The organism is Methylobacterium dankookense (assembly GCF_902141855.1).
In the GTDB taxonomy this organism is placed as follows: domain Bacteria; phylum Pseudomonadota; class Alphaproteobacteria; order Rhizobiales; family Beijerinckiaceae; genus Methylobacterium; species Methylobacterium dankookense.
This window is the reverse complement of the sequence record NZ_CABFVH010000032.1, coordinates 1-57,294: the sequence shown is the minus strand read 5'-3', so window position 1 is coordinate 57,294 and position 57,294 is coordinate 1. Positions and strand designations below refer to the sequence as shown.

General features: G+C 70.5%; 44 protein-coding genes, 2 tRNA genes and 1 pseudogene (1 of these 47 only partly in view). 17 read left to right on the top strand and 30 right to left on the bottom strand.

Annotated elements, in window-relative coordinates:
• Positions 1-466, top strand: partial view of a lytic transglycosylase domain-containing protein gene (locus MTDSW087_RS20515; protein WP_238178716.1) — the 3' portion only. Its footprint begins 434 nt before the window's first position; 466 of the gene's 900 nt are visible here — the last part of the coding sequence; the start codon falls outside the window, past its left edge; it ends in the stop codon at positions 464-466.
• A gap of 100 nt (positions 467-566) precedes the next feature.
• Here the strand turns inward: MTDSW087_RS20515 and MTDSW087_RS20510 are convergent, their stop codons facing one another.
• Positions 567-857: a hypothetical protein gene (locus MTDSW087_RS20510; protein WP_144766759.1), complete on the bottom strand. Its 291-nt coding sequence runs from the start codon at positions 855-857 to the stop codon at positions 567-569.
• A gap of 208 nt (positions 858-1,065) precedes the next feature.
• On the bottom strand, positions 1,066-1,344 hold the full coding sequence (locus MTDSW087_RS20505) for a hypothetical protein (protein ID WP_144766758.1): 279 nt from the start codon (positions 1,342-1,344) through the stop codon (positions 1,066-1,068).
• Positions 1,345-1,489: 145 nt separating this feature from the next.
• Here MTDSW087_RS20505 and MTDSW087_RS31245 point away from each other — a divergent pair, with 145 nt between their 5' ends.
• Positions 1,490-1,621, top strand: a complete 132-nt coding sequence (locus tag MTDSW087_RS31245; protein ID WP_280525281.1) for a hypothetical protein — start codon at positions 1,490-1,492, stop codon at positions 1,619-1,621.
• A 33-nt stretch (positions 1,622-1,654) separates the two neighbouring features.
• A complete protein-coding gene (locus tag MTDSW087_RS20500; RefSeq protein ID WP_144766757.1) occupies positions 1,655-2,026 on the top strand; it encodes a hypothetical protein in 372 nt (123 codons plus the stop codon).
• A gap of 8 nt (positions 2,027-2,034) precedes the next feature.
• On the opposite strand, the gene MTDSW087_RS20495 is transcribed toward MTDSW087_RS20500, so the two are convergent.
• From MTDSW087_RS20495 to MTDSW087_RS20450, 10 genes are all read right to left on the bottom strand, one after another.
• Positions 2,035-2,119, bottom strand: a tRNA-Leu gene (locus tag MTDSW087_RS20495).
• A gap of 107 nt (positions 2,120-2,226) precedes the next feature.
• A complete protein-coding gene (locus tag MTDSW087_RS20490; RefSeq protein ID WP_144766756.1) occupies positions 2,227-3,546 on the bottom strand; it encodes a nucleotide sugar dehydrogenase in 1,320 nt (439 codons plus the stop codon).
• A gap of 11 nt (positions 3,547-3,557) precedes the next feature.
• A complete protein-coding gene (locus MTDSW087_RS20485; RefSeq protein WP_144766755.1) occupies positions 3,558-4,706 on the bottom strand; it encodes an ABC transporter permease in 1,149 nt (382 codons plus the stop codon).
• Entirely contained in the window at positions 4,703-5,719 is a 1,017-nt protein-coding gene (locus MTDSW087_RS20480; protein WP_144766754.1) for an ABC transporter permease, read from the bottom strand. Before MTDSW087_RS20480 ends, MTDSW087_RS20485 begins: the two co-directional genes overlap by 4 nt.
• A complete protein-coding gene (locus MTDSW087_RS20475; RefSeq protein WP_186383935.1) occupies positions 5,716-7,620 on the bottom strand; it encodes an ABC transporter substrate-binding protein in 1,905 nt (634 codons plus the stop codon). Before MTDSW087_RS20475 ends, MTDSW087_RS20480 begins: the two co-directional genes overlap by 4 nt.
• A 206-nt stretch (positions 7,621-7,826) precedes the next feature.
• Entirely contained in the window at positions 7,827-8,687 is an 861-nt protein-coding gene (locus MTDSW087_RS20470) for a hypothetical protein (protein ID WP_144766752.1), read from the bottom strand.
• Positions 8,687-10,516: an ABC transporter ATP-binding protein gene (locus tag MTDSW087_RS20465; protein ID WP_144766772.1), complete on the bottom strand. Its 1,830-nt coding sequence runs from the start codon at positions 10,514-10,516 to the stop codon at positions 8,687-8,689. The genes MTDSW087_RS20470 and MTDSW087_RS20465 overlap by 1 nt, the downstream gene beginning before the upstream one ends.
• On the bottom strand, positions 10,513-12,417 hold the full coding sequence (locus tag MTDSW087_RS20460; RefSeq protein ID WP_144766751.1) for a glycosyltransferase: 1,905 nt from the start codon (positions 12,415-12,417) through the stop codon (positions 10,513-10,515). The genes MTDSW087_RS20465 and MTDSW087_RS20460 overlap by 4 nt, the downstream gene beginning before the upstream one ends.
• Positions 12,405-13,940, bottom strand: a complete 1,536-nt coding sequence (locus tag MTDSW087_RS20455; protein ID WP_238178720.1) for a glycosyltransferase family 4 protein — start codon at positions 13,938-13,940, stop codon at positions 12,405-12,407. Before MTDSW087_RS20455 ends, MTDSW087_RS20460 begins: the two co-directional genes overlap by 13 nt.
• The gene (locus tag MTDSW087_RS20450) at positions 13,937-15,172 is read right to left on the bottom strand and encodes a glycosyltransferase family protein (RefSeq protein ID WP_238178722.1); all 1,236 of its coding nucleotides are present in this window, start codon (positions 15,170-15,172) and stop codon (positions 13,937-13,939) included. The genes MTDSW087_RS20455 and MTDSW087_RS20450 overlap by 4 nt, the downstream gene beginning before the upstream one ends.
• Before the next feature lie 249 nt (positions 15,173-15,421).
• On the opposite strand from MTDSW087_RS20450, the gene MTDSW087_RS20445 reads away from it, so the two are divergent.
• A complete protein-coding gene (locus MTDSW087_RS20445; RefSeq protein WP_144766749.1) occupies positions 15,422-18,064 on the top strand; it encodes an ABC transporter ATP-binding protein/permease in 2,643 nt (880 codons plus the stop codon).
• A gap of 121 nt (positions 18,065-18,185) precedes the next feature.
• On the opposite strand, the gene MTDSW087_RS20440 is transcribed toward MTDSW087_RS20445, so the two are convergent.
• Positions 18,186-18,620 (bottom strand): flagellar assembly protein FliX, encoded by a 435-nt coding sequence (locus MTDSW087_RS20440; protein WP_144766748.1) that lies wholly within the window; start codon positions 18,618-18,620, stop codon positions 18,186-18,188.
• Positions 18,621-18,857: 237 nt separating this feature from the next.
• Between MTDSW087_RS20440 and MTDSW087_RS20435 the strand changes: the two genes are divergently transcribed.
• From MTDSW087_RS20435 to MTDSW087_RS20425, 3 genes are read left to right on the top strand one after another with little or no spacing between them, the layout of a single operon-like run.
• Complete coding sequence (locus MTDSW087_RS20435) at positions 18,858-19,979, top strand: flagellar basal body P-ring protein FlgI (RefSeq protein ID WP_144766747.1); 1,122 nt, start codon at positions 18,858-18,860, stop codon at positions 19,977-19,979.
• A gap of 37 nt (positions 19,980-20,016) precedes the next feature.
• Complete coding sequence (locus MTDSW087_RS20430; protein ID WP_144766746.1) at positions 20,017-20,382, top strand: rod-binding protein; 366 nt, start codon at positions 20,017-20,019, stop codon at positions 20,380-20,382.
• Positions 20,375-20,848 carry a hypothetical protein gene (locus tag MTDSW087_RS20425; protein WP_144766745.1) on the top strand — a complete coding sequence of 158 codons (474 nt, stop codon included), beginning with the start codon at positions 20,375-20,377 and terminating at the stop codon, positions 20,846-20,848. Before MTDSW087_RS20430 ends, MTDSW087_RS20425 begins: the two co-directional genes overlap by 8 nt.
• Before the next feature lie 21 nt (positions 20,849-20,869).
• Here the strand turns inward: MTDSW087_RS20425 and MTDSW087_RS20420 are convergent, their stop codons facing one another.
• Genes MTDSW087_RS20420 through MTDSW087_RS20410 form a run of 3 tightly spaced genes read right to left on the bottom strand, consistent with a single transcriptional unit; the run spans position 20,870 to position 23,693 of the window.
• Positions 20,870-21,337, bottom strand: a complete 468-nt coding sequence (locus MTDSW087_RS20420) for a TadE/TadG family type IV pilus assembly protein (protein ID WP_144766744.1) — start codon at positions 21,335-21,337, stop codon at positions 20,870-20,872.
• The gene (locus MTDSW087_RS20415) at positions 21,334-21,864 is read right to left on the bottom strand and encodes a TadE/TadG family type IV pilus assembly protein (protein WP_144766743.1); all 531 of its coding nucleotides are present in this window, start codon (positions 21,862-21,864) and stop codon (positions 21,334-21,336) included. The genes MTDSW087_RS20420 and MTDSW087_RS20415 overlap by 4 nt, the downstream gene beginning before the upstream one ends.
• Before the next feature lie 11 nt (positions 21,865-21,875).
• The gene (locus MTDSW087_RS20410) at positions 21,876-23,693 is read right to left on the bottom strand and encodes a hypothetical protein (RefSeq protein ID WP_144766742.1); all 1,818 of its coding nucleotides are present in this window, start codon (positions 23,691-23,693) and stop codon (positions 21,876-21,878) included.
• 662 nt (positions 23,694-24,355) lie between these two features.
• Here MTDSW087_RS20410 and MTDSW087_RS20405 point away from each other — a divergent pair.
• From MTDSW087_RS20405 to MTDSW087_RS20395, 3 genes are all read left to right on the top strand, one after another.
• Positions 24,356-26,005: a type I secretion system permease/ATPase gene (locus MTDSW087_RS20405; protein ID WP_186383934.1), complete on the top strand. Its 1,650-nt coding sequence runs from the start codon at positions 24,356-24,358 to the stop codon at positions 26,003-26,005.
• A gap of 61 nt (positions 26,006-26,066) precedes the next feature.
• Positions 26,067-27,455, top strand: a complete 1,389-nt coding sequence (locus MTDSW087_RS20400; RefSeq protein ID WP_144766740.1) for an HlyD family type I secretion periplasmic adaptor subunit — start codon at positions 26,067-26,069, stop codon at positions 27,453-27,455.
• 2 nt (positions 27,456-27,457) lie between these two features.
• On the top strand, positions 27,458-28,957 hold the full coding sequence (locus tag MTDSW087_RS20395) for a TolC family protein (protein ID WP_144766739.1): 1,500 nt from the start codon (positions 27,458-27,460) through the stop codon (positions 28,955-28,957).
• 50 nt (positions 28,958-29,007) lie between these two features.
• Here the strand turns inward: MTDSW087_RS20395 and MTDSW087_RS20390 are convergent, their stop codons facing one another.
• Complete coding sequence (locus MTDSW087_RS20390) at positions 29,008-35,232, bottom strand: VCBS domain-containing protein (protein WP_186383933.1); 6,225 nt, start codon at positions 35,230-35,232, stop codon at positions 29,008-29,010.
• A gap of 819 nt (positions 35,233-36,051) precedes the next feature.
• Between MTDSW087_RS20390 and MTDSW087_RS20385 the strand changes: the two genes are divergently transcribed.
• A complete protein-coding gene (locus tag MTDSW087_RS20385) occupies positions 36,052-36,807 on the top strand; it encodes a hypothetical protein (RefSeq protein ID WP_144766737.1) in 756 nt (251 codons plus the stop codon).
• 7 nt (positions 36,808-36,814) lie between these two features.
• On the opposite strand, the gene MTDSW087_RS20380 is transcribed toward MTDSW087_RS20385, so the two are convergent.
• The 7 genes from MTDSW087_RS20380 to MTDSW087_RS20350 form a co-directional block, all read right to left on the bottom strand.
• Positions 36,815-37,255, bottom strand: coding sequence for a hypothetical protein (locus MTDSW087_RS20380; protein ID WP_144766736.1), 441 nt, complete (start codon positions 37,253-37,255; stop codon positions 36,815-36,817).
• Positions 37,248-38,309 carry a sensor histidine kinase gene (locus MTDSW087_RS20375; protein ID WP_144766735.1) on the bottom strand — a complete coding sequence of 354 codons (1,062 nt, stop codon included), beginning with the start codon at positions 38,307-38,309 and terminating at the stop codon, positions 37,248-37,250. Before MTDSW087_RS20375 ends, MTDSW087_RS20380 begins: the two co-directional genes overlap by 8 nt.
• A gap of 233 nt (positions 38,310-38,542) precedes the next feature.
• The gene (locus MTDSW087_RS30320; protein ID WP_186383932.1) at positions 38,543-38,962 is read right to left on the bottom strand and encodes a porin; all 420 of its coding nucleotides are present in this window, start codon (positions 38,960-38,962) and stop codon (positions 38,543-38,545) included.
• The gene (locus MTDSW087_RS20365; protein ID WP_144766734.1) at positions 38,959-39,216 is read right to left on the bottom strand and encodes a hypothetical protein; all 258 of its coding nucleotides are present in this window, start codon (positions 39,214-39,216) and stop codon (positions 38,959-38,961) included. The genes MTDSW087_RS30320 and MTDSW087_RS20365 overlap by 4 nt, the downstream gene beginning before the upstream one ends.
• A gap of 94 nt (positions 39,217-39,310) precedes the next feature.
• Entirely contained in the window at positions 39,311-41,146 is a 1,836-nt protein-coding gene (locus MTDSW087_RS20360; RefSeq protein ID WP_144766733.1) for a hypothetical protein, read from the bottom strand.
• A gap of 100 nt (positions 41,147-41,246) precedes the next feature.
• Entirely contained in the window at positions 41,247-43,130 is a 1,884-nt protein-coding gene (flgK, locus tag MTDSW087_RS20355) for a flagellar hook-associated protein FlgK (RefSeq protein ID WP_144766732.1), read from the bottom strand.
• A gap of 67 nt (positions 43,131-43,197) precedes the next feature.
• Positions 43,198-44,580: a flagellar hook protein FlgE gene (locus tag MTDSW087_RS20350; RefSeq protein WP_144766731.1), complete on the bottom strand. Its 1,383-nt coding sequence runs from the start codon at positions 44,578-44,580 to the stop codon at positions 43,198-43,200.
• Positions 44,581-44,819: 239 nt separating this feature from the next.
• Here MTDSW087_RS20350 and MTDSW087_RS20345 point away from each other — a divergent pair, with 239 nt between their 5' ends.
• The gene (locus MTDSW087_RS20345; RefSeq protein WP_144766730.1) at positions 44,820-45,287 is read left to right on the top strand and encodes a BLUF domain-containing protein; all 468 of its coding nucleotides are present in this window, start codon (positions 44,820-44,822) and stop codon (positions 45,285-45,287) included.
• Positions 45,288-45,377: 90 nt separating this feature from the next.
• A complete protein-coding gene (locus MTDSW087_RS20340; RefSeq protein ID WP_144766729.1) occupies positions 45,378-45,830 on the top strand; it encodes a response regulator in 453 nt (150 codons plus the stop codon).
• 12 nt (positions 45,831-45,842) lie between these two features.
• Here MTDSW087_RS20340 and MTDSW087_RS20335 read toward each other — a convergent pair whose 3' ends face one another.
• Both MTDSW087_RS20335 and MTDSW087_RS20330 read right to left on the bottom strand, forming a co-directional pair.
• Positions 45,843-47,462, bottom strand: a complete 1,620-nt coding sequence (locus tag MTDSW087_RS20335) for a peptide chain release factor 3 (protein WP_144766728.1) — start codon at positions 47,460-47,462, stop codon at positions 45,843-45,845.
• A 132-nt stretch (positions 47,463-47,594) separates the two neighbouring features.
• Positions 47,595-48,338 (bottom strand): SDR family oxidoreductase, encoded by a 744-nt coding sequence (locus MTDSW087_RS20330; RefSeq protein WP_144766727.1) that lies wholly within the window; start codon positions 48,336-48,338, stop codon positions 47,595-47,597.
• 82 nt (positions 48,339-48,420) lie between these two features.
• Between MTDSW087_RS20330 and MTDSW087_RS20325 the strand changes: the two genes are divergently transcribed.
• A tRNA-Gln gene (locus tag MTDSW087_RS20325) sits at positions 48,421-48,495 on the top strand.
• A 224-nt stretch (positions 48,496-48,719) separates the two neighbouring features.
• Here the strand turns inward: MTDSW087_RS20325 and MTDSW087_RS20320 are convergent.
• The gene (locus MTDSW087_RS20320; protein WP_144766726.1) at positions 48,720-49,334 is read right to left on the bottom strand and encodes a TetR/AcrR family transcriptional regulator; all 615 of its coding nucleotides are present in this window, start codon (positions 49,332-49,334) and stop codon (positions 48,720-48,722) included.
• An 88-nt stretch (positions 49,335-49,422) separates the two neighbouring features.
• Here MTDSW087_RS20320 and MTDSW087_RS20315 point away from each other — a divergent pair, with 88 nt between their 5' ends.
• Together MTDSW087_RS20315 and MTDSW087_RS20310 are read left to right on the top strand one after the other, a co-directional pair.
• Positions 49,423-50,679, top strand: coding sequence for an efflux RND transporter periplasmic adaptor subunit (locus tag MTDSW087_RS20315; protein ID WP_144766725.1), 1,257 nt, complete (start codon positions 49,423-49,425; stop codon positions 50,677-50,679).
• 103 nt (positions 50,680-50,782) lie between these two features.
• Complete coding sequence (locus MTDSW087_RS20310) at positions 50,783-53,977, top strand: efflux RND transporter permease subunit (RefSeq protein WP_144766724.1); 3,195 nt, start codon at positions 50,783-50,785, stop codon at positions 53,975-53,977.
• A gap of 253 nt (positions 53,978-54,230) precedes the next feature.
• Here the strand turns inward: MTDSW087_RS20310 and MTDSW087_RS20305 are convergent, their stop codons facing one another.
• From MTDSW087_RS20305 to MTDSW087_RS20295, 3 genes are read right to left on the bottom strand one after another with little or no spacing between them, the layout of a single operon-like run.
• A complete protein-coding gene (locus MTDSW087_RS20305) occupies positions 54,231-54,662 on the bottom strand; it encodes a RidA family protein (protein WP_144766769.1) in 432 nt (143 codons plus the stop codon).
• Positions 54,663-54,667: 5 nt separating this feature from the next.
• Positions 54,668-55,159 carry an acyl-CoA thioesterase gene (locus MTDSW087_RS20300; protein WP_186383931.1) on the bottom strand — a complete coding sequence of 164 codons (492 nt, stop codon included), beginning with the start codon at positions 55,157-55,159 and terminating at the stop codon, positions 54,668-54,670.
• Positions 55,156-56,817 (bottom strand): benzoate-CoA ligase family protein, encoded by a 1,662-nt coding sequence (locus tag MTDSW087_RS20295; protein ID WP_144766722.1) that lies wholly within the window; start codon positions 56,815-56,817, stop codon positions 55,156-55,158. The genes MTDSW087_RS20300 and MTDSW087_RS20295 overlap by 4 nt, the downstream gene beginning before the upstream one ends.
• Positions 56,818-56,969: 152 nt before the next feature.
• Here MTDSW087_RS20295 and MTDSW087_RS20290 point away from each other — a divergent pair.
• Positions 56,970-57,294: pseudogene (locus MTDSW087_RS20290) on the top strand (bifunctional salicylyl-CoA 5-hydroxylase/oxidoreductase); the annotation flags it as partial.

Genomic DNA, 57,294 nt, shown 5'->3' with positions numbered 1-57,294 from the left:
ATCCGCAGCCTTCCTGAGCGAGCTGACGCGCCGCTTCGGCAATATCGGCTTGGCGGCTGCGGCCTACAATGGCGGTCCGGGACGGGTCGCGAACTGGCTCGCGGGCAAGGGCAATCTTCCGCTCGAGACACGCAGCTACGTGCTCGCCATAACCGGCCGGACGGTCGAGGATTGGGCACCGCCCGGAACACGCCTGCGCGAGGCCGCGGCCGGCCTGGCGCTCCTCCAAGGCGAGACCTCGCGGAGAGCCAGGATCTACAAGCCGAAGGACTGGGAGCTCGAACTCCTTCACACGCTCACGGCACAGTCCTCGACTCCGCAGAAATCCGCGCCCCAGGACCTGAAACTGGCGAGCCATACGCTGGCTGCGAACGCACTGCGCGGACGCAAGGGCCGCCCCTTCTCCTCGCGAGCGGCCGCCGAAGGCGCCTTGTGCCCGAGTTGTCTGATTCAGAGCAGCTATTGAACCCCGTCCCTGTGGGTCCGCCCCTCAGCGCAGTCTTTGGTGCCTCCGCATGAACGTATCCGTCCGCCGCACGCCTGGCGCGGAGGTGCGTCCGAGAGCCTCAATGGCACCTGGTCGGCGCTAGCATTCTGGCAGCCTCCAGCAATTCAGCTTGCAAGCGTTCAATGGCACGGAGCACGACCCTTTCAGGGGCGCCCAGCCTCAGAAGTCTTTCGGTGCCATCAAGGCTTGCGAGCAATCTGAGGGTCAGCTCGCCTTCGATATAGGCTTCTTCAGCTCCTTCGACGCCCTCATACGCTTGACCAAGCGTTGCGATGGAAACCGCGAGATCATCGATCTGTTGGTCGGCGGTCTTTCCACGGAATTGGGGCCAAGGAGTCTGATCGATCATCTATTCAGCCCAGCATGCCCGCATCGCCATCGGACGGACGCCGAGGGCGAGCTGCTGCATACTGGTCTGACCGTCGATGCTTGCGCGAACCTGTGCTGGCACTCAGCACGTTCGAGGCTCGACGCACCGAGCCTCGTCGCCGCGGAGCAGCGGGACGGAGGCGCCCGTGGGTGACAACAGCCCCTCACAGGCAGCGCGAGACCGAGGCTCAAGCGCACTCGGCGCGGAGAAGTTCAGCGCCGTCGAAGACGGCAACTCTGATGACGTCCCCGTTTTGCCAGACGACCGCGCAAGGGGTTGGCTCGAAGGAGGGAGCGAGCGCCACCAGAAACCAGAGCGGCAGATCCTTTGCCCTCTCGCTCATCAAGAGCAGGCCATCACGGGACAGCCGTACGGCCATGCATCCGAAGCCGGGAGAAGAGGTTCTGAGCAGAATTTTTGCCGCGATCGGGCCTTGAAGGTTCCTAGATTTCATACCGCCGTACATGAATTTATCTCGTGCAATTCCTGCTATGCAAGGATGCTCGATCTCGCGGTCTTTCTAAGTTGTTACTATGATCCCTGTGTCACCGTCGAGACTCTGCAAAGGTCATTCTCACGGATGGAAGGAACGGGATGCTGGGAGGCTGGCGGTGGGTCGCCCTATCATCGCCGACCTTGTCAACCTCGACCGCGCTCCGACGCCGACCGAGCGCGAGCGGCTCCGCGCCGGCACGGCACCGAAGGGCTACGCGGCCCTGCAGGCTCGGGACTGTTTGGAGTGACCTGCGGATCGTGCCCGGACCGAGAAGACGGGCATGGTGGTGATCGCGCCGATCTTCGCGGCCCTCGCCGCCGCGACCAAGACGGGCGAGCTCACCTTCATCTGGACCGAGCGCGCCCTCCCCTTCACGAAGGAGAGCCTCGGCCCAGGGTTCGGGAAGGTCTGTCGGGAGGCCCATTGCCCGGGATCGGCGCACGGTTCGCGCAAGGCCGGCGCGCGCCGCGCGGCCGAGGATGACGCGACCGAGGCGCAGCTCAACGCTCTGTTCGGATGGAAGCCGGGAAAGCGCGGTCTACACGCGCACTGCGGACCGAGCGAAAATGGCGCGCGCGGCTCGAGGAAATTCCGTACCAGTCGACCCGGTGCGGGAGGGGTGTCCGAAAGTATAAGCGGATCAGCGCTTTAGGCGGCTGATGGTGCCCAGGAAAGGACTCGAACCTTCACCTCTTGCGAGACTGGTACCTGAAACCAGCGCGTCTACCAATTCCGCCACCTGGGCAACCGTCCGTTTCCGGCGGTGTGCGGATGCGTTTAGGGGGCGGGGAGGCAATCGTCAATCGGGTTTTCGCAGCCGCCTCGCGCATGGCCGCGCTTTTCGTCGAGGCGTCAGCACTTCACGAGGTTCGGGCCGTCGAGCCCGGCGCGGGCGCAGGCGTTGCGGGTGTCGGCCACCAGGGGGGCGTGGGCGAGGATGGCGGCGTAGTCGATGCCGTCGTGGTCGGTGACGATGAGGGCGGCGTCGCAGGCCCGCAGGGCCTCCGGCGTCAGCGCCACCGAACTGCGGCCCGCGAGCGCGCCGTGGGCACGGCTCGGCGGGATATCGGGAACGTGGGGGTCGTGGTAGCGCACCTGCGCGCCGCGTGCCTCCAGGAGGGCGATCAGCTTCAGGGCCGGGCTCTCGCGCATGTCGTCGAGATTGCGCTTGTAGGCGATGCCGACCATCAGGATCGCGGCGCCCGAGAGCGTCCGGCCGCGGCGGTCCAGGGCCTGGGCGAGGCGCTCGACCACGTAATGGGGCATGGCGCGGTTCACCTCGCCGGCGAGCTCGATGAAGCGCGTCGCCACGTCGAACTCGCGCGCCTTCCAGGTCAGGTAGAACGGGTCGATCGGGATGCAGTGGCCGCCGAGGCCGGGCCCCGGATGGAACGGCATGTAGCCGAAGGGCTTGGTCGAGGCCGCCTCGATCACCTCCCAGACGTCGATACCCATCGCGTCGTAGACCACCTTCAGCTCGTTCACGAGGGCGATGTTGACGGCGCGGAAGATGTTCTCGGTGAGCTTCACGGCTTCGGCCACCGCCGTCGAGGAGACGGGCACGGTGCGCGTGACGATCGCTCCGTAGAGCCGCTCGGCGAGGTCGCGGGCCTGCGCGCCGTCGCCGCCCACCACCTTCGGGACGGTGGAGAGGCTGTGCCGGTCATTGCCCGGATCCTCGCGCTCGGGCGAGAAGGCGAGGAAGAAGTCCCGCCCGCTCTTCAGGCCGCCGGCCTCGAGGATGGGCTTCAGCACCTCCTCCGTCGTGCCGGGCCAGGTGGTCGATTCGAGCACCACGAGCTGGCCGGGGCGGAGCGTCCGGGCGATGTCGGCGGCCGTCACGCGGATGAAGGAGAGGTCCGGCTCGCGCTGGGGCGTCAGCGGCGTCGGCACGCAGATCAGGATGGCGTCCGGCAGGCTCAGCTCCGCCATGGCGGTGCTGGCGCGCAGGCGCCCGGTGGCGATCGCGGCGCGCAGGCCCTCCGTGTCGAGATGGCTGATCACCGGCTCGCCCGCATTGATGCGCGCGACCCGCTCCGGGTTGATGTCGAAGCCGATCACCGAGAAGCCGGCCCGCACGGCGGCGAGCGCCAGGGGCAGGCCGACATAGCCGAGGCCGATCACGCCGAGCGTGGCCGTGCGCGCGGTCAGGGCGCGGGCGAGGTCGTCCATGGTCTCGGGTCTCAGTGATAGGGGTCGGCGGCGTCGCGCAGGCCGTCGCCCAGGAAGTTGAAGGCGAGCACGGTGACGAGCACCGGCAGCACGGGCACGAGCAGCCAGGGATAGAGCTGCACGGCGGCGAGGTTCTGCGCCTCGTTGAGGAGCACGCCCCAGCTCGTCACCGGCGGGCGCAGGCCCAGGCCGAGGAAGGAGAGCGCCGTCTCGCCGAGGATCATGCCCGGGATCGAGAGCGTCGCCGAGGCGATCAGGTGGCTCATGAAGTTCGGGATCAGGTGCCGCGCGATCACGCGGACGGGCGAGGCGCCCATCAGCTCGGCGGCGGCCACGAAATCCTCCTCGCGCAGGGCCAGCAGCTTGCCGCGCACCGCCCGCGCCAGGCCCGGCCAGTCGAGCAGGCCGAGGATCAGGGTGATGCCGAAGAAGATCCAGAGCGGGCTCCAGTTCGGCGGCAGCGCCGCCGAGAGGGCGAGCCAGAGCGGCAGCTCCGGCAGCGCCCGCACCAGCTCGATCAGGCGCTGCACGGCGGCATCGACCCATCCGCCGAAATAGCCGGCGAGCCCGCCGAACAGCAGGCCGAGGGCGAAGGAGATGGCGACGCCCACGAGCCCGATGACGAGGGAGATGCGCGCCCCGTAGATCATGCGCGAGAAGATGTCGCGCCCGAGCCGGTCGGTGCCGAGGAGGAAGAGCGTGCCGCCCTCGGGCGGGCAGACGAGGTGGCGGTCGCTCGCGATCAGCCCGAGCCAGGCATAGGCGTCGCCGCGGCAGAGGAAGCGCAGGGGCTGCGGCGTCGTCCGGTCCATCACGTAGTCGCGCCGGAAGGTCTCCAGGTCGAGCTGGGCCCGGTAGGGATAGGTGAAGGGCCCGACGAGGCGGCCCTCGTGGAACAGGTGCACGCCCTGCGGCGGCGCGTAGAGGAAGTCGCCGTTGCGCCGGGCCTGGCCGTAGGGCGCGAGCCATTCCACGAAGGGCACGGTGGCGTAGAGCGCGAGCAGGATCAGGCCGGAGGCCACCGCCATGCGGTGACGGAGGAAGCGGCGCAGGAACAGGCGCCGGGCGGAGAGCGCCTCGCGGCTGCCCTCGCGGGTCGCCTCCGGATCGAAGGGGGCCGGATCGATGAAATGTGCGCGGTCTCGCGTCCGGTCGCTCATCGGGCGCCCATCCGGATGCGCGGGTCGAGCCAGACCAGGACGAGGTCCGAGACCAGCATGCCGAAGACGGTGAGCCCCGCCACGAACATCAGGATGAAGCCGGCCATGAACTGGTCCTGGCTGCGCAGCGCCTCGAGCAGCAGCGGCCCGACGGTGGGCAGGCTCATCACCAAGGAGACCAGCACCGAGCCCGAGACGAGGTGCGGCAGCAGGTTGCCGATATCGGCCACGAACGGATTCAGCGACATCCGGAACGGGTATTTCAGCAGCGCGCGCGTCGGCGGCAGGCCCTTGGCGCGCGCCGTCACCGTGTAGGGCTTGGCGAGCTCGTCGAGGAGGTTGGCGCGCATGCGCCGGATCATGGCCGCGGTGCCCCCGAGGCCGATCACCAGGGTCGGCACCACGAGATGCGCGAGGAGCGAGCGGATCTTCGCCCCGTCCCAGGGCTTGCCGGTGAACTGCGCGTCGTAGAGGCCGCCGATGGAGAGGCCGAACCAGCGGTTGGCGTAGAACAGCAGGATCAGCGCCAGCAGGAAGCCCGGCACGGCGAGCCCGACATAGCCGAGCACCGTCACCACCGCATCGCCGAGGGAGTGCCGGTGCGTGGCCGAGTAGATCGCGATCGGGATCGCGACCACGTGGACGAAGACGAGGGCGGCGAGGTTGACGACGAGGGTCAGCCAGAGCGCGTCGCCCACCACCTCGGCCACCGGGCGGTCGTACTCGAAGGACCAGCCCCAATCGCCCTGGAGGAGGCCGGAGAACCCGGCCGAGCCCGGCATCAGCCCGACCCACATCAGGTATTGCTGCCAGACCGGCCGGTCGAGCCCGTATTGGCGGATCAGCAGCTCGGCCTTGGCCACCGAGGCCGCCTCGCCGCCGGCCCGCAGCTCCATGATGCGGTTCGTCAGGAAGTCGCCGGGCGGCAGCTTGATCACGAAGAAGACGAGCGCCGAGATCAGCAGCAGCGTCAGCGCCATCGTGACGAGCCGGCGGAGGACGAGGCCGATCATCGCGCCTCCACCCGGCGCTCGGCCTCGGAATCCCAGAAGAACTCGTCGAGGCGCTGCACGCCGATCATCGCGGTGGGGTCCCAGGAATAGAGCGCCCGGTCCGGCAGGTTGGCGAGGCGGTCGGCGCCGACGACGGGCTGCAGGGCGCCCGCCACCGTGCCGATCACCCATTGGTTCTCGGCATGGCTGCGCAGCATGGTGCGCCAGATCGCGGCCTGCCGCTCCGCGTCGTTCGTGTCCCGCCATTGCCGGTCGAGGTCGATCAGGGCCTGGACGGCGGGCAGGTCGCAGGGCTCGCCGCTGGCGCCGCGGCTCTCCACGTTCAGGCTCCAGCGCGGCCAGGAATAATGGTCGGGCTGGGCCGGGCTCAGCTCGGCGGGGGGCATGATCGCGGTGGGCACGGCGAGGTCGAGCCCTTGCGCGGCCACCATCACGGTCATGCCGCCCACCGAGCGGCGGCGCAGGTTGGTGCGCTCCTGCGGCTTCACCACGAGGCGCAGGCCCACCTCCCGCCAGAACTCGGTGATGAGCAGGAGCCCGTCGAGGATCAGGCTCGCCTCCCCGTCGCTCTCGACCACGATCTCGACCGGGCGCCCGTCCGGCATCAGGCGCATGCCGGAGCCGTCGCGCTTGTGCAGCCCTGCCGCGTCGAGGAGACGGTTGGCCTGGTCGGGGTCGTAGGTGGCGTGGAGGGTGCGCAGCTCCGGCGAGAAGAGCGGGCTCTCCGGCACGATCGTGTCGTTGCCCTCGGTGCCGAGGCCGAAGAGCAGGGTGTTGTTGAGGGTGCGCCGGTCGATGGCGAAGGACAGGGCGTGGCGGTAGCGCGGGTCGCGGTTCAGCGCGCGCCAGCCCGGATCGAGGGTGGTCAGGTTCGGGTAGAGGGCGAGTTCGGAGCCGCGGGCCAGCGGCCAGAGATGGGTGCGGTAGCGGTGCGCCCGCTCGCCCTCGCGCAGGCTCGGGATGTCGGACATCGAGAGGCCGCGGAACATCAGGTCCGCCTCGCCGGCATTGGTCTTGGCGACGAGCAGCCCCGTCGAGGCCACGTCCATGAGGATCGAATCGAGATAGGGCAGCTGCGTGCCGGCGGTGTCGACCCGGTGGTAGTGCGGGTTGCGCTCGAAGACGAAGCGGGTGGCCGGCGCCCGGGTGCGGGGCTGCCAGGGCTGGAGCGTCGGGCAGTCCGGATTGTTCAGCTCGAAATTGTCGTCCATCCGGTTGTGCAGGGCCGCCCAGCTGCGCAGCCTCTCGCGCTTGGCGAGCGCCTCGGCCGCCTCGCGGCCGGCGTAGCGCGGATGGAAGGCTTTCAGGTAGTGGGCCGGCCGGTAGATCAGCGGATCGCGCGGGGCGGCGAGCGCGGGCAGGAAGCGCGGGTTCGGCCGCTCCCAGGCATAGATCACGGTGCGCGCGTCCGGGAAGCTCACCGCGGGCGGCTTGCCATCGAGCATCAGGAAGTCGGGCGGCCCGCCGGGGCTCAGCTCGTGCTCGTTGGCGACATCCTCCCAGTAGTAGCGGAAATCCTCCGCCGTGAAGGGCGGGCCGTCCGACCAGCGATGGCCCGCGCGCAGGCGCAGGGTGAAGCGCCCACCCTCGACCTCCACCGCCTCCAGCACGTCGGGCTTCAGGGCGAGATCGGCATCGTAGCCGACGAGGCGGCTGTAGCTGCACACCGACAGGTAGCGCACGTCGCGCGCCTTCGCGATCAGCGTGCGCACCGCGCCGCCGGGCTGCCCGAGCCGGCGCCCCCTGGCCGCGAGATCGACCACGAGCGGGGTCTCGGGCAGGCGCGGGGCCTCGGCCCGGGCGGGGCGCGGGAGAAGCAGCGCGCCGAGGCCGGCGAGGAGGGCACGGCGGGAGATGCCGGATGTCCCGGCATGCTCCGTGGGGGAAGATCCGGCTTCGATCGATTCGCCGGAAGCGCCACGGGCCCCCTCTCCCGTCCGGGAGAGGGTCGGGGTGAGGGATGAGAAGTGTCCGGAGAGGTCGCGACCGTGAAGCGGCTCCGGCTCCGCTCTGTCCGTAGAGTTCTCGACCCTCACCCCAACTCTCTCCCGAACGGGAGAGGGGGCCCGCGTCTCGTCCTGAATGCTCCCATCTCTCCCAAGGCCGCTCATCCGCCGCCCTCCGGATGGAGCTGCACGTAGGTGAGCCGCGCGGGCGCGTAGCCGGTGGCGCCGTGCAGGTCGTCGAAGGCGTGGGAGCGGGCGATCAGGCGGGCGGCCTTGCGGGCGACGGGGTCGACGCCCGGCTGCTCGAAGACCCGGCCGTTGCGCTGCCAGCGGATCGGCTCCGGATCGTCGCGCAGGGAACCCAGCATGGCGATGGTCGGGTGCGCCGGGCCGCCATGGGCGTGGATGCGGTGGGCGGCCACGTCGTCGTCGAAGACGAGGCGGGTGAGGCCGCGGGCATGGGCCTCGACCACCCGCCGCCCCTGCGCGACGTGGTCGTCGAAGAAGGCCACGGTGCGGGTGGGATCGAGGCCCGACCAGTCGGCCGTCGACCAGTCCTGCGTGCAGTAGCGGGCCTGCGGGTCGCGGTACTGCAGGCGCGAGAGGTCGGGATCGCGGCAGAACAGCTCGGCCTCGGGCCGGGCCTGCCGGATGATCCAGGTGGTGAGCCCGCGGAAGACGCCCGACTCGATCACGAAATCCGGCTCCAGCGCGCGCATCAGCACGAAGAGCTGGAGCGCGCCGTTGAAGCCGGAGCCGCCGCGGCGCTGCCGCACGGGGGCCTGCGGGATCAGCTCCCAGAACTCCTCCGCCAGCGCGCGCAGGTCGTGCCGGCAGGCGATGCCGGCGGCGTCGATGTCCTGCGCGAGCCGGGCCGCGGCATTCCCCAGCAGGCGGTCGACCTCCCGGGGCGAGACGGGGCGGTGCGCCCAGTCGGGCGTCGCCGGCACGAGGTCGTAGCCGAGGCGGTCGAACAGGGGGCCGAGCACGCGGCGGCGCAGGCGCTCCATCAGCCGGGCCATCAGGCGGCCCGCCTGTCGAGGGCCGCGCCGTGGCGGACGCGGTGGCCGGGGGCGATCTCGACCATGGCGCCGGCCTCGTCGGGGGCGAGGCGGAAGGGCGCCGGCCAGCGGGCGGGGTCCGAATGGTCCCCCGTCACCGCGGCGAAGTCGAGCGGGTGGTCGAGGCTCGGATCGGGCACCGCGGCGAGCAGCGCCCGCGTGTAGGGGTGGGCGGGCGCGCGGAACAGGGCGGCGCGGGGCGCCTCCTCGACGATGCGGCCGCGCGCCATCACGCTGATCGTGTCGGCCATGTAGTCGATCACCGCGAGGTTGTGGGAGACGATGAGGTAGCTGAGGCCGAGTGCGGCCTGGAGGTCCTTGAGCAGGTTCAGGATCTGCGCCTGGACCGAGACGTCGAGCGCCGAGACCGGCTCGTCGAGGACGAGGAGGCGCGGCTCCAGCGCCAGCGCCCGGGCGATGCCGATGCGCTGGCGCTGGCCGCCGGAGAAGGCGTGGGGGAAGCGCGACAGCGCCTCTGGCTCGAGCCCGACCATGGCCAGCAGTTCGCGGGCACGCGCCCGCGCCTGCGCCTTCGGCACGCCGTGGATCTCCATCGGCTCGCACAGGATCTGGCGCACGCTCATGCGCGGATCGAGGGAGGCGTAGGGGTCCTGGAAGACGAATTGCGTCTTCTCGCGGTAGGCGAAGAGCTCGGCGGGCCCGAGCTGGTGCACGTCGCGCGGGCCGGCGCCCGCATCGAAGAGGACGCGCCCGGAATCGGGGGCGAGCGCGCGCATCACCATCTTCGAGACGGTGGTCTTGCCCGAGCCCGACTCGCCGACGAGGCCGAGGGTCTTCCCCGCGGGAAGCGTCAGGGACACGTCCGAGACAGCCCGCACGAGGCGGGGCTTGTCCCAGAAGCGCCCGGCGCGGAGCGTGAAGGTCTTCGAGAGGCCCTCGACCCGCAGGATCGGGCCGGCATTCGGCGGCCCTGAGCGGGCCGGCGGGATCACGGCCTGCGCCGCGCGGATCGGGGTGAGCCGCTCGCCCGGCGCCATGTCGAAGCGCGGCACCGCGTGCAGCAGCGCCCGGAGATAGGCGTGGCCGGGCGCGCGCATCACCACGTCGCGCGGCCCCGACTCCACGAGCCGGCCGCGATAGAGCACCGCGACGTCGTGGGCCATGTTGGCGACCACGCCGAGATCGTGGGTGATGAGCAGGATGCCCATGCCGGTCTCCTCCTGGAGCCGGGCGAGCAGCGCCAGGATCTGGGCCTGGGTCGTCACGTCGAGGGCGGTGGTCGGCTCGTCGGCGACGAGGAGGGCCGGCCGCAGGATGATCGCCATCGCGATCATGGCGCGCTGGCGCAGGCCCCCGGAGAGCTCGAACGGGAAGGTATCGAGCGCCCGCTCCGGATCGGGAAAGCCCACATGGGCGAGCGCCTCGCGGGTGCGGGCCCGCGCCTCCTTCCGCGAGGCGTCGGTGTGGACGCGCAGCGCCTCGCCGATCTGGTCGCCCACCGTGTGGAGGGGCGACAGGCAGGTCATCGGCTCCTGGAAGATCATGGCGACGCGCTGGCCGCGCAGGTCCCGCATCGCCGGGCCGTCCGCGGCGAGGCTCGCGACGTCCTGACCCTCGAACAGGATCTGCCCGCCGGTGATCGCCGCGGCGCGCGGCAGGATGCGCAGGATCGCCTGCGCGGTCACGGACTTGCCGGAGCCGGATTCGCCGACGAGCGCCAGGGTCCGGCCCCGCGTCACGTCGAGGGAGAGACCGTGCAGGGCCTCGAACGGGCCGGCCTCGGTGCGGAAGGCGACGCGGAGGTCGCGGATCGAGAGGAGCGGGCTCACGAAATCCTCGTCCCCGCACTCGACCACGCCGCGGGCTCCCCGTCCACCGGCCGGACGGAGAAGAGGTCGCGCGGGTCGGCGACATCCACGGCCGGGTGTCGCACGAGGAGGGGCAGGAGCGCGCCGAGGAAGTCCCACAGGGCCGCATCGTGCACGCGGTGGTGGGTGAGGAGCCCGATCCCGCCCGCCGCGACGCGGCGCACGAGATCGGCGACGAGGCGGGCCGGATCGACGAGCGAGCGGGTGCCGCGCCAGTCGATCGGGTCGAGGTCGATGTCGTGGCGGACGAGGGCGACGGGGCCGGCGCCGCCGCCCGCGGCCGACAGGCCGGCATAGCCGAGATCGGCCAAGGCGGCGGCGAGATCGGGGGCGATCCGGTTCCAGGGGGGCACGAAGACCGGCAGCACCTCCGGCAGGCGCACCCGGGCGAGCCCGAGGGCCGCTTCCGCCTCCTCGCAGAGAACGTCGAGGGGGCGGTGCGGGCCGAACTCCGCCCGCTTCTCGCCTGCGGGCGCGTGGTTCGCGTGGGCGAGGCCGTGCACGGCGGCGCGGGCCAGCGGCGCGCGGGCGAGGCGCTCGGCGAGCGAGGGCACGATGCCGGCCGGGATCGCGGCGAGCAGGATCGGTGTCCCCTCCGCGAGATCGAGAAGGCGGTCGAGGGCGGGCTCGCCCGCGACGGCATCGTCGTCCCGCCACCAGAACCGGACGCGCCGCCCCGCTTCACCCGCCGCGTCAAGGGCGGCGCGCAGCGGGTCGAGGTCGAGGCCGGCGGGGGCGCGGCGGCGGCGCATCTCTCCAATCAGCGCCGCGGTACGGGCGGCCCCGTCGAGGCGGATGCCGTGGGCCGGCGGCTCCGGAGCGCTCGAGGCGGCCTCGACGGCGGCGAGAAGCGCGTCGGCGGTAAGCTCCGCCTCGGGCAGCACGCTGGCGAGGCTGCGTGCGGCGAGGCGCTCCGCGCGCAGCCGCTGCTCCGTCTCGCGCCCGGCCTCGAAGGGGACCAGCACGGCGCGCGGGCCCGCGGCGAGGAGGTCGACGGCGGTGTTGTAGCCGCATTGGCTCACCGAGACCGCGGCGCGGGCGAGGAGCGCGCGATAATCGGGCCGCGCCCGCTCCAGGGTGCCGGGCGCGAGCCCCTCCCCCATCGCCCGGAAGGCGGGCTCGGACACGCCGTTCCCCGCCAGGATGCGCCAGCCGAGATCCGGCCGCCGCCGCGCCGCCTCCGCAGCGGCGGCGAGGAGCCCGAGCCCGGCGGCGCTGGAGCCCGCCGCAACGAGGATGCCCGCGCGCGGCCCCGTTTCAGGCAGAGGCCCGCCCTCGTCCACGTAGCCGGTATAGGTGAGCCGCGAGGCGAGCCGGGAATCGACGGGCCAGGAGGCGTCGAGGGCGGCGAGCGCCGGATCACCGTGGACGAGGACGCCGTCGTAGAGGTCGGCCACCCGCGCATGGGCCTCGGCCACCTTCGCCGGCCGGTCCGGCGCGACGAGGATGTCGCGCACTGAGGCGAGGACCAGGGGCCGGGGGCGACGCGCCCGCGCGGCCTCGACGAGGGCGAGGAACTCGGCCGCGAGCGCCCGCCGGCCGAAGGGGAACAGCTCGGTGACGACCGCGTCCGGCGCGAGATCCGCGAGCGCGCCGAGCAGGGCCTCGCGGCGGCGGGCGAAGAGCGCGCCGTCGGCCGGGCGGTCCTCGCTGTCCAGCAGGTCGGAGAAGGCGGTGCCGCGGATATGGACCGGGTCGAGCTGGAGGAGGCGCACGCCGTCGGTCCGCACCAGCGGGGCCGGACTGCCCCCGCTCGCCAGCACCACCGCGTGGCCCTCCGCCGCCAGCGCGCGGGCGAGCGCCGCCGCACGGGTGAGATGGCCCGCCCCGAGGAGATGCGTGACGGCGATCAGCACGCGCACGCGCGCACTCCCTCCGTCTGGATGGTGGCCGGAGCCAGGGCGATCCCGGCGCTCGCGGCGAGCCGCGCAGCGATGGCGTCGATGCCCGCCTCCATCGCGAAGTCGCGGACGAGCCGGGCGCGGGCCCCGAGGGCGAGGCGCCGCCGCAGATCCGGATCGCCAGCGAGGTCCTGAAGGGCCTGCGCGAGGGCCGCGGTGTCGCCCGGCGGGACGAGGAGGCCATGCTCGCCGGACGCGATGAATTCGGGCGTGCCGGCGAAGGCCGTAGCGAGGATCGGCAGCTCCTGGCTCGCCGCCTCCATCAGCACGTTCGGCAGCCCGTCGCGGTCGCCGCCCGGTGCGGATTTGGTCGGCAGCACGAACAGGTCGGCCTCGCGCATCGCGGCGATCACCGCGGGCTGGGCCAGCGCGCCCTGGAAGCGCACGCGCTCGCCGAGGCCGAGAGCCGCCGCCCGGGCTTCGAGTTCGGCCCGCAGCTCGCCGCCGCCGATCAGGGTGAGACGCCAGTGCAGGCGCGGCAGCCGCGCCAGGGCCTCCAGCAGGTCGTCATGCCCCTTCTTGGCGACGAGCCGGCCGACGCAGACGAGGCGCAGCGGGTCGGCCGGGTCGCCCCCGTCCCGGGCGGGGCGGACGGGGGGCGGCGCCGGGAAGCGGGCGAGGTCGAGGCCGTGATAGGCGAGGAGGAGGCGGCTCCTTCCTTCCCCGCTTGTCGGGGCAGGAAACCAGCTTTCCGGGCCCGCGTGCGAACCGCGACAGGCCCCCTCTCCCGCTCGGGGGAGGGCTGGGGTGAGGGATGAGAAGGTTTCGGAAGGGGCGCGACGGCGAGGCGGTTCCGGCTCCGCTCTGTCCGTAGAGTTCTCGACCCTCACCCTGTCCCTCTCCCGAACGGGAGAGGGGACCTGCGCCTCGTCTGAATCCGTCGCCCCCCGCTCGCTGAGGGGCGCATGGGTCGACAACCCCTCCAGCCGCCCGAGCCCGTCGCGCGTGCAGGTCACGCCCCAGGCGGCGTCGGCGAGTTTTTCCCGCAGCTCCCAGTCCGGCGTGGTCCAGATGTCCTTGGCATGCGCCGAGAAGGTCCAGGCGCGGCCGGTGAGGCGCGCGGCGTAGCGGGCGACGCTCGCGGGCGTGTGGAGGAAATGGACGTGGATATGCGTCACCCCCTCCGGCAGTTCGCGGGCGAGGACCAGGGCCTGGCCGAGGCGGCGCAGGCGCGAGGCGCTCGGGTCGCGCAGGAAGTCCCGCGCGAACAGGCGGAGCAGGCCGGCCAGGCGCGGCCGGCGCAGCGCCGCGCCGAGGCCCGCGAGCACCCGCAGGGGCGCATCGTGCAGATATTCGGGCAGGTAGGTCACCGGCGCCCGGATGGCCTCGTGCATCGGGTGGCGCGCGCCGTCGGTGGGCTGCCGCAGCGACCAGATCGACAGGGGCAGGCCGCGCGCCTCCAGCGCCAGCAGCTCCTGGGCGATGAAGGTCTCCGACAGGCGCGGATAGCCCTTCACCACCACCGCGATGCGGGGGCCGCTCATGGGGTGCCCGCGCGGCGCAAAGCCCGCTCCGCCAGCGCCCGCACCCGGCCGACGATGGCGTCGAGCCCGTCGAGCAGGCCGGGCACCACCATGCGCGAGGGCTCGGGCTGCTCCGGCAGGGCGCGCAGGGCCGCCGCCATCCGCTCCGGCGCGCGGCCCTCGGCCTCGCTCAGCACGCGCACCAGGCCCAGGGCCTCGGCGGCCCGCGCCCGGATCTCCTGCTCGCGCCGCGGCTCGGTGCGCGGCACCAGCACCGCGCGCTTGTCGAAGGAGAGGATCTCGCAGAACGTGTTGTAGCCGCCCATGGCGACGATGCCCGCGGCGCGGTGCACCAGCCGCTCGATCTCGCTGTCGAAGGTGATGGCCGAGAGCCGCCCCGGCAGCCGCGCGATGCGCGCGAGGAAAGCGGTGCGCGTCTCCACGTCGAGGAAGGGGCCGAAGGCGATGAGGGCGGGCAGCGGGATGCCCGGATCCGCCTCGTAGGCCGCCAGAACCCAGTCGATCAGCGTCGCGCCGTCGCCGCCCCCGCCGGGCGTGACCAGCAGGAAGGGCGCCTCGGCGAGGGGCGGCAACGTCCGGCCGGGGCTCGGCGGCGGCAGGTCCCGGCGCAGATAGCCCGTATAGATCAGGCGGTCCTCGACGGCGGGATCGAGATCGAGCCCGTCGAGCGGCCGGTGGATGCGCGGCACGCCGTACACCCAGACCTCGTGGTAGAGCCGCTCCAGCGCCTCCCCCGCCCCCTTCCGCGCCCATTCGGGAGCGAGGAGCGCGGGATCGTCGAGCACGTCGCGCAGGCCGAGGACGAGGCGCGCGCCGCCCTCCGCCGCCCGCTCCAGCATCCCCAGGATCTCGCCCTGGAAGCCGGTCGGCTCCTTGTCGACGATGACGAGGTGCGGCCGCAGGCCCTCGGCCGTGCGCGCGATGAGCGCGGCGCGCGCGGCAACGGTCTCCGCGAGCGCCCGGCCGGGCTCCAGGCTGGCATAGCCGCCATCGACCCGCTTGGTCACGGCGGGGATCCGCACGGCGGAGACGCCGGGCGCGAAGGCGAAGCGGTCCGCCACCGGCGATCCGGAGACCACGACGATGCGGGCGCCGAGCGCCTGGGCCACCGCGTTGGCGATGGTGCGGGAACGGCGCAGATGCCCCAGCCCGAAGGTGTCGTGGCTGTAGATCAGGATGCGGCAGGGCTCGCCGGAGCCTGAGAGGGCGGGCGATGGGCGCAAGGCGGTCAACGGGCCTTCTCCGCGGCCGGAGCTCGGCACCGTGTTGCATAACCTGCGCCGCTCCGCCACAGGGCGCGTGCGGTGCGGCTGTGCGCGACGCGACATTCCCGTCGCGCCGATGCCCCGACCGATCGTAGAACCATGGCGAAGCCCGGCCGCGTCGCGGACGGGCCGGATTCGAGGTCTTCGTTTCGACGCGCTCGTCCCCGAACCGGCAGGCAGTTCGGGGACGAGCGTTCCAGGCATCCCAAGGTCCCGATGCGCGATCTCGAACCGTCATTGTTCGGATACATCTGGCGCTACTCCCGGCGCGATCAGGTCGCGATCTGCCTCGTCGTCCTCGCCTCCCTGCCCTTCTACTTCGCGTCCCTCGACCTGCCGCGGCGCATCGTCAACGACGCCATCACCGGCAAGGCTTTCGAGAAGGGCAACGCCACCACCTCCTTCCTCGACATCACCGTGCACTGGCCGGCCTGGCTCGGCGGCGGGGCCACCCAGCTCTTCTCCGGCTTCTCGGTCGGGCGGCTGGAGTTGCTGCTCGGCCTCTCGAGCCTGTTCCTCACGCTGGTCCTGATCAACGGCGCGTTCAAGTTCTGGATCAACCTGCAGAAGGGCGTGCTCGGCGAGCGCATGCTGCGCCGACTGCGCTTCCAGCTCTTCTCGCTGATGCTGCGCTTCACCCCCGAGGCGCAGGGCGAGGTGAAGGCCTCGGAGACCGCGACCATAATCCGCGACGAGGTGGAGCCGATCGGCACCTTCATCGGCGACGCCTTCGTGGTGCCGGCCTTCCTGGGCACCCAGGCCGCCACGGCGCTCACCTTCATCCTGATGCAGAACGTCTGGCTCGGCCTCGTGGCCGGCGGCATGGTCGCGGTACAGATGATCGTCATCCCGCGCCTGCGCCGGGAGATCATCCGCCTGAGTCGGCACCGCCAGCTCGCCTCGCGCAATCTCGCCGGCCGCATCGGCGAGGTGCTGGAGGGGCTCGACGCGGTCACCGCCAACGGCGCCGGGCGCTGGGAGCAGGCCGAGATCGGCGGGCGCCTGCACGGGCTCTACGACCTGCGCCTGCGCATCTACCGGCGCAAGTTCGCGGTCAAATACCTCAACAACCTGCTCGCCCAGGTCACGCCGTTCCTGTTCTACGCGATCGGCGGCCTGTTCGCCCTGAAGGGTCAGCTCGACATCGGCCAGCTCGTGGCGGTGCTCGCCGCCTACCGCGACCTGCCCCCACCCCTGAAGGAGCTGATCGACTGGGACCAGCAGCGGCTCGACGTCGAGGTGAAGTACGAGACCGTCGCGGCCCATTTCGCCACCCACCGCCTCCGCCCGCCCGGGCCGGACGCACTTGCCCCGCCGCAGCTCGGCAGCCCGCTGCGCGTGGAGGGCGTCGTCCTGCGCGATCCGCATGACGGGCGCAGCGTCGAGATCGAAGGGTTCAGCGCGGCCCTGCCGGCCCGCCTCGCGCTGGCCTCGCCCGGCAGCGCGCTCGCCCGTCAGCTCGCCGTCGCGGTGGTCGGCTTGCAGCGGCCGATCGCGGGCAGCATCCGGATCGGCACGACCGACCTCGCGGGCCTGTCCACCACGGCGCTGGCGCGGCGCATCGCCTATCTCGGCGCGCAGCCGGTGCTGTTCCCGGGCTCGCTGCGTGACAACCTGCTCTACGGCCTGCGCTGGCATCCAAGATCCGAGGGACGGGCGGCGGAGGCCCGCCGCGCCGAGGCCCTGCGCACCGGCAACCCGTCCGATACGGTGGAGCAGGATTGGATCGACTACGCCGCGCTGGGGCTGACCGACGCCGCCGACCTCGACCAGCGCCTGCTCCACCTCCTCGGCCGGCTCGGGATGGAGGACGACCTCTACCGCTTCGGCCTCGGCGCCCTCAGCTCCGTCACCCACGAGACACCGGCGGGGCAGCGCATGATCCAGGCGCGCGCCTATCTGCGCGAGCATTTCGCGGAGGCCGGGCTGCAGGGCCTCGTCATCCCCTTCGCCAGGGGCAGCTACAACGCGCAGGCGAGCGTAGCCGAGAACCTGCTCTTCGGCGTGCCGGACGATCCCGCCCTGCTAGGACCCGCCCTCGCCCGCGACGGCCGCCTGCGCATCGCCCTGATCCGGGCGGACCTCTACGACGACCTCGCGCAGATGGGCGTGCGCATCGCCCGCACCCTCATCGAGATCTTCCGCGGCCTGCCCCCGGGCCACGGCCTGATGCGGCGCTTCTCCCTGGTCGACCCCGAGGCGCTGCCGGACCTCGAGCGGCGGCTCGCCGGGATCGGCCTCGGCGACAGGCCCGCGCGCGCCGACGAGGAGACCTTCCTGGAACTCGCCCTGCCCTATGTCGAGCCGCGCCAGAGGCTCGGCCTGCTCACGCCCGCCCTGCAGGCGCGCATCGTCGGCGCCCGCGGCTTCGTGCAGGCGGCGCTGGCGGGCCGGAACGGCCGCGGCATCGAGCCCTACGATCCGGCCCGGATCAATCCGCGCAGCTCCATCCTCGACAACCTGCTGTTCGGCCGCATCGACACCGCGCGCATGCACGGCGAGGCCGAGATCCGGGCCCAGGTGCGCGCCGCGGTGCGTACCTTCGGCCTGGAGGGGGGCATCCGGCTGCGGGGGCTGGAATTCCAGGTGGGCAATCGCGGCCGCCTCCTCGACGCGCGCCAGCAGGCCGCCGTGGGGCTGGCGCGGGCGCTGCTGCGCCGGCCCGAGATCCTGGTCGTGGACGGCTGGAGCGCGTTGCGGGATTACGGCCTCGCCGCCCCGGCCGAGACCATGGTCGCGGAGATGCCGGGCGCGAGCCTGATCGCGGTGGTGGGCAGCATGGCCGAGGCGGACGACTTCCCCGCCCGGATCACGGTGCGGCCGGCGGGACCGCCGCCGAAGCGGGCGAGCGCCGCCTGAGGCGGTTCGGTCCGGGTGTCGAGAGGGATCATCCCTCTCGCCGGTCCGGGCAGAGCCCGGGAATAGGCCGGGGCTCTACCCCGGCACCCCGCCAAAGGGATGATCCCTTTGGGAACCCGGTTCAGACGCTCCGCCGCGCCTCGAGCTTGGCGAGTTCCACGGCGGCGCGCAGCTCGATCTCGGCGAGGAGCCCGTCGAGACGCGGATCGCCCGAGGAGCCGGCCCGCTCGGCGAGGCGGCCGGCGATGGCCGAGAGGTCCTGCACGGCGACGCGGCCCGTGAGCAGCGCCGCCTTCAGCCGGTCGAGCCCGTCGAGCAGGTCGTGCCCGCGCCGGGCGAAGCGCCGACGGCGCTCCTGCGGCGTGTCGGCCTCGTTCTGGAGGAGGAGCACCGCGTCGAGGCCCGCGAGCGTCGCCGCGGCCGGCGCCGCGCCGGCCCCACCCGCCTGCGCGGCGGAACCGGAGCCGCCGAGGCTGAAGCTTTGGCCGCCCTCGGCCCGGCGCGTCCCCGCGACGGTGGCGACGCCCTGGGGCGTCACTCGGTTGTCGACACGCATGGTTGCACCGCTCCGGACGCGCAGGGCGCCCCTCTGGGACAGTCGCGGCGCCAGGGTTAACCGCGGGTAAACGACCCGGCAGAACCTGCCGGGGCGGCACGAACTGCGCCTACCCAGCCGGCCGATCCGGACGGGACGGTCCCGACGAATGCAAGATAAATCAATATCTTGATCGCAAGACAGATGCTGGCACGCGGCTGGCAAGGGTTTGGCCGAGTTCCGTTCGCGAAGCCCGACATGCCGTCTCGACCGACACGTCTGATCTCCCTCCTCGGCCTCGTCGCGCTCCTCCTGCTCGCGGCGGGCCCGGCCTCGGCCCTGTCCCGGGTCAAGGACCTCGCCTCGATCGAGGGCGTGCGCCAGAACCAGCTCGTCGGCTACGGCATCGTGGTCGGCCTGAACGGCACCGGCGACACGCTCAACAACATCCCCTTCACCAAGCAGTCGCTGCAGGCGATGCTGGAGCGGCTCGGCGTGAACACCCGCGGCGCCACCATGCGCACGCAGAACCTCGCCGCGGTGATGGTGACGGCGAGCCTCCCGCCCTTCGCGGCGCAGGGCACGCGCATCGACGTCACCGTCTCCTCGCTCGGCGACGCGAAGTCGCTTCAGGGTGGCACGCTCCTCGTCACGCCGCTGCTGGGCGCCGATGGTGAGGTCTACGCGCTGGCGCAGGGCTCGGTCGCCATCGCCGGGTTCGCGGCGGAGGGCGACGCGGCCAAGATCACCCGCGGCGTGCCGACCAACGGGCGCATCTCGAACGGCGCCAACATCGAGCGTGAGATCGCGTTCAAGCTCAACGACGCGCGCTCCTTGCGGCTCTCGCTTCGAAACCCCGACTTCACCACCTCGAAGCGGATCGCCGCCGCGATCAACGATTTCATGGGCTCCGACACGGCCGAGCCGACAGACCCGGCCACCGTCACCATCCAGATCCCGGCCCGCTACAACGGCAACATGATCCGCCTCATCACCGAGGTGGAGCAGCTCAAGGTCGAGCCCGACCAGACCGCGCGGGTCGTCGTCGACGAGCGCTCCGGCATCATCGTGATGGGCCGCGACGTGCGCGTCTCCACGGTGGCGATCGCGCAGGGCAACCTCACCGTCACCATCACCGAGCAGCCGCAGGTGAGCCAGCCGAACCCGCTCTCGAACGGCCAGACCGTGGTGGTGCCGCGCACCGGCGTGAAGGTCGATACGGGGGACGGCAACAAGCTCGCCCTCGTCAAGGAGGGCGTGACCCTGCGCGAGCTGGTGGACGGGCTCAACGCGCTCGGCGTCGGCCCGCGGGACCTGATCTCGATCCTCCAGGCCATCAAGGCGGCGGGCGCCCTGCAGGCCGATATCGAGGTGATGTGATGCCTCTTTCCACGATTTCCGACCGGAGGGCCTGACCTTGCTGCCGCTCGCCACCTTCGCCGCCACCGCCGCCATCGGCGTGGGCAAGTCCATCGCCGGCTCGGTCGCCGAATCCCTGGCCAAGCCCGGCTCCGCCACCTCCGGCCAGAACGCGGCCAAGCTGCGCAAGACCGCCACCGACTTCGAATCGATGTTCCTCGAATCCTCCCTCGACCGGATGACCCAGTCGGAGGGCACCGAGGGGCCGCTCGGCGAGAACGGCGCCGGCGGCGGCGTCTGGCGCTCGATGCTGACCAAGGAATACGCCCAGCAGATCGTGAAGAGCGGCGGCGTCGGCATCGCCGACCAGGTCTTCCGCGAGATGATGAAGCTGCAAGGCGCCAGCGGAGGCGGCAATGCCTGAACCCGTCCGGACCATGATCGCCGACAGGGCCGGCGCCGAGGCGCTCGTCGCCGAGGTCGGCGCCGCGATGCAGGCGCTGGAGGTGGTGCTCGCGGCCGAGAGCGAGGCGGTCCGCGCGGGCCGCCTGCGCGAGGGCCTCGCCGATCCCGAGCGCAAGGGCGCGCTGGCGGCCGCCTACATGCAGGGGCTGGAGACGGTGAAGGCCAACGCCGTGGCGCTCGCCCGCTTCGCGCCGCAGGGCGTCGAGCGGCTGCGCGCCGAGCACCGCCGCTTCATGGAGGCGGTCGAGGCGAACCAGGCGGTGCTCGGCACCGCGCGCAGCGTCACCGAGGGGCTGATCAAGTCGCTCGCCGCCGAGATGGGCAAGGCTTCGACCCCGACCGTCTACGGCGCGCCCTCGGTCGCACCCTCGCCCTACGGCCGCGGCCCCCGCAGCGGGCCGATCGTGCTGTCTCGGACCCTGTAGGCGCCGCGCACGCGGCCCGCGTCACAGGTTCGGGAAATGGCCGGACGTGTTGAGCGTGTAGACGTATCCCTGCAGCTCGAACGGGTAGGAGGCGGAGACGATGGTGCAGCTCACGGTGCCGCAGAGGCCCCGGCTGTTCACCGTCACGTTGGTCGCCCGCATGCCGGGCAGGCCGCGGAGCGCCGCCAGCTTCTGGAAGTAGCAGGCGCCGGCGACGCTCGACGGACAGCCGCTGCCGACGGTGGCGCAATCCGGCGAGCCGATCGCGATGCACCGGGCCGTCTCGACCGACGTCTCGGTGAGGGCGTTGCGCGTCCAGAAGGCGAGGCCGAACACCAGGACGGTGAAGACGAGGAAGATCAGGCACGGCGCCAGCACGGCGAACTCGACCGCCGTCGCCCCCGACCGATCCGCGAGGAGGCGCCGCCCGATCGAGCGGCGGGAAGCGGCGCCCGCACCTCCGGTCGGACCCGGTGCCGGCCGCGTCATTGAACCCTCGCCATCGCGAAGTCGCTCGTCTGCACGAGCGCCGAGAACGCCGTGCCGGTGCCCAGCCGAAAGAACAGGGTCGGCCGGTTCGCCGTGACCGAGATCGTCACGAACTTGCCCGACATCACGTTGCCGCCGCAGCTCGCCGCGGCCGCGCCCGTGCTCGTCCACATCACCGGGGCTGCGGACAGGCAGTAGAAGGCGCCCACCCGGCCGGCATCGGCCGCGTCGTTGAACAGGACCGACACGGTCGGCGCCTGCGGCAGCCCCGTGGCGGCGGCGGTGACGACGGCCTGCACCTTGCCGACATAGTCCGGGAGGTCGCTCGCGGTCAGGTTCTGGCCGTTCGCCTGGGCGTAGAGGGCGCCGGCCGTGGTGGCGTTCGCGAGGCACAGCCGGACGTGGAAGGCGTATCCGAGATCGACCAGGCCGAAGCCGATCAGCACGAAGACCGGCGCGATCATCGCGAACTCGACCGCCGCCGCGCCCGACCGCGCCGCCCGGAGCCGCTGGAGAATGCCTCGCATCGCCACGCCCCTCACTGGACGAGGGTGGCCGTGCCCGATCCCGATCCCATCGCGATCCCGGCACAGGGCGAAACGTTGAGGCGCGCCTTCTGGTAGATGTCGAGGACGCCGGCCACGACCTGGAAGCAGCCGCCCGCCGGATACTGCACCGTCTGGCTGCCGTAGATCGAGACGTTGGTGGCCGGAACGTAGATCAGGCCCGACATCGTGTCCGTCACGGCGGCGGACTGGTAGAGGTTGAAGGCGCCGCCATAGACCACGAACAGGATGTTGCGGTAGCCGAGCGTCGGCTTCGGGTCGGTCGGCGCCGTGGCGTTGATCGTGCCGACGCCCAGCAGGCTGATCGTCCCGCCGTAGAACGCGAAGGTCACGCCCACGGCGGTCAGGCTGGCGGTCGTCAGCGACAGGGAGCCGCCGTAGAGCGACACGGTCGACGAGCCGGTCGTGGCGGACCCGCCATATCCGATCGTGGTGCTGGCGCCCGCCATCGTGATGGTGCCGCCGTAGAAGTCGATGTTGCCGACGCCGAAGCGCGTGGTCGAGCCGCGGCTGAGGCTCACGGAGCCGCCCTTGAAGTAGAATGGTCCGTTTCCGAACACGAGGCTCCCGGATACGTTGTAGACCGTCCCTCCGTAGAAGTAGAACGTTCCGTTCCCGTAGCGCATCGAGTCGCTGCTGGAGTTCGACATGCTGCCGCCCCAGAGATAGAAATCACCGTTGCCGAACGTCATCGTGCCGGTGCCGTTGGTGATGGTGCCGCCGTTGACGTAATGCGGCCCCGTACCGAAGCCGAGCGTGCCGGTGGTATTCACGATCCCCGCGCCGAAGACCTTGACCCCATCTCCGAACAACATCGTGCCGCCGTTGTTGTTGTTGACGTTGCCGGCGATCGAATAGTTCGCGTCCGGAAGCGTCATCGTGCCGGATCCGTTGGTGATGTACTGCTTGAAGACGAAGGTCGCCGTGGCGCCCGGCGCCGCCGCGAAGACCGTGTTGGCGCCGCCGTGGGCGGTCACGTACCCCGCCACCACGTAGCAGCCGCTGGCGAAGGTCAGCGTGCTGTTGCCGTTCAGGACGATGTTGCCGGAGATCGTCGTGGGCGTGGCGCAGGTCGGGTCGGCGACGCCGTTGCCCGTGAAGGTGAGGGTCGAGCTCGTGATCTGAAGATTCCGGTAGCGCGTGCCCTGCGACAGGGTCGCGATCGTGCCTGCCGGATAGGTCATGTCCGTTCCGGCGGTGACGGCCGGGTTCATCAGGCTTCGCGGCGAGGTGGAGCCGTAGGGCCATCCGGGGCTGCCCATCGCCAGCAGGTGGCTCTTGATCGCCACCATGTCCGGGCTCGCCGCGATCGTGTCGGTCGGGGCCGCCTTGTAGGAGAAGCTCGCCGGGCCGGGGCTCATCGAGGCCGTGTTGCAGATGTAGGGGGCCTCGCTCTGCATGGAGTAGCCGACGCCGACCCGGGCCACCGCCACGTTGGCGCTGCCGCAGACGTAGAGGAAGGTCGTCGCGTTGATCCCGCAGCTAAGCCCCGACACGTTCGAGGTGCCGTAGATGTTGGTCGGGCCGACGAGGGAGGCGAGGCAGGATCCGCTCCCCGTCCCGCCGCCGAGATCGGCCACCGAGCGCGCGCCGACCGCGGTCGCGGTGCCGCCCAGGACGCCGCCGAACAACCGGGACATGTCCCGCGTGACGACCGTCGACAGGGCCGAGCTGCCCACGCTCCGCGGCGAGGCGACCACGGTGGTCGCCACGCGCGCGCCGGTCAGCCCGTTGATCGCCACGACGTTGGCGGCCGTGGCGGTGGCCATGGCGCTCGGCGCGTTGTTCACGATAGGGGAAGATGTTCCTGCCGCAGCCAGATTGCCGAGGTCGGCCGCCCGCTGGTTCTGTAACTTGGCGAGATACAGGTTTGCCGACTCGACGCTCAGCGCCGTCGCAATAGCCAAGGCGACAAAGCCGAACGCCGCCAGTATCGTGACGCTTCCTTCGGCACTTCGACAGAATTCACGCGGTGCGCCCACGTCCGACCCATGCTCCGTGCAAGGTTCACGAACGCCTTGAGCGGCATCCCTTCGATTACTTGTCTGGGTAAGGTGAGCATGTTAAAAAATGATTTCGCGACGCACGATCCAAGACGTGACACGCTTTTTTCATGTCATCGCTCGATCGCTTCTACTGGAACGGTAATATTCACGCGAATACAATCGGAAATTGCATCGCCGCGGCCGGCGATGTGGATCCGGTGGCGCCATTCCAGCGGAAACGATCGCCCCATCGCGCGGCGAAATGTGTGATCGCGCCGTCCATCACCGCGCGCCAGCCCAACCTGAACAGACCTGGGCTCCGGCATCCGGCACAGTCATGGCGGAAATGAGCTGCCGTAGATGGGAATTTTAACATGGACTTAACCATGCCCTCCTAACCCTCTCGCAACGAGGGGCTGAAGATGAACGCATCGTTCGCGGCAATGATCAGGGGCATTGGGCCCCACATGCGGGCGATACTTCTGTATTCGGTCATTACCAACCTGCTCGTCATCGCGCCCTCGCTCCACATGCTGCAGGTCTACGACCGCGTGCTGGCTTCGCGCTCGATCGGGACGCTGATCTACCTGACGCTCATCGTGATCGCGGCGCTCGCCGTCTGGGGCCTCGCCGACGCCGTCCGCAGCCATCCCGCCGTCCGGGCGGCCGCGAAATACACCGTCTCGGTCGCGCCCAAGCTCTTCGCCCGGATGGCGGCCGACCCGAAGGCCGCGCAGAGATCGGGCAAGACGCTGCGCGACTTCTCGACCGCGCGCGGCTTCATCGGCGGCCGCACCTTCGTCACGCTGTTCGATGTCCCCTTCATCCCCTTCTACGTGCTCATCATGGCGGTGCTGCACTGGAGCCTCGGCCTGCTGACGGTGATCGGCATCCTGGTGCTCGCCGCCCTGAGCTGGCTCAACATCGCGGCCACCGAGACCGAGCGCGAGCGCAGCCGCCAGGCGGAGAGCGACGCGATCGGCTTCGCGCAGGGCGCCTTCCAGCGGATCGAGGACCTGCGGGCCCACGGCATGCTCTCGACCTTCCTCACGATCTGGGGACGCAAGACCGCCCTGGTCCTCAACGAGAACGAGGCGGTGGGCGCGAAGTCGGCCCGCTACCAGGCCGCCAGCAAGACCTTCCGCCAGGCCTTGCAGGTCATCATGATGGCCTGGGGCGCGTTCCTGGTGCTGCACAACGACATGTCGGCCGGCATGATCTTCATGTCGTCGATGGTCTCGGGCAAGGCGTTCAGTCCGATCGATCAGGTCATCGGCGGCTGGGAGCAGATCTCGCGCGGGCTGGCCGCCATCCGCGACATCGAGGCGCTGACCGGGCCGGACAAGTCGATCCAGGCGCGCATGAGCCTGCCCGAGCCCGAGGGGCGGCTCTCCCTCGACGCCGTGACCTACGCGCCCGACCCCGGCAAGCCTGACCGCCGGCTCCTGTCGGACATCACCCTGCGGGTGGCGCCCGGCGAGGCGGTCCTCGTCACCGGCCCGACCGGCGCGGGCAAGTCGACCCTGATCCGGATCATGGTCGGCGCCATCGCGCCGACCGCCGGGGCCGTCTCCGTGGACGATATCGGGCAGGACGTCTGGCCCTCGAGCCAATGGGGCAGGATCGTCGGCTACATGCCGCAGGACATCGAGTTCTTCCCCGGCACGGTCGGGATGAACATCGCGCGCTTCGATCCCGAGGCGACGGAGGAGAAGGTCATCGCGGCGGCCAAGGGCGCCAGCGTCCACGACCTGATCGTCGGGCTGCCGGACGGCTACCGCACCCCGCTCGGCGGCCAGGCCTTCGCCCTCTCCACCGGCCAGAAGCAGCGGATCGCGCTCGCCCGCGCCCTCTACGGCGACCCGCGCATCCTCGTCCTCGACGAGCCCAATGCGAGCCTCGACCAGCCGGGCGAGCGCGCCCTGCTCGTGGCGGTGGCCGAGGCGCGCCGACGTGGCGCCGCTGTGGTGATCGCGGCCCACCGCACCTCCATCCTGCGAGTGGTCAACCGCGCCTTCACCATCGCGGAGGGCCGGCTGGAGGAACTCACCATCCAGGCGGCGCCCACGCCGCAGCCACAGGCCGACGCCGAGCCGAGACCGGCCCGCGTCGCGTGACCTCGATGAGAGACGCACACCGCCGCCCGCCGCGGAACCGGCACAACGGAAGGCCATTCGCGTGAGCGCTCCCGACGACATGCGCGGCAGCTGGGCGGAGGATGTCCGGACCGGCTCGCGCGACATCCTGACGACGTCGAGTCGCGTCCTGCTGGGCGCCTCGGGGCTGTTCGTCCTCTGGGCGGTGCTGTGCCCGCTCGACTCGGCCGTCGTCGCCGACGGCGTCGTCATCGCCAGCGGCCAGAACAAGGTGCTCCAGCACCGGACGGGCGGCGTGATCACCGAGATTCGCGTCCGCGACGGCGAGACCGTGGAGGCCGGCGGCACCGTGGCGACCCTCGACCCGGTCCACGACCAGGCGGAACTGACCCGCCTCAGGGGGCGCTTCGCGGTGCTCGACGCGATGCGGCAGCGGCTCGAGGCGGAGAACGCCTTCGCGGCGGGCGGCGACGGGGCGCTCGGCGGCCGCTTCAACCTGCTCGGGCTGCGCAAGGGCCTCCCCGACGCGGCGCCGCTCTCGGGGGGAACGATCGTTCCGGTCCGCGAGGCCGGTCCGGTCGATCCGCTCCTCGCGGAGCAGGAGCGGGAATTCACGCGCGGGCGCGGCGCCGCGCTCGCCGAGATCGACGCCATGGTGGCGCGCAAGGAGGCGATGGCCCGGCGCCGACAGGGCCTGTCGGAGCGCATCGAGGCCGTGGGCGCGCAGGTCGCCTCCCTGGACCGGCAGGTCACGGCGATGCGGCCGGTCGCGAGCCGGGGCCATCTCGCGCGCAAGACGCTCTGGGACGGGGAGGACCAGCTCCTCGCCCGCAAGGCGGAGCTCGCCAACCTGAAGGCGGAGGCGGGCGCGCTCGCCGACGAGATGGAGGAGACCGGCTCGCGGATCCGGCAGGCGCGGCTCACCGACCAGCGGCAGACCTCCGGCCGGCTGACCGACGTGATCGCCGAGATCGGGCAGATCGCCGACCAGATCCGGGCCGCCGAGACCGCCGTCCGCTCCACGGACCTGCGGGCGCCGGTGGCCGGCACGGTGGTACATTCCAAGCACGCCACCGTCGGCGCCGTGGTGACACCGGGCGAGGTGCTCGCGGAGATCGTGCCGCTCGGCGGCGCGCTGACCGTCAAGGCGCGGGTCGCGCCCACCGACATCACCCATGTGCGCGTCGGCCTGGGCGCCCGCGCGAAGATCTCGGCGCTGAACGCGCGCCTCTACGACGACGTCCCGGGCGTGGTCTCGCGCGTGGCCGCCGACGCCACCTCGGACGAGCGCACCGGGCAGCATTATTTCGAGGTGGAGATGCGGCTGAAGCCCGAGCAGCCGGGCGTGGCGGCCCTGCTCGGCGCCGGCATGGTCGGTCAGGTCTATATCGAGGGCGAGAGCCGCACCTTCGCCGGCTACATCCTCAAGCCGTTCATCGACAGCCTCGGCCGCAGCTTCCGGGAGCCCTGACGATGGCCCGCACGCTCCTGGCGCTCGCCTGCGCGGCCCTGCTCGCGGGCCCCGCCTCCGCCGAGGAGGCCTTCCCGGCGGCCGCGATCGGATTGCGCTCCTCGATCGGCGAGGTCTACGCCGCGGCACCCGAGCCCGCCCGCCTCCCGGGGAGGGCGCGGGCCTTCCTCGCCGTGGCGCCCCCTGCCCTGCCGCGCAGCCCGCGCGGCGGCTCGGCCGACCTGATGGACGCGGTCTCGATCGCGATCGGCGAGAGCGACCTCGTCCGCAGCTCGGTGGCCGAGCGGGACGCCGCCGACACGCGGGTCGGCCGCGCCTGGGCGGCCTTCGCGCCGGTCGTCTCCGGCACGGCCTGGATCGGGCGGGATCCCTATTCCGCCCCCTCCTACCGCGATCCGGGCAAGACCGCCGGCATCTCGGTGGCGCTTCCGCTCCTCGATGGCGGCCAGCGCCTCTACAGCCAGAGGAGCGCGGAGAACGCAGCCCTCGCCGCGTCCGCCGAGGTCCGGCGCACCACCGAGGGCGTGGCGCTGGAGACGATCAACGCCGCGGTCGAGCTGAACTTCGCGGTGCGCCAAGCGAAGGTGCTGGAGGAGAACTTCCGGGACCTGACGCGGCTCCAGGCGGCGGTGCGGGGGCGCGTCGCGGCCGGGCATGCGAGCGAGGGCGACGTCGCCGACCTGGTCGCGGAGCTGAACGACGTCGCCCGCACCCTCGTCGCGGCGCAGGCCTCCGCCGAGAAGTCCCAGGCGGTGCTGTCCGCCCAGCTGCGGCAGGCATCGCCGGGGCGCTTCGTGCTGCCGAACCTCGACGCGGTCCAGCGCCACGGGCTCGACAACCTCGCCCGGCTCACCCGGGCACGCAATGCGGGGCTGCAGGCGAGCTGGCACCGCTACAACGCCGCCGACGACGCGCGCAAAGCCGCGATCGGCCGCTACCTGCCGCGGCTCGACCTCAAGGCCGATTACAGGGCGACAGAGAATTACCGCAGCGTCAGCGCGCCGGAGGGCCTGTCCCTCGGCCTCCAGCTCAACGTCCCCCTCGTCGAGCTGACCACGCTCGCCGACATCCGGGAGGCGGGCGAACTGGCCGACGCGGCCATGCACCGGGCGCTCGCCGAGGACCGCAAGGCGGCGACGCAGCTGAAGGTCGGCTGGGTCGAGGCCAAGGCGGCGGCGGAGCGCGCAAAATTCGCACGCCGGAAGATCGAGGCCCTGCAGGCGGCCTATGCCGCGAAGGTGGACCAGTACGGCATCGGCCTCCTGCCCATCGACGACGTCCTGCTCACCCGCCGCCGCCTCGCCCTTGCGACGACGGAGGAGCTCGAGTCGGTCAACACGCGCTTCGCCGCGATCGCCCGTCTCGCGCTGACGGCGGGCCTGCTGCCGGAGATCGTCGGCGCGCGCGGCGCGCTGGCGTCCCTGCGTCCCGACGCGACGGCAGGAGCCTTGTCCGGGGACGTCGTTACGGGTTCGGTGCGGGAGCGCGCGCCGAAGCGGTGACCGGGGACCGCTCCCGATCGTGGCGCGACCGGGAGCGGCTGGGCGGCCGGTCAGACCGGCAGGTGGTCGACCGGCACCGTCTCGGCGGAGCCGTGGAAGAACACGGCCTCGACGTTGTGGAGCACGTCCTGACCCTCCGCCGCGCTCGAGACGTGGAGCGTGCCGTCCGGATCCTTCAGGAAGGTGTAGTCGGCCGGCTTGCCGGCGAACTTGGCCACGTCGTGGCCGGCCCCGCCGTCGATCGTGTCGTTGCCCTTGCCGCCGACGAAGTGGTCGTTGCCGGCCCCGCCCCGCATCACGTCGGCCCCGTCGGTGCCGAGGATGAAGTCGTCGCCGTCCGTGCCGACGAAAAGCGTTCCCGCGGAGGCCGCCTGAGCGCCGGGAGCGGCTTTCGACGCGGAAGCCGAGACGGCGAGCGAAGTCGCCGGGCTGCCGATATGGTCGTCGCCCGCCTGCGCGACCAGCACCTTGGCGGCCTCGACCGTGGTCTTCGCCGATTCGAAGCTCGTATAGGTGACGCCCTGCCAGGTGATCGCCTTGCCCAGGGTGTTCCAGCTGCCGTCGGCGAGGAGCGTCCAGCCGGCGGCCTTGGCCGCCGCGTCGAACGCACCCTTCTGCTGGTTGGTCAGGACGACCTCCAGGCTGTCGGTGCCCGCGCCGCCCGTGATGGTGCCGCTGCTGTCGCGGGTGGTCGTGCCGATCTTCAGCTTGTCGTTGCCCGCGCCGAGATTGACCGTGCTGTCGATCTGCCAGTCCTTGCCGATCTCCACCGTCTCGACGCCCGAGCCCGCCCCGGTCAGCGCTCCTTTAAGGGTGAGGCCGTCGCCGATCTTCACAATCGTGGTGTTGTTGACGCCCTGGAGGCCGATCGGCCCGTTCACGGTCACCCCGTTGCCGAGCGTGACCTCCTTGGTGGCGTAGGAGCCGTCGACGTTCACGGCACCACCGATCTGCGCGCCGTCGCCGATCTTGAGCGCCACCTCCATCCGATCGGCGACGGTGCCGCTGTCGCTGATAATGATCCCGGCATCGGAGACGACCTTGGCGCCCAACATGAGCGTCTGCGAGGCCTTGGCGCCGCCGCCGTTCATGATGATCGCGCTGACCTTCGACTCGTCGCCGATGGTCACGGTGTTGGCGAACCCGTCGCCGCTCATCAGGATGGCGCCGCCGTTGAGGTTGGCGCCCTTGCCGAGGCTGAGGTTGGCCGGCCCGGTGCTGGCATCGAAGTTGAGCGTGCCCGCCTGCAGGGTGAAGCCGTCGCCTGCCGCCAGGCTGTTCGCCCCCGTCCCGAAAGCCGCCCCCTGTGCCAGCTTGACATTGCTGCCCAGGAGGATGGCGTCGTCGCCCGCGCTCACCTTGAGCGCGGCGACCGTCACGTTGCTCGGGGCGTCGTCGTCCTCCGCGCCGGTGATGGTCACGACCACGGTCTGGGTCGCGCGGCCGCCTTTGCCGTCGGCGATCGCGACGTCGTAGGACTGGGTGACGACCTGGCCCTTGCCGAGCCGGTCGAGCGCGGCGTCGTTGACCGAGAAGGTCCAGCCGAGGCTGCCGCCCGCCGGCTCGCCGAGCTTGAAGCTGCCGAGATAGTCGCCGCCCTTGGCCGTCACGCTCGCGCTGTGCCGGTCGGTCAGGTCGGCGTCGGAGAAGGCGATGGATCCGCTCGCCGTCAGCGTCGCCTGGTTCTCGCCCGGCGACTTGTCCGGAAGCTCGGTGACGGCGCCGCGCAGGGTGGAGGTCTGCGTGAGGATGACCGGGGCGTCGTTGGTGCCGGTGATCGTGACGCGGACGGCCTGGGTCGCCAGCCCGCCATGGCCGTCATCGACCGTGACGTCGTAGATCTGGGTGCGCTCCTCGCCGGCCGCGAGCGCGTTCACGGCGGCGTCCGGCACGGAGAAGCTCCATCCGGCCGAGCCCGCGCCGACGGTCCCGATCTTGAAGGTGCCGACATAGTCGCCCGCCCGCGGCACGGCGCTGACGGTCGGGCTCGCCCCGGCCCCGTCCGGATCGTGATAGGCGATCGTGCCGGCGGCGCTCAGATTGGCCGTGGGCGCCCCCTCGGCCGCCTCGGTGAGGTGGCCCTCCAGGACCGAGCCCGTCACGTCGATCACGGGGGCCTGGTTCCGGCTCGGATCGTCGTAGGCGCCCGTGATCGCGACGGTGACCGTCCGGGTCGCCGTGCCGCCATGGCCATCATCGATCGTCACGGCGTAGGACTGGGTTCGGACCTCCCCGGCGGCGAGTCCGTCGAGATCCGCGTCGGCGACCGCAAAGCTCCAGCCCAGCGTGCCGTTCGCCGCCGTGCCGAGCTTGAACGTACCGAGATAGCCCGTGCCCGCCGCGACGTAGCCGGCCTTGTGCTGGTCGGTGAGGTCGGAATCCGAGAAGGCGATCGTGCCGGAGGTCTTGAGCGTGCCGACGTTTTCGCCGGGGTCGCCGTCCGGCAGCTCCGCCACGGCGCCGCTCAGGACGGACGTCTCCGCCGTGATGACGGGCGCGTCGTTCTTGCCCGTGAGCGTCACGGTGATGGTCTCGGTGGCGGTGGCGCCCTTGTCGTCGCGGATCGTGACCACATAGGCCTGGGTGCGGACCTCGCCCTCGGCCAGCGTGTCGAGATCGGCATCGTCGACTGCGAAGACCCAGGGCAACAGGCCGAACTGGGCCGCTTTCGGCTGCTTGTACTCGATCGCGCCGAGATAGTTCTCGCCCTTCGGCGTGATCGTCACCGCGTGGGTGTCGCCGGCATTGGCGTCCGAGAACTGGATCGTCCCGTTGGTCATGTGGACGGTGGTGTTCTCACCGGGCGCCCCGTCGGCCGTCTCCGTCACCGTGCCGGCCTTGGTCGTGCCGGAGGCGACGATCTCCGGCGCGTCGTTCCGACCGGTGACCTTCAGCTCGACCGCCTCGAACTCGTAGAAGGACATCCCCTTCCAGGTGAGGCCGAGGCTCTTGGCCGACCATTTGTCGCCGCCGAGGGTGGTCCAGCCGGTCGCCTTGGCGGCAGCCTCGAAGCTCGCCAGATCGGCGTTGTCGAGGGTGAGGACGAGCGTATCGGTGCCGGCGCCGCCGTAGAAGGCAGTCGGCGTCTTGTCGACGCTGGAGGTGCCGATCGCCAGCCTGTCGTCGCCGGCCTCCAGGTAGACGGGGCCGTCGATGGTCCAGTCCTTGCCGATGGTCAGCGTGTCGACGCCGGTGGCGGTGCCGTAATAGGCACCCTTGAGGGTGAAGTTGTCGCCGGCCGTGACGGTGTTCACGTCCTGCTGGCCGTTCATGTAGATCGGGCCGTTGACCGTGACGCCGGAGCCGAACGTGAAGGTCTTGCTGGCATAGGCCCCGTCGGCGTCGATCGCGCCCCCGATCGTGACCGCATCGCCGAGCTTGATCGTCATGTTGGCACGGCTCGCCGCGGTGCCGGCGCCGTCCATGTCGATCCCGGCATCCGACTTGGACTTGTCGCCGACCGTGATGGCGTTCACCGTCCCGGCGCCGTTGCCGTCCATCTTGATCTGGCTGAAATCGGCCTCGCTGCCGAGGACGAGGGTGTTCTTGATGCCCCCCTTGTCCATGATGATGTCGCCGCCGGACAGGCGCGCATTGGTGCCGAGCGTGAGGGCGGCCGAATCCTTGCTGTTGCCGAAGGTGAGATTGCCGGCGCGCAGCTCGAAATAGTTCCCCACCTCGAGCCGGTTGGCGCCGCCGCCGAGATCGGCGCCCGCCATCAGGCGCACGTTGTCGCCGAGCACGATGGCGTCGTCGCCCGCGGTCGGGTTCAGCTTGGGAACGACGACGATCTGATCCTCGGTCGGCGGCCCGCCATCCTTCGCCCCCGTCAGGGTTACGGACACGGTCTGGGTGGTCACGCCGCCATGTCCGTCGTCGATGGTGATGTCGTAGTCCTGGACGACCTTCTGGCCTTCCTGCAGCCCGTCGAGGGCCGCGTCGTTCACCTTGAAGGTCCAGGTCACCGAGCCGGTCTTCACGCCGGCCGCCGTGGTCGGCTTCGTGATCGTCAGCTCGCCGAGATAATGGTCGCCCTTCGCCGCCACCGTCGCGGTATGGCCCTCGGCATCGGCATCGGCGAAGGCGACGATGCCGGTGGTCGTCAGCGTGGTCTTGTTCTCGCCCGGCGAGCCGTCGGCGAGTTCGGCGACGTCGCCGCTGAGGATCGAGTACTTGGTGAACACCTTCGGCGCGTCGTTGCCCGGGGTGTCGTCGACATTCGGCACGAGCATCTTGCAGAGGCAGACCGCCTCGCCCGTCACGGCGCAGGGGCTCGACGGCGCGGCGGGATCGAGCTCGGCGAAGTTGCCGTAATTGGCGATCTTCAGATCGCGCACGAGACCGATCAGGCGCGCGTCGCCCTCGACGCTCGACTCGCCGACGAGGTAGTTCGCGCGGTCGACATCGGCCGGGACGACGCCCTGCCCGCTGGCGAGGACGGCGGAGTTCTTGATGATGCGCATCGTCCCGTCGGGATCGACGCCCACGCGCCAGGTCGCGGTCTCTCCCTCGACGATCGCGTCCTTGGCGACGACGCGGTAGGTCTGGCCGCCCTGGCGGATCACGAACTCCATGTCGTGGCTCTCGCCGACCTGGCCGAGCCAGATGTTGTCGGCCTTGCCGTTGCCGAGATCGAAGATCTTCTGGTTCTTGCCGCCGTTGAGGTCGTCGAACCGGGCCGCGAGCGCGAAGGCGCCGTCGATCTGCTCGTGATCGATGCCGTAGACGGTGGTGGGGCCGACGTTCAGGCTGCCGGTCTCCTGGATCGCCACCATGTCGACGCCCACCATCTTGGCGACGGAGGGAACGCCGGCCTTGTCGACCGCGAACAGCATCCACAGGCCGGGGATGGCGACATTGGCCTTCGGGATCGTGACCTCGATCGTGTTGCCGTCGATGATCTTGTGGTCGAGTTCGAGGAAGCGCGCGTCGGCATTGCGCGCATGCGTCGTGGCGCTGGACTTGATGAAGGTGATCTTGCCGATATCCGAGGTATCGTCGACCGTGATGCGGAAGGTCGCGCCGGACTCGATGTTCTTCGGCGCCGCCGCGATCTCGGGGCGGCCGGTATTGATGTTGCCGTCCTTGTCGTAGAGGTAGGCCGGCGTCAGGATCTGCGCGTTGGCGTTCTCCTGCGGCCCGGGCGAGCCGCTGCCGCCGGAATAGATCGTGCCGTCCGGCAGGAGCAGCGCGGTGGAGTGATACATCCGCGCGAGGTCCTGCTGCTCCGAATACTCGATCTTGCCGGTATCGGGATCCCAGAACACGACCGTGCGCTGCGCATTGGCGAGGCTGTCGCCGAGGAGGCCGGCACTGGAGGAGCCTCCGACCATCGCCACCCGGCCGTCGGGGAGCATCACGAAGGTGCCGTTGGTGCGGGCGATGAGGTCGCCCGAGCCGTCCTCGTCCTTGATGGCGAAGGCGAGCTCCCACTTGATCACCGGCTGGGACAGGTCCGCCTTCCAGACCTGCCCGGTCGAGGAGGCGACGAGCACCTTGTCGGTCTCGTACATGATCGAGCCGGTCAGGTTGCGCGTGTCGAAGGGCAGCTTGCCGATCTTGGCGACGGAGCCGTTGCCGGTCACGTCCATGCGGTAGACGTCGTGGCCCGAATTGCTGGTGCCGCCGGCCTCGATCAGGATGACCGAGCCGTTGCTGATCTGCCAGGCATGGGGATAGTAGTAGGTGCCGGTGAGCGTCCCCTCGCCGTCGTGGAAATCCTTCATCTCCGTGCCGGAGAGCTGCCGCATCCCGGTCTTGGCGTTGTAGATCTCGGCGAAGGTCGAGCCGACGAATTTCTCGTCGCGGCCGCCGACCATCAGGATCTCGCCGTTGCTCAGCGTCACCGTAGTGCCGTACCAGCGAGCCTGATGCAGGGCGAAGTTCGAATCGGTCTCGGAGATGTTTCGGATCTCCTGCGTCGTGTAATCAAAAATCACGACGTCCTTGCGGCCAGACCAGGTGCCGCCACCTTGCCCCGTATTGTTGTTGTCGCCACCCATGATGATGACGTTGCCTGTCTCCGGGTCGATCGCCATGTTCGAGCAGAAGATGTTGGTCCCCGTCGTGTTGGGCAGGACCTTCAGCTCGTCCGTGACGGGATCGTAGAGCGAGTAGACGAAGCGGGCGTCGTAGTCGCCCGCCGTCCCGTCCGTGCCGAAGGCCAGCACCTTGCCGTCGGGCAGGACGATCGAGTGGATCGGGATGAGGGCATCCTTGATGATCCTGCCCCACTCGCCGTTGTGGTCCGGATCCTTCGACGCGGCATTGATCATGACTGGTCCCATCGGTTTGGTGGATCGGAGTCCCGGAAGACCCGTTGTCGGTGCGTGAGGGGGCGCCCCGTGCCGGAGCGCCGGGCCGGTCAGCAGCAGGCCGTGCCGTTCGGCAGATCACCCCGGGCGGGGCCCGTTCACCGCCCTCAGTCCGGACGAGGGCGGTCGCGAGGGCGCCGATCAGCATCGCGCTGCCCACGAGGGCCGCGGGGCACCCCCAGCAATGCGCGGTTTCGGCGAACATCCGCTCGGCCATCGCGACCGGGCCGGAAGCGCCGCAGATCGCCCCGCCCAGGTCCAGCGCCGGCGACAGATGGGCGGCGATCTCGACGAGCCCGGCCCCGGCGAGGATCGATCCCGCCCCGGCCATGCCGATGATCGCGGCCTCGTATCGACCGATCGATTGAGTCTTCATCGCCCGCTTCCATTCATTGCTCGGGCTGGCAGCCCAGTTCCGCAGCATTTGATCCGCGTGGGCTTTAATGGATAGTCACGGGCTAATGATTTACAGTCGTTAATGCTGCGCATAGTTAATCACGAACATTTCGATTGCACCATAATATCGATCGATATCACTATTGGTTGCATCGTCACCGAGGAAATACCACCTGTGCTCGCAGACACGGTGGCCATGCAAGCGGATTGGTGCTGCAAGGAGGACGCCGTGTCCCGTTTACGCAGGCGTCGCTGTGGCGTAGAAATTTCTCCCCCCTGTCGGTCTTCGGGATTTCAGAATAAAAATCGGAGCCGCGGAGACAGCATCGCGATCCGCAATATTCGTTCTCGTCCGTCGAAGCGCCTTGGCGTGAGGGTATCACGGTGTCGCAGAACTATTACATCTTCTTCGCAATCGCGTTCTCGCTCTACGTCGTCGCGGCACTTGCAGTCATCCAGGCCATCACCCGCATCCGCCGGGCCTTTCATCCAGCACCCACTGAGACACGAACACAGCCAGGCGAAGCCTCCGTACAGGGCCATACGCCCATGCCGAGAGGCCTGGACGCGGCGCTCGCATGGTCCCTGCTGGCGGCGACGGCGTTGTACTGGCTGCCGATCCTGGCCATCACCTTCGGGCTCGCCACCGGCGCGATCGGATCGATGGACACGCAGGCACCGAAGGGCGAGCCCGACGCCCCATCACCGGGAGCGGTCGAGAATCTGCGCCGGCAAGCCGCGATTCCCTACGCGATGATGAGGCTCGACGCCTGCAGGGACGATCTCAGGCGCCTCCAGGCGGACCTGGATCAATCGGCCGGCATGATGCTCCGCTTCATCGCCGCGCCACAGAAGGAACCACTCGCGTTCCGATCCTACCAACCCCTGGGGGAGCTCTACGTGGCGGCGCGGGCGAAGGCCTCGCAATGCCTGCAGATCGACTTTCCGGAAAACGCGCTCGCCGTGAACGAGAGCCAGATGAACACGCCGGCACCGGGCGAGCCGACCGACAATCTGAGCCAGATGTACCGATACAGAAAGTTCTACCTGCAATCGTCCCAGGCGAAGCGCGTCCTCGCGGATTTCCTGGCGAAGATCAGGATCCGCAAGGGAATGCTGCGGAGCGAACGCGCCGAATAGGCGGCTCTCACCGCTTTCCCTCGGCCCAGGCCCGGTCGCGCTCGTCCTGCGCCTCCCGCACGGATGCGCCCTCGGCATCCTGCTGGGCGTAGACCTCGCGCAGGCGCCTCTCCTCGCGGGCGGCCTTCCGCTTCAGGCGCGCGAGGTTGGCCGCCTTCTGGACCAGGATCTCCTCGACGGTGATCGGGTCGGTGCGCAGCGGCGGTTGCTCGAAGGGATAGGGCCGCCGCGCAGCCCGGGCGGATCCGCCCGTTCGCGCCCGGAACGGCGCCGCGCGCGCGGCATCGGCGTCTGCCAGGCGCAGTGCCTCACCGAGGCTCAAGCCGGCGGCCGCCGCGACCCGGATCGCCGCCGCCTCGCCGGCCGCCCGCTCCCCGGCGGTCGCCCCGCGCTCCATCATGGCGCGGCACTTGGCGAAGCGGGCCCGGTCCAGCCCGCGCTCAGACATGCCGCCGCCGCGCCTCGGGGCCGCGATCGGGGAACCGGAGGCAGGCGAGCGTGAGGCCGTCCTTGCGCCTGAGGGCGAAGCTCCCGCCGAGCTGGGAGGCCATGCCGCGCATCACGCGCTGCCCGAGGCCGCCACCCTCCGGCACCCCCTCGCGCGGACCGTCGCCGTCGTCGGACACCGTCAGGGCGAGCCATCCGTCCGCGTCCTTGCCGAACGCGACGCGGATGCTCCCGGCCCGATCCTCGGGAAAGGCGTATTTCACCGCGTTGGTGACCGCCTCGTTGAGGACGAGCCCGACCAGCACGGCCTGATCCGTCGTGAGGCGATGGGGCGCGATGGCGGTCTCCAGCGAGACCGCTCGCAGCCCGAGATGGGCGGCGCGCAGTTCGTCGCAGAGCCCCGCCAGGAAGGCCCCCATCTCCAGCTTGCCTGAATGCCCGGACGTGGCCCGCAACCGCCGGTAGACGCTGCCGAACACGTGGATCCGGTCGGCGAGGCTGCTCAACGCGCGCCGGCTCTCCTCGTGCTCGGCCTGGACCGCCTGCAATTCGGCCACGGAGACCAGGGCGCCGAGGTCGTTGCCGATGCGATGGGAGATCTCCTTGAGGAGCGCGGCGAGGTTGTCGTTCTGCGCGTCGAGGCTGGCAAGGCGCCGGTCGGCGATCGCCATGCGCGTCCGCAGGGTGCTGACGGTCAGGACGATGCAGAGGCCGGCGGCGATGAAGGCGAGCAGGCCGAGGGCCTCGGTCGGCTCCGACACGGCGAGCCCCTCCCCCCGAAGGAGGAAATAGGCGACCGCCGTGGCGCTCAGCCCGACGGCCCAGAGCGCGGCGATGCGGCCGATGCGGTAGGCGATGAGCGCGAAGGCCGCCTCGTAGACGACGTAGCCCTGGCTCGGGGTCTTCGGGAAGAGCCGCAGGCATATCGCCGTATAGGCCGCCAGGAGCGCGAAGGCGCCGAGCGTCTCGAACGGCGTCGCCTTGCCCGGCCGGAGCGTCGGGGTCTCCTCATCCGGCGGCTCGGCCGCGGGGTCGCTGGCTTGGGTATCCCGCACGATCGCGTCTCAGCGCTCGTCCCGTGTCCCAGCCGCCGCATCAGCCGCCAAGAGCGGCCGGGCGTCAGCGATCTGCCTGTCCGTCGGGATCGGATGCTCGGTCTGGCTCATATCGTTCGGGAGGCTGCCACAGGGCGCGCGGAGAGCCCCCATATCACCACGAAACCCATGGTCAACGGATAGGCAGTCCCTGGCGGAGGCGGCCCGCGTCATGCCGCGCGGGCAAGACCGGATCAGCGCCGCCCGGTGCCCACGCGGACATAGGTCCGCAGCGGCCCGAGATCGGTGTCGGTGCGGGCGTCGAGGGCGAAGCGGCCATCGGCCTCGGGCCGGGCAGCGGTGCCGTCGCGGCCGGAGCGCACGGCGATGCCCCCGGCGGCACGGCCGGACAGGCGCAGGCAGGTGGCGCTGCCGGGCATGCGCACGAAGCCCGGCCCCTGCTCGGGACAGGGCTGCGCCTTCGCCTCGGAGGCCGTCGCCCGGCGGCGCGGGGCGGCCTCGGCGATGGTCGCCGCATCGGCGGAGAGCCGGGGCAGGTCGAGATCAGGCGTCTCCGCCGCCGAAGCCGCAGGCACGAAGGACAGGACGATGAGAAGCGCTCCCGGCAGGGCGCGCCGCTTCAAGGCGATCGGGCCGGATTCGAGTGGGTTCACGCTTCGGCCCGCGTCATGTCCCGGAACAGCAAGTCGATATAGTGCTCGACCTCGGTGAGGAATGCGTCGAGGCCGGGCTCGCGGTCGCGCAGGCGCGCGGCGTCGCGCAGCAGGATGTCGAGGGCGAGGGGCTGCTCGTCGCCGGGGAACGCGGCGAGGAAGGTGTCGACGGCCTGTTCCGCCTGGACGATGGCGCCGGCCCGCCCCTCGAGCCCGAGGCGGCCGATCATCCGGATGGGCTGGGCGAGCTGCATGGTCGGATCTCCCGGCATCGGCATCCGGGAGCCGACGCGCGCGCATCCTGAACCGTCGAAAGCGGCAAGAATTGGGTAAAGAACTCGCCCGAACTCAACTCATATAGTTGACGAGGGTTAGTTTTGAGAGGGTGGAGGTGATCTGGTAGCTCGCCTGCAGGCGGTTCTGCACCGCGAGCAGCTTGGCCGCCACCTCTTCCATGGGTGCCGCCTCGACGCCCTCGATGGTGTCTTGAAGCGCGTTGCGGGTGGAGGCGTTCAGGCTCTTGGCGTTCGACATGCTGCTGGAGGCCAAGCCGAAATCGGTGGCGATCTCCTGCACGCTCGGGCTCGTGCTGACGGCGCCGAGCAGGCTGCCGGCCCGGTCGGCGAGCGCCTGCCAGCGCACGTCGGCGGTGGCCGTGCCGCCGGTGGCGCCGACCGCGGCGGCGGCCATGCCGGCGAGCACCGCGCGCAAGGGGGCCTCGTTGGCGCGCACGCCGGTCGCGACCGTGTTGCTCGCGCCGATGCGGGTGGTGACCGTGTTGCGCGGATCGGTCCCGGCATCGTCGCCCCGGTACCAGATCACGGTCTTGGCCTGCGGCGTCTGCGCATAGCCCGTGGCGTTGCCGGCGGCATCGAAGGTCAGGCGGCGGGGCGCCAGGCCCGTGCTGCTCGAGCCCGCGAAGAAGTCCTCCGAGGCCCGCACGGTGGCGCTGGCGCTGAGCGTGGTGTCGGCGGCCGCCCCCACCGCGTTGCCGAGCGCCTTGGCGAGGTTGTCGGCGGTCTTGGCGGGGTCGGTCGGGTCGATCGCGAACTCGCTGGCCGAGGTCGATGCGGCGGAGGCCCGCGCGGTGAGCGTGATCGAGGTGGTGGTGCCGTCGTGCAGCGCGAGCTTGATGGTGATGCTGTCGCCGACGGTCGGCTGGGTCGGGGGCGTGCCGAGCCCGACCGTGAGGGAGGCCGGGCTGCCGCCGGCGAAGCTCAAGGAGAGGCCGGGCCCGGGCGGCGTGTCGGTGGGCGCCGCGCTCTGCACGCTCGCCAGCGTGCCGGGGGCGATCAGCGTGGCCAGCGCGGACTGGGCCGCGGCCGGGTCGGCCACCACGGGGAATGTGTCCACGTCGCCCGAGGCGGGGTTCGCCCGGGCGGTGAAGTCGATGGTCTTCTGCGTCCCGTCCGGCTGGTTGACGACGACCCGGAAGCGCTGCCCCTCGGTCGGCGCCGCCGCGAAGGTGGCCGTCGCCGTGGCCGCGCCGGCCGGCGTGTAGCTCGCCGTCAGGGCGCCCCCCGTCACGGTCGGGGCGGTGGGCAGGGTGAAGCCGAAATTGGCGCGCACCGCGGCGCTCGCATTCTCGGTCAGGCTGACCGAGGTGGTGGTCGGACGGGCGGTGGCGAGCCGGCCCATCCCGTCCGTGCCGAGATCGGCCGTCCGCTGCTGGGCGACCAGGGTCTTCAGGCCGTCGAGGCCGAGGCCGGGATCGCCGTCGAGCATCTGGTCGTAGCCGATCACCGGCGCGGTCTCGCCGTTGCGGCCGGAGAAGACGTAGGTGCCCGCCGCCGACTGGTTCAGGGCGTCGATCACCGCGGCGAGGCTGTTGCCCGCGAGCGTGCTGCTGCTGATCGTGCCGTTGGCGTTGCGCACCAGCCCGTTCTGCAGGTCGGCGCTCAGGCTGTTGCCGAGGGTGATGACCTGCGTGAGGCTGGTGGCCGCGATGTTGGTCCGCGTCTGCGCCGCGGTGATCGCGGCGTCGTAGCCGGCGAGCGCGCTCACCGTCGCGCGCGCCGAGAGGCTCGTCGTACGCGCGGCGCCGAGGCCGCCATAGGTCTCGGCGGCACGCCCGGTGCCGAGCTGCGTCGTCAGCGTGTCGAGCTGGGACTTCACGTCGAGGATCTGCTGCGTGTTGCGCGTCGCGGTGTAGCTGCCCGCGGCGAAGGGTCGGATCGTGGTCATGGCCGGGGCCCTCTCATGAGCCGCGTCCCGGAGAAGACGGTCGGCCCCTTGGGGATGGAGGATCGGACGTCACTCGGGCGCCGCGCGGACTCGTGCATGGTCAGAGCCTCAGCAGGGTGTCGAGCATGTCGCGGGCGGCGGTCAGCACCCGGGCATTGGCGCTGTAGGCCTGCTGCAGCGAGATCAGGTTCGCCATCTCCTCGTCCACGCTCACGCCCGCGCTGGTGGCGAAGCGGCTCTGGGCCGTGGAGAGGGCGACGCTCTGGCCGTCGTTGAGGTTCTTGGCCTGGTCGGCGGCCGCCCCTTGCGCGGCGATGACGTCCTGCGCGAAGGCGGCCACGGAGGTGACATGGGGAGCGGAGACGCCGCCGATGCCGCTCGACGACGAGAAGGTCGTCTGGGCGCTCGTCAGCGCGTCGTAGATGAAGTTCGCCCGCGCGCCGTCCGTGCCCGTCCCCGTCGCGCCGCTCGCGGTGAGCACCGAGGTCTTGGCGGTCACGGCCGGGTTGATGGTGAGGCGCTGGGCGAGGCCGGTGCCCTGCGCGCCCGCATCGAGCGAGCCGGTGACCAGCTTGTTGCCGGACCCGTCCACGAAGAGCGCGATCTGCGGATAGGCGCCGGTGAGGTCGCTCGCCGAGGCCGGAAGCGTGATCGACGCGCTGGCCCCGGTCACGCGGGTGCCGGACGAGCCGGCGACGGTGATCGAGGCGGAGCCGCCGCTCGCCGTCAGGGTCGGGATGCCCGATGCCGGATAGCCCTGCGCCGCCGCGCGGCTCGCGACCGCGTCGAGCGCCTCCTGGATCTTGGCGGCGTAGGTGGCCGGGCCGCCCGAGATGTCGAAGGTCTGGGCGAAGGCGGTCGCGTCGTCGGTGAGCCGTGGATCGACCGCGGCGCTCGTCTTGCTCGAGGCGACGAGCACGACGTTGCGCATCGAGCCGTCCGGCATGGTCACCGGCAGGGTCAGGCTGTTGCCGGCCTGGATGCCCGAGAGGTCGATCGTCGCCGCCGTGCCGCTCACGGTGCCGGTCACGGTCTTGTCGGTCATCGCGCTGGCGAGGCCCGAGGCGAGGTCGTCGAGCTGGCGCTGGACCTGGGGCAGCACGCTGTCGCGCAATTCGAGCTGCGCCGCCATGCTGCCGGAGCGCAGCACGCCCGGCGCGCCGAGGTCGATCGAGCCGCTGCCCGGCATGGTGGCGGTGATGGTGCCGACGCTCCGGGCTGCGGAATCGGTGCTGTAGGCCGAGTTGGGGCCGAGGCTGGAGCGGGCGTCGAAGGTGAGCGTGGCGGCGTTGCCGCGGTCGACCAGGGTCACGCCGGTGCCGGTCATCAGCGTGACGGTGCCGTCGCGCTGGGCCACCGTCTGCACGTCCATGTAGGCGGAGAGCTGCGTGATCTGCTGGTCGCGCTGGTCCTCCAGGTCGGCGCGGGCGGCCGCGTCGCTGGTGCCCTGGATCTTCAGGTTGAGGCCCGCGATGCCGCTGAGAAGCGCCGAGGCCGAGCGGGTGTCGGTGGCGAGCTGGGCCTCGATGCCGGTGCGCAGGTCCTGCACGCCGCTCGCCATGGTGTTGATGCCGGAGGCGAGCGCGGAGGCGGCGTCGATGACGCCGCTGCGCGCCGCCGAGATGGTGGGATTCGCGGCCAGCGTCTGCAGGGAGAGCGTGAAGCCGTTCACCAGCCCGTCGAGGGCGGTGGCGCTGCCCGGCGTGCCGAACAGCCGGTCGATCTGCGCCGCGACGTCGGCGCGGGTCGCGGTGTAGCCCGAGCCCGCCGTCTCCAGGCGGAGCTGCTTCAGGGCGGCCGCGTCGAAGCTGCGCGCGACCGTGCCGGTGGCGACCGAGCTGTTGCCGAGCCCGGCGACCGCGGTGAGCGTGCGCTTGGTGTAGCCGGCGGTGCCGGCATTGGCGACGTTCTGGGAGACGATCCCGATCGCCGCCTGCGTGGCCTTGAGGCCCGCCGTCGCCGTGGACAATGCGCTCAGGGTCATCCTGCCGCCTCCAGCCCCTCACGCTGCGACCGCGCGCCCGGCGGAGCCCTCCGGACCCGCGGCGGCATCAGCGGATGACGTTGAGCAGGTCGGACATCATCTGCTGCGCGGTCGACATGACCCGCGTGTTCGCAGAGTACGCCTGCTGGGTTACGATCATCTTAGAGAACTCATTGGCAATGTCGGTATTCGACTGCTCGACATTGCTGCCCACCACCGTCGAGCCGCCGAGGCCGGCGAGCGGATCGCCCGAATCCGCGGTCTGCGCGAAGTTGCCGCCGGACTCGACCTTCAGCCCGTCGGGATTGGCGAAGCGCGCGATGCCGACATTGGCGAGCGCCTTGACCGAGCCGTTGGAGAAGGTGCCGAGGATCTGCCCGGTCTCCGAGACGGCGATGTCGCTGAGCGTGCCGGCGGAGAAGCCGTCCTGGCTCAGGGCGTTGGTGGTCGCGGCGCCGGCGGTCGAGGCGTATTGCGTCAGCGTGGTCTTGTCGAAGGCGAGCTTCACGGTGCCGAGATTGGTGCCGTTCACGGTCAGGTTCGTGAGCGGCAGGTTGCCGCCCGAGGGCTGGAGGAGCTGGCCCGCGGAATCGAAGGTCACGCCCGTGCCGGCATTGATCCAGTTGGTCTTGTCGTTCGCGACCGTGGTGTCCGAGGCGTAGAACATGTTCCACACCGCCGGCGTCGCCGCGGTGGCGTCCTGGATCTTGGCCCAGCGCGTGGTCAGCGTCACCGGCGCGCCGTTGTCGGTGTAGAGGGTCAGGGTCGGGCCGGCGATGCTGCTGTTGATGAAGTCGCCGGCATTGGCCGCCGTCACCATCTTGCCGGTGGTGCTGGAGCCGTCGGTGGCGGTCACGAGCGCGGAGGTGTCGGCCGGGGCGTAGAGGGCCGAGGTGGAGCTTGCCGAGGCGGTGGTCTTGGGCGTCGCCGGCAGGTTCGCGCCGTAGGTGATGATCGAGGACTTCTTGGCCGCCAGCGTCGTGTCGGTGATCTGGATCGGGCCCGTGGCGCCGACCTGCCCCGTGGCGGGATCGATGTTCTGGCCCTGCAGGTAGCTGCCGGCGCCGTTCACGAGGTAGCCGCTCTTGTCGAGGGTGAAGTCGCCGCGCCGCGTGTAGAGGTTCTGGCCCGTGAAGGTCGCCTGGCTGTTGGCGTCGCCGGTCCGCTGCTGCACCACGAAGAAGCCGTCGCCGCGCAGCGCCATGTTGGTCGCCACGTTGGTCGCCGTGATGTTGCCCTGGAGCGTGTTGGTGAGCTGCGACTGGGCGAGCACGGTGCCGGCCACCTCGCGGGTGCGCGACTGCTCGGCGATCAGGTCCTCGAAGCTCGTGTCGATCCGCTTGAACCCGGTGGTCTGCGAGTTCGCGATGTTCCCCGAGATGTTGCTGATCGCGTAGGATTGCGCCTTCAGACCGGAGACCGCCGTCTGCAGCGCCGAAAAGATGTCCATGAGGGCCCATTCCCGTGAGCGCACCGCGCCGGCGGTCGCCACGGCCTCGGCGCAACGGCCATGCCAGCGCCAAGCCCTTGGAATCGTTGGATGCCGTAGGGCGGGGCCGGCAGGAATCGCCCCATCTCTCCCCCGCCCCCCGGCAGATAGTGCCGAGTGCCGTGCCCGTTTACGCGCCGTTATCGCCGCCCGTCCTAGGGTCGGCGCGGGCACCCAGGATACCCGCCAGGATCCCCGTCATGCGCGCCAAGCGGACGAGCCTCGTCCACCTGATCTACTTCTCGCGGCTGAACCTGTCGTCGGACCCGCAGCTGCGCGTCGGCCAGATCGCCGACATCACGCGCCAGGCGCAGAAGAAGAACGAGTTCTCGGTGATCACGAGCTTCCTGCTCGTCGACCAGAATTTCGCCGCTCAGGTCATCGAGGGCGAGCGCACTTCCGTGCACGAGACCTTCAACCGCATCGCCGAGGACCAGCGCCACCGCGACGTGCAGATCTGCGAGTGGCGCGAGATCACGAAGCGCGAGTTCGTGAACTCCTTCAAGAACGTCGTGCGCGGGCCGGCGAGCGAGGCGCAGTTCGCCAAGGCCAACCTGCTGCCGATGCTCCAGCGCGGCACCCCGAAGGCGAGCGCGATCCACGCCCTCGCGGTGGCGCTTCAGTCCGAGGCGATGTCCAAGCAGGGCATCGACCACCTGTTCATCTAGAGTCTGTGCATGGAAACCGGGCATCCACGATTAGCGCCTCATGCTTGCGCGGCCTGCCCCTTCCGCCCGGTCCGATACGGCGATTGACCTATGAGCGATACCCCTCCGATCCTCGTTGTCGATGACCAGGAAAAGCTCCTGCGCCTCGTCATCATGCTCATGAACCGCATCGGGTTTCCGGAGGTCGACGGCGCGACGAGCGGGCCCGAGGCCATGGAGCGCCTGCGCGAGCGCCGCTACGCCCTGGTCATCAGCGACCTCGACATGGAGCCGATGGACGGGATCGCGCTGCTGCGCGAGATCCGCGCCGACGACGGCCTGATGAACACGCCCTTCATCCTCACCGAGGCGTCGTTCGACTTCGAGGACATCAACGTGGCGCACCAGGCGGGCGCCGACGCCTTCATCCTGAAGCCGTTCGACATGGCGGTGCTGAAGACCAAGCTGAAGCAGGTGCTGAACTCGAAGCCGCGCAAGCGCGAGGCGCCGGTCGCCGCCGAATCGAGCCTGAGCACCGACTTCCCGATGCTCGGCAAGTTCTGAGGCGCGGCGGGGTCAGGCCGCGCGCTTCTGGTAGTCCTTGATGTCTGTGAAGCGCACCGCCGGGTAGCGCTCCTCCTCGTAGCGCAGCGAGAAGGCGGTGCTGGCCATGAAGACCGGGGCGCCGTCGAGGTCGCGCGCCATGCTGGAGCCGTGGCTGTCGACGAACTTGTCGAGCTCTCCTTCCGAATCCGACGCGACCCAGCGGCAGACCGAGAAGCGCGAGGTCTCGTAGTCGATCGGCAGGCCGTACTCGGCGGCGAGCCGCTCCTTGAGCACGTCGAGCTGCAGCGCGCCGACCACGCCGACGATGGCCTGGGAGCCGTCCTGCGGCACGAAGACCTGCACCACGCCCTCCTCGCCCATCTGCTGGAGCGCCTCGCGGAGCTTCTTGGCCTTCATCGCGTCGGTGAGCTTGATCCGGCGCAGGATCTCGGGGGCGAAGCTCGGAACGCCGCGGAAGCGCAGGTCCTCGCCCTCGGTGAGCGTGTCGCCGATGCGCAGCGTGCCGTGGTTCGGGATCCCGACCACGTCGCCGGCGAAGGCCTCGTCGGCGATGGCGCGGTCCTGGGCGAAGAAGAATTGCGGCGCCGAGAGCGACATCGGCTTGCCGGTGCGCACGAGCTTGGCCTTCATGCCCCGCCGCAATTGCCCCGAGCAGACGCGCATGAAGGCGATGCGGTCCCGGTGGTTCGGGTCCATGTTCGCCTGGATCTTGAAGACGAAGCCGGTCATCTTCGGCTCGGTCGGCTCCACGGCGCGCTTGTCGGCCTCCTGGCCGCGGGGCGGGGGCGCGAAGCGGGCGAGCCCGTCGATGAGGTCGCGCACGCCGAAATTCCGCAGGGCCGAGCCGAAGAAGACCGGGGTCAGGTGCCCCTCGCGGAAGGCCGTGAGGTCGAAGGTCTTGAGGCCGCCCTCGGCCAGCTCGACCTCCTCGCGCCAGGCATCGGCCGCGCCGTTCTCGGTGAGCAGGCTGTCGAAGAGCGGGTCGGCGGGGCCCGAGACGGCGATGGTGCCGGCATCGTCCGCGGCGTCGAGCCGGCGCACGCGGTTGCCGCCGAGCTCGTAGGTGCCGGCGAAGTTGCGCCCGAGCCCGATCGGCCAGGTCACCGGGGCGACGTCGAGGGCGAGCGTCTTCTCGATCTCGTCCAGCGTCTCGAACGGGTCGCGCGCCTCGCGGTCGAGCTTGTTCACGAAGGTGACGATCGGGATGTCGCGCAGGCGGCAGACCTCGAAGAGCTTGCGCGTGCGCGCCTCGATGCCCTTGGCCGCGTCGATCACCATGACGGCCGAGTCGACCGCGGTCAGCGTGCGGTAGGTGTCCTCCGAGAAGTCCTCGTGGCCCGGCGTGTCGAGCAGGTTGAAGACGCAGTCGCCGTACTCGAACGTCATCACCGAGGTGACGACCGAGATGCCGCGCTCCTTCTCGATGCCCATCCAGTCCGAGCGCGTCGAGACGCGGTTGCGCTTGGCCTTGACCTCGCCCGCGAGCTGGATGGCGCCGCCGAACAGGAGCAGCTTCTCCGTGAGCGTGGTCTTGCCGGCATCCGGGTGGGAGATGATCGCGAAGGTCCGCCGCCGGGCGACAGGATCCGCCTTCGCAGCATCGGACGGGGTCTGGGTCTGCATCAGCATGGCGGGCTCGGGGAGCGCGCGGGCGCGCGGCTCGGTCGGTTCGGTGGCTGCGGGAACGCGAGGGCCGGAGCGCGGGCCGGCGATCGCCCGCATGTAAGCCGATCGGCCCGGAATCGCAAAAGGCCTGGCGCCTCAGCCGCGCCCGAGGAAGGGCATCGCCGTCGCCGCGATGGTGAGGAAGGGCACGTTGGCCGAGAGCGGGAGCCCGGCCATGTAGACCACGGCCTCGGCCACGTGGCGCGCCTCCATCATCGGCTCGGGCCTGAGCGAGCCGTCCGCCTGGAGCATGCCCTTGGCGAAATCATGCGTCATCTCGGTCGCCGCGTTGCCGATGTCGATCTGCCCGCAGGCGATGTCGTGGGCGCGCCCGTCGAGGGCGGTGGCCTTGGTCAGGCCGGTGAGGGCGTGCTTGGTGGCGGCGTAGGGCGCCGAGTGCGGGCGCGGCACCTGCGCCGAGATCGAGCCGTTGTTGATGATGCGCCCGCCGCGCGGATCCTGCGCCTTCATCTGGCGGAAGGCGGCCCGGGTGCAGAGGAAGACCCCGGTGAGGTTGACCTCGACGCTCGCGCGCCAATCCGCGAGCGTGATGACATCGATCGGCGCGGCGCGCGGGAAGATGCCGGCATTGTTGAACAGCACGTCGAGGCGTCCGAACCGCTCGATGGCGGCCGCGAACAGGGCCTCGACCTCGCTCTCCACGGTCACGTCCGTCGGGACGGCAAGCGCCGAGGCCCCGGCCTCGGCGGCGACCGCCTCCAGCGCGTCGCGGCGCCGCCCGGCGAGCACGACACCGTAGCCCGCCGCGGCGAGGCCGAGCGCCACGGCGCGCCCGATCCCGGAGCCCGCCCCCGTCACCATCGCGACCCGCCCCGCCATCCCGACCTCCTCCGATACTCGTTCCCGCGCTCATAGCTGTTGCCAGGGGCCGGATCCACGGCTAGACAGCCCCGGCTCCCGGTGGGGCGTCGCCAAGTGGTAAGGCAGCGGTTTTTGGTACCGCCATTCCCAGGTTCGAATCCTGGCGCCCCAGCCAATCTCCTGAGCAGCAAGCGGTATCAAAGACTTACGCGCAACCAGGCCGTTTCGGCGACACGGGTGGCGTAACAATGCGCCGCGCGCCATGGCCGGGTGGAACAAACCAATCGAAATCCAAGGGAAGCGCTCGATCACGCGAACGCCGCGAAGCCGCCGCCGGTCGACGGATCGGCCCGCATGCGGTGGTCCAAGCTCGAAGCTGGTGCAGGGTCGATCACATCCTCAGGGAGCCGCGGTCCGCGTCTCGTCCTGGCCCGGAAACGCGCTGAGGGAGACACGCGCGACCTCCCGCAAGGCGTCCCGGTCGGCTCCGGACGAGGCGAGGACGCCCATGCCCGAGGCGACCGTCGAGAGGAACCGCGCGAGCGCCGCCGGATCGGCGGCATCCGCAAGGTCGCCGTCCCGCTTCGCCTGAACGAAGCGCTCGCGCAGCTCGGTCTCGGTCAGCGCGCGCCGCGACGCCAGCTCGAACGGGATGTTCTCGGAGCCCTCGCCGCAGGCGAGGCCGCCCTGGACCAGCAGGCAGCCGGGCGGATTGGCCGGATCCGTGTGGCTCTCGGCGATGCTGCTCAGGAAGCGCTCGGCCACCTCGCGCGCGCTCGCCCCCGCCAGCACGTAGCGCATGTGCTCGGAGCGGCGTTGCGCGTAGCGGTCGAGGGCCGCCTTGAGCAGTCCCTCCTTGCTGCCGAAGGCCGCGTAGAGGCTCGGCGGCTTGATGCCCATCGCCTTGGTCAGCATGGCGAGGCTCGCGCCGTCATAGCCGTGGCGCCAGAACACCTCCATCGCCTCGTCGAGGGCCGTGTCCGTGTCAAAGGACCGGGGCCGCCCCATTGCCATTGTCCGCGGGCTCCAACTTTTGTATCGAGTGGTAGATAAGTCTCTTGACGCGCCGCGTCCATGCCGACATGTGTAGCGAACCATACATATGTCAGAGCCGGCCGTGGATCCTCGTCGCGACACTTCCCTAGGCCAATTCCTGGTCCGGCGCAGCGCCGGGATCGGCCTCGTCCTCACCCTGCTGGCGGGGGTCGCCTATCCCTTCCTCCCGGCGACGCTCTTCGAAGGGAACGCGGCGGTCGCCGCGACGCCGCAGCCCGAGCAGGCCGCGCCGGCCTCGGTCGCCACCGTCGAGCCGCGTGACGTGATCCTCTGGGACGCGTTCTCGGGCCGGCTCGAAGCCGTCGACCGCATCGACGTGCGGGCCCGCGTCGGCGGCGCAATCCAGGCCACGCACTTCGTCGAGGGCGAACTGGTCAAGGCCGGCGACCTCCTCGTGACCATCGATCCGGCGCCCTATGCGGCGGAGGTCCAGCGCCTGGAGGCCCAGCAGGCCGGTGCCGAGGCGCGCGTCGCCCTGACCGCGAGCGATCTGGAGCGCGGGCGCAGGCTCTCAGACCAGCAGATCGTCACGGCGCGCGACCTCGACGTGCGCGCCAACGCCTTCAAGGAGGCGAAGGCGAGCCTCGACGCGGCCAAGGCGGCGCTGGAGGCCGCACGCCTGAACCTGAGCTACACCCAGGTCCGGGCCGCGGTGGGCGGGCGTGTCGGGCGCCGCGAGATCACGCCGGGCAACCTCGTGGCCACGGGAGCGGGGGCCGCGGTGCTCACCACCCTCGTCTCGGTGGATCCGGTCTATGCGAGCTTCGACGCGGACGAGGCCGTCGTCCTGAAGGCGCTCTCCGCGATCGCCGAACCCGCGGGCGGGCGCGGCAAGCTCGACCGCATCCCGGTCGAGATGGAGACGGCGGAGGGGACGCGGGCTCGCGGGCATCTGCAATTCATCGACAACAAGGTCGATGCGCGCAGCGGCACGGTCCGGGTGCGCGCCACCTTCGCCAACGGGGACGGCCACCTCATCCCCGGCCAGTTCGCGCGGATGCGGCTCGGCCAGTCCGTGCCCGAGCGGCTGCTCCTCGTCGACGAGCGGGCGGTCGGCACCGATCAGGACAAGAGGTTCGTGCTCGTGGTCGGGGCGGATGACCGCGCCGCGTTCCGTGCCGTCACCCTCGGCCGTGCGGTCGAGGGCCTGCGCGTCGTGACCTCGGGCCTCTCCGCCGGGGAGCGCATCGTCGTCAACGGATTGCAGCGCATCCGCCCCGGGAGCCTCCTGCGCCCCGAGCCGGTGGCGATGGGCGTCCGCGCGCCGACGGCCCCCGGGACGCGCCAGCTCGCCGAGCGCTGACCCCCCGCCTCACCGCCACCTCCGCTTCCGGGACAAGACCCGCGACCGCCCCCCGGCGGCCGCCCGGCCCTCTTGCGCCCGATCCCCGCCCCCGGAGGGCGACATGAACCTCTCCAAGTTCTTCATCGACCGTCCGATCTTCGCGGGCGTGCTCTCGGTGCTCATCTTCATCGGCGGCCTCATCTCGCTCTTCGCGATGCCGATCTCCGAGTATCCGGACGTGGTGCCCCCCTCGGTGGTGGTGCGCGCGACCTTCCCGGGCGCCAACCCGAAGGTCATCGTCGAGACGGTGGCGACGCCGATCGAGGAGCAGATCAACGGCGTCGAGGGCATGCTCTACATGTCGAGCCAGGCCACGACGGACGGCATCATGACGCTGACCGTCACCTTCCGGCTCGGCACCGACCCGGACAAGGCGCAGCAGCTCGTCCAGAACCGCGTCTCGCAGGCCGAGCCGCGCCTGCCGGCCATCGTGCGCCAGCTCGGCATCGTCACGGTGAAGTCCTCGCCCGATCTCACCATGGTCGTGCATCTCGTCTCGCCCAACGGGCGCTACGACATGACGTATCTCCGCAACTACGCGGTGCTGAACATCAAGGACCGCCTCGCCCGCCTCGACGGCGTCGGGCAGGTGCAGCTGTTCGGCTCCGGCGACTACGCGATGCGGATCTGGCTCGACCCGCAGCGGGTCGCCGAGCACGGCCTGTCGGCGGGCGACGTGGTGCGCGAGATCCAGGCGCAGAACGTGGAGGCGGCAGCCGGCGTCATCGGCGCCTCGCCTGCCGTGCCCGGCCTCGACCTGCAACTCTCCCTCAACGCGGAGGGGCGCCTCACCAGCGAGGAGCAGTTCGGCGACATCGTCGTGAAGACCGGGCCGGAGGGCGAGATCACGCGGCTGCGCGACATCGCCCGGATCGAGCTCGGCGCCTCTGACTATGCGCTCCGCTCGCTCCTCGACAACAAGTCGGCGGTGGCGATCCCGATCTCGCAATCGCCGGGCTCCAACGCGATCCAGATCTCGGACGAGGTCCGCCGGACCATGGCCGAGATCAAGAAGAACATGCCGGAAGGGGTCGACTACCAGATCGTCTACGACCCGACGCAGTTCGTGCGCGCCTCGATCGAGGCGGTGATCCACACGCTGCTGGAGGCGATCGCCCTCGTCGTCCTCGTGGTGATCCTGTTCCTGCAGACCTGGCGGGCCTCGATCATCCCGCTGCTCGCCGTGCCGGTCTCCATCGTCGGCACCTTCGCGGTGATGCATGCCTTCGGCTTCTCGATCAACGCGCTGAGCCTGTTCGGGCTCGTGCTCGCCATCGGCATCGTCGTCGACGACGCCATCGTCGTGGTCGAGAATGTCGAGCGCAACATCGAGGCGGGCCTGTCGCCGCGCGAGGCGAGCTACCAGGCCATGCGCGAGGTCTCGGGACCGATCATCGCCATCGCGCTCGTCCTCGTCGCCGTGTTCGTGCCGCTCGCCTTCATCAGCGGCCTGACCGGCCAGTTCTACAAGCAGTTCGCCCTGACCATCGCGATCTCGACGGTGATCTCGGCGATCAACTCCCTGACCCTGTCGCCGGCCCTCTCGGCGCTCCTGCTCAAGGATCATCACGCCCCGAAGGACCGGCTGACCCGCGTGCTCGACACCCTGCTCGGCTGGTTCTTCCGCCGCTTCAACCGCGCCTTCGGGCGCGCCTCCGACGGCTACGGGCACGGCGTCGGCTTCGTCGTCTCGCGGAAGGCAACGATGATGGTCGTCTACCTCGTCCTCGTCGGCGTGACCGTGGTGCTGTTCCGCCAGATCCCCGGCGGCTTCGTGCCGGGCCAGGACAAGCAGTACCTCGTCGGCTTCGCGCAACTGCCCGACGGCGCCACCCTCGACCGGACCGAGGCGGTGATCCGCACGATGAGCGAGATCGCCCTGAAGGAGCCCGGCGTCGAGAGCGCCGTCGCCTTCCCGGGGCTGTCGATCAACGGCTTCACCAACTCGTCGAATTCGGGAATCGTGTTCTCGACGCTCAAGCCCTTCGCGGAGCGCAAGGATCCGTCGCTCACCGGCGCGGCCATCGCGCAATCGCTCAACAAGAAGTACGCCGCGATTCCGGAGGCCTTCATCGCGATGTTCCCGCCCCCGCCGGTCAACGGCCTGGGCACCATCGGCGGCTTCAAGCTCCAGATCGAGGATCGCGCCGGCCTCGGCTACGAGGCGCTGAACGAGGCGACCAAGGCGTTCATGGCCAAGGCCGCGCAGGCGCCGGAACTGGTCGGCCTGTTCTCGAGCTTCCAGATGAACGTGCCGCAGCTCTTCGCCGATATCGACCGGACCAAGGCGCGCCAGCTCCGCATTCCGGTCACCGACGTGTTCGACACGCTGCAGATCTATCTCGGATCGCTCTACGTCAACGACTTCAACAAGTTCGGCCGCACCTACTCGGTCCGCGTCCAGGCCGACGCGCCCTTTCGCGCCCGCCAGGACGATGTCGGGCTGCTGAAGGTCCGGGCCGGATCGGGCGAGATGGTGCCGCTCTCGGCCCTGCTGCACGTCCGCCAGACCGCGGGACCGGAACGGGCCATGCGCTACAACGGCTTCCTCTCCGCCGACATCAACGCGGGCGCAGCCCCCGGCTATTCCTCGGGCCAGGCCCAAGCGGCCGCGGCGCGCATCGCCGCCGAGACCCTGCCGCGCGGCTTCGCCTTCGAGTGGACCGACCTGACCTATCAGGAGTTCATCGCCGGCAATTCCGGTGTCTGGGTCTTCCCGCTGGCGCTGCTACTGGTCTTCCTCGTGCTCGCCGCACAGTACGAGAGCCTCGCCCTGCCCCTCGCCATCCTGCTGATCGTGCCGATGGGCCTGCTGGCTGCCATGTTCGGGGTCTGGCTCTCGGCGGGCGACAACAACGTCTTCACGCAGATCGGCCTGATCGTGCTGGTCGGCCTCTCGGCCAAGAACGCCATCCTGATCGTGGAATTCGCCCGCGAGCTGGAATTTGCCGGCCGCAGCCCGATCCAGGCCGCCATCGAGGCCAGCCGACTGCGCCTGCGCCCGATCCTGATGACCTCGATGGCCTTCATCATGGGCGTGCTGCCGCTGGTCACCGCGACCGGGGCCGGCTCGGAGATGCGCAGCGCCATGGGCGTCGCGGTCTTCTCCGGCATGATCGGCGTGACCGCCTTCGGCCTGTTCCTGACGCCGGTCTTCTACGTGCTGCTGCGCCGCCTCTCCGGCAACCGCCCGCTCAAGCACCACGGTGCAGGCGCACCGATCACCGGCGGAGACAGCATCGGGCACGCTGCGTAGCGGCTTCGGTCCCCGTTGCGAACAAGTCGGCTTTGCGGTCGAGGCTGCAGAGGGTTCCGCTTTGGAAGCGACATCGGGGTGGTCTGTCGGGCGGACCACTTCGATCTGGGCGGATCACCGCCGGACCCTGTCAGGCGCCGGTCCGCGGATTGTCCTACCTGCCGGTGCGCGCCACCCTGCAAAAGCTCGGCATCAGCTCCAAAACACGCGACCGCAGTTGGTCGGGTTTCACGAGAACCGTTCTGCGACCCACTCATTTTTGGTACGCGCCTGCCTCCGGCACGACCGCCGTCGCTTCGATTTCGACCAGAGCCTGGGCTTCGACCAGGCGGACGACCTGAACGAGCGCCATGGCGGGAAAGTGCTGGCCGAAGACGTCGCGGTAGACGCCACCGAGATCTCGGCGGGCTTCGAGATAGGCGTCCATGTCGGTGACGTACCAAGTGAGCCGTACGAGATGGCGCGGCTCGGCGCCCCCCTCGGCGAGGATGGCGCGGATGTTCCGAAGCGCCTGCTGCACCTGGGCGACGAAGCCCTCGGGGAAGCGCTCCGCCTCGTCCCAACCCACCACGCCGCCGGTGACGACAACACGGCCGGAGGCGGCCATGCCGTTCGCGTAGCCCCGTGGCGTCGGCCAGCCGGCGGGCTGCAGGACGGCTGCGCTACCCTTCGCGGTATCGATCATCGTGCTCACGGATTGTCTCCCAAGGCTCGGTTGTCAGGATGCGTGTCGCGGTAGCGTTCGGCGGCCGCGCGGAGGTCGTCGGGAAGGGGAATCGCACGGCGTTCGGCGAGCGAGGTGGTGACGATCACGAGGCGGGCAGCGAAGACGATCTCCTCGCCGCGAAACGCCGTCAGGACGAGGGCGAGGGAGGATCCGCCGATCCGGGCGATCTGCACGAACACGTCGAGATCGTCACCCCAGAAGCCCGGACGGACGAAATCGGCCTGCGCGTGGGCATAACCGAGGCCGATCCCGCGCTGCTGGTGGAAGCCCCGGTAGTCGAGGCCGAGCGCCTCGCCGAACCAGTCCTCGACCGCGCCGTTCATCAGGTCGAACCAGCGCGGGAAGTAGACGATCCCGGCCGGATCGCAATGCGAGAAGCGAACGCGCAAGGCGGCGGCGAAGAGGCCTTCATGCGCCGCCCGCTCCCCTGTCCCGGTCTGGGGGGCGGCGGTCACGCGGGCACCTTGCGGCTCTCCGGTGTGGGGATGGCCGCAGCCTCGGCCGCGCGGCGCCGCAGTTCGAACCGCTGGATCTTGCCGGATGCGGTCTTCGGCAAGCTTGCGACGAACTCGATGGCGCGGGGATACTTGTAGGGCGCGATCTCAGCCTTGACGAAATCTTGGAGCGCCTTGGCGAAGGTCGGATCTGCCTTCGCTGCCGGAGCGGCCACGACATAGGCCTTGACGACCATGCCGCGCTCGGGGTCTGGCGCGGCGACGACGCCGCATTCGAGTACGTCCGGATGGCGCAGGAGCGCTGCCTCTACTTCCGGCCCGGAGATGTTGTAGCCGGAAGAGACGATCATGTCGTCGCAGCGGGCCTGATACCAGAAATAGCCGTCCTCATCCATGAGATAGCTGTCGCCGGGATAGTTCCAGCCATCGACGACGTAGGTGCCCTGGCGCGGGTCGGCGAGATAGCGGCAGCCGGTGGGCCCGCGTACGGCCAGCCGCCCGACGGTACCGGGCGGAACCTCCTGCCCCTGCTCGTCCACCACGCGCGCCTCGTAGCCCGGCACCGGGCGCCCCGTCGCGCCGGGGCGCACTTCGCCCTCGGGCGAAGCGAGATAGATGTGCAGCATCTCGGTGCCGCCGATGCCGTCGAGCAGCGTGAGGCCGGTCGCCGCCTTCCAGGCGTCGAACGTTACCCGGTTCAGCGCCTCGCCCGCCGAGATGCAGCGGCGCAGCGAGGACAGATCGGAGGTCGCGAGCTTGGTCAGCATCGACCGGTAGGCCGTCGGCGCGGTGAAGCAGACGGTGGCCCGCTCACGCCCGATCGCCTGCGCGAGTTCATCGGGACCGGCCTTCTCCAGCACCACCGCCGAGCCGCCCACCCGCATCGGGAACAGGATGATGGCGAGGCCAAAGGTGAAGGCGAAGGGGGCCGAGCCGATGAAGCGGTCGTCCGGCCCGGCGCGCACCACGTGGCGGGCATAGGTGTCGCAGATCGCCAGCATGTCGCGGTGGAAATGCATCGCCCCCTTGGGCTCGCCGGTCGTGCCCGAGGTGAAGGCGATGAGGCAGACGTCGTCCGCGGCCGTGTCGGCGGCGGTGAAGGCCGGGCTCTCGGCGGCCATCAGGGCTTCGAGCGAATCCGGGCCGCTCCCGCCCCAATAGACAACGCGCTCGAGCCCCGGCGCATGAGCGCGTGCCGCTTCCATCTCTTCGGCGAGGCGATAATCGCACAGCGCGATGGCGATGCGCGCCTTGTTCACCGGATAGGCGATCTCACGGGCCCGCAGCAGCGGCATGGTGGCGACCACGATGCCGCCCGCCTTGATCACCGCGAGGTAAGTCGCAACCATCATCGGCGTGTTGCCTGAACGCAGGAGCACTCGGTTGCCGGGACGCAGCCCGAGACGGTTCACCAGGACGTTGGCGATGCGGTTCACCCGCTCGAACAGTTGCCGGTAGGTCAGCGATTCGTGTTCACCGATCAGGCACAGGGCGTGGCCGCGCCCCTCGGCGACCCAGCGGTCTACGAACTGCGTCACGCAGTTCAGGCGGCGTGGATAGAGCAGTTCCGGCAGTGCGAAGATCAGATCGGGCCACGTCTCGCGCGGGGGCAGATGATCGCGAGCGAACGTATCGACGCTGGAACCGGACTCGGACATCACATCCACGGAGAAGCCCTCATGGTCGTCCAGCGGACACCGTGCCCGCCGATTGATTTAGGCTTAAAGCATATTGCCCGCCCGCGCAAGATGCTTTAAGTCTGAAGGATATCGGGGCCTGGGCGCCGCCGTGTGGAATCTGGGAGAGTGCGATGGGTGAGGTCGGCACGTCACGCGTGGATCGTCGGACACCGCTGCGGATCGCCGTGGTCGGCGCAGGGCCGGCAGGGCTCTACCTCTCGATCCTCGTCAAGAAGCGCTTCCCCGATGCGGCTATCACCGTCTACGAGCGTAACCGCGCCGACGACACCTTCGGCTTCGGCGTGGTGTTCTCCGATGCCACCCTCGACATCTTCGAGCGCTACGATCCCGAGAGCTACGCCCGCATCACCCAGGAATTCGCCTACTGGGACGACATCGCCATCCACGTGAAGGACGAGGTCCACCGCATCGGCGGCAACGGCTTCTGCGGCTGCG

Bases quoted from the DNA above. Each gene is read 5' to 3' on its own strand.
- MTDSW087_RS20425 (WP_144766745.1), top strand. From the start codon at position 20,375: ATGCCTGAACCCGTCCGGACCATGATCGCCGACAGGGCCGGCGCCGAG.
- MTDSW087_RS20490 (WP_144766756.1), bottom strand. From the start codon at position 3,546: ATGGACGACCTCGCCCGCGCCCTGACCGCGCGCACGGCCACGCTCGGC.
- MTDSW087_RS20455 (WP_238178720.1), bottom strand. From the start codon at position 13,940: ATGAGCGGCCCCCGCATCGCGGTGGTGGTGAAGGGCTATCCGCGCCTG.
- MTDSW087_RS20505 (WP_144766758.1), bottom strand. From the start codon at position 1,344: ATGTACGGCGGTATGAAATCTAGGAACCTTCAAGGCCCGATCGCGGCA.
- MTDSW087_RS20390 (WP_186383933.1), bottom strand. From the start codon at position 35,232: ATGATCAATGCCGCGTCGAAGGATCCGGACCACAACGGCGAGTGGGGC.
- MTDSW087_RS20470 (WP_144766752.1), bottom strand. From the start codon at position 8,687: ATGGCCCGGCTGATGGAGCGCCTGCGCCGCCGCGTGCTCGGCCCCCTG.
- MTDSW087_RS20435 (WP_144766747.1), top strand. From the start codon at position 18,858: ATGCCGTCTCGACCGACACGTCTGATCTCCCTCCTCGGCCTCGTCGCG.
- flgK (WP_144766732.1), bottom strand. From the start codon at position 43,130: ATGACCCTGAGCGCATTGTCCACGGCGACGGCGGGCCTCAAGGCCACG.
- MTDSW087_RS20320 (WP_144766726.1), bottom strand. From the start codon at position 49,334: ATGGCAATGGGGCGGCCCCGGTCCTTTGACACGGACACGGCCCTCGAC.
- MTDSW087_RS20335 (WP_144766728.1), bottom strand. From the start codon at position 47,462: ATGCTGATGCAGACCCAGACCCCGTCCGATGCTGCGAAGGCGGATCCT.
- MTDSW087_RS20350 (WP_144766731.1), bottom strand. From the start codon at position 44,580: ATGGACATCTTTTCGGCGCTGCAGACGGCGGTCTCCGGTCTGAAGGCG.
- MTDSW087_RS20395 (WP_144766739.1), top strand. From the start codon at position 27,458: ATGGCCCGCACGCTCCTGGCGCTCGCCTGCGCGGCCCTGCTCGCGGGC.
- MTDSW087_RS20340 (WP_144766729.1), top strand. From the start codon at position 45,378: ATGAGCGATACCCCTCCGATCCTCGTTGTCGATGACCAGGAAAAGCTC.
- MTDSW087_RS20420 (WP_144766744.1), bottom strand. From the start codon at position 21,337: ATGACGCGGCCGGCACCGGGTCCGACCGGAGGTGCGGGCGCCGCTTCC.
- MTDSW087_RS20485 (WP_144766755.1), bottom strand. From the start codon at position 4,706: ATGAGCGACCGGACGCGAGACCGCGCACATTTCATCGATCCGGCCCCC.
- MTDSW087_RS20380 (WP_144766736.1), bottom strand. From the start codon at position 37,255: ATGTCTGAGCGCGGGCTGGACCGGGCCCGCTTCGCCAAGTGCCGCGCC.
- MTDSW087_RS20365 (WP_144766734.1), bottom strand. From the start codon at position 39,216: ATGCAGCTCGCCCAGCCCATCCGGATGATCGGCCGCCTCGGGCTCGAG.
- MTDSW087_RS20500 (WP_144766757.1), top strand. From the start codon at position 1,655: ATGGTGGTGATCGCGCCGATCTTCGCGGCCCTCGCCGCCGCGACCAAG.
- MTDSW087_RS20405 (WP_186383934.1), top strand. From the start codon at position 24,356: ATGCGGGCGATACTTCTGTATTCGGTCATTACCAACCTGCTCGTCATC.
- MTDSW087_RS20310 (WP_144766724.1), top strand. From the start codon at position 50,783: ATGAACCTCTCCAAGTTCTTCATCGACCGTCCGATCTTCGCGGGCGTG.
- MTDSW087_RS20360 (WP_144766733.1), bottom strand. From the start codon at position 41,146: ATGACCACGATCCGACCCTTCGCCGCGGGCAGCTACACCGCGACGCGC.
- MTDSW087_RS20445 (WP_144766749.1), top strand. From the start codon at position 15,422: ATGCGCGATCTCGAACCGTCATTGTTCGGATACATCTGGCGCTACTCC.
- MTDSW087_RS20480 (WP_144766754.1), bottom strand. From the start codon at position 5,719: ATGATCGGCCTCGTCCTCCGCCGGCTCGTCACGATGGCGCTGACGCTG.
- MTDSW087_RS20415 (WP_144766743.1), bottom strand. From the start codon at position 21,864: ATGCGAGGCATTCTCCAGCGGCTCCGGGCGGCGCGGTCGGGCGCGGCG.
- MTDSW087_RS20295 (WP_144766722.1), bottom strand. From the start codon at position 56,817: ATGTCCGAGTCCGGTTCCAGCGTCGATACGTTCGCTCGCGATCATCTG.
- MTDSW087_RS20330 (WP_144766727.1), bottom strand. From the start codon at position 48,338: ATGGCGGGGCGGGTCGCGATGGTGACGGGGGCGGGCTCCGGGATCGGG.
- MTDSW087_RS20440 (WP_144766748.1), bottom strand. From the start codon at position 18,620: ATGCGTGTCGACAACCGAGTGACGCCCCAGGGCGTCGCCACCGTCGCG.
- MTDSW087_RS20305 (WP_144766769.1), bottom strand. From the start codon at position 54,662: ATGATCGATACCGCGAAGGGTAGCGCAGCCGTCCTGCAGCCCGCCGGC.
- MTDSW087_RS20510 (WP_144766759.1), bottom strand. From the start codon at position 857: ATGATCGATCAGACTCCTTGGCCCCAATTCCGTGGAAAGACCGCCGAC.
- MTDSW087_RS20345 (WP_144766730.1), top strand. From the start codon at position 44,820: ATGCGCGCCAAGCGGACGAGCCTCGTCCACCTGATCTACTTCTCGCGG.
- MTDSW087_RS20315 (WP_144766725.1), top strand. From the start codon at position 49,423: ATGTCAGAGCCGGCCGTGGATCCTCGTCGCGACACTTCCCTAGGCCAA.